Source organism: Campylobacter sp. 10_1_50 (assembly GCF_000238755.1).
GTDB classification, from domain to species: Bacteria; Campylobacterota; Campylobacteria; order Campylobacterales; family Campylobacteraceae; genus Campylobacter_A; species Campylobacter_A concisus_R.
In genome coordinates, this window is sequence record NZ_JH414888.1 from 754,447 (window position 1) to 807,146 (window position 52,700).

The window sequence follows — 52,700 nt, forward strand, 5'->3', positions numbered from 1 at the left end:
TCCTCGCTGATCACCTCGCCGGTGCGGGGATCGACAAAGAAATTTCGGAGTTTTTTGTCTTTGGTGACGCTGATGCTATAAGCTTTGTTTTCGCCGCCGATTTGCACGTTTTCAAGCGTGTCAAATTTGATCTCGCTTTTTGCTTTGGCGAGGATCTCGCTTAAGCTTAAATTTGGCTTTTCGCTAGGCGTTAAATTTATATATTTTTCATTTATCGCAGACTTGATCTCCTCTCTATAAGAGGCAAATGGCGCCGCAAGTGTCATGATAAGTAGCGGTATAGTCGCTATTAGACCGATTATTAGATGGATGTTGAAAATGATTTTGTTACGCTTGAAAAGCATATATCTCCTTTTAGATTTTAATAACGAATATTAATTTATTTTTTGTTAAGCAGAGATAAAATTTAGAAGATTATTTTTTAGTTATCTTGATGTGATTTTTGATTTTGCGGCTGGCAAAAGTAGATCAAATGTTGAAATAGCCGCATTTAGATCTTTTTTGTCTAAAAATTTAAACGGCCTTAGCAGGTAGTAAAGTGGTTTAAATTTCACTATTAAGCGCAAAGAGTGCTCGTAAATTTCGCTGCCATTAGCCTTAATGTACTCATCAATCGCCTCCTTTACAAGCTCGTTTGAAATTTTTTGTCGGTAGAGCTCGTGGATGAAAACTAGCAGGTCACGGCACTTTCTAAGCTCTAGATCATCGCTAAAAAATTTTGACTCAAAATCTAGAAATTTTATCTCGTCATTTTTTATGGCGATATCCCTAAGTGCTGGGCGTCCGTGTGCGAAATTTAGCGCGTGAAGTCCAGCTAATGCGCGGGCTGCTTTTAGTAAAATTTCATGCTTAAAATTTTCATCGGTGCTATATTTAAATAGCCTAGCAACTGGCTCGCCAACATCTTCTATAACGAAAAATTCATCACTTTTTAGCACTAGTTTTGGCGCAGGAGCATTTGCTTCGTTTAAAATTTCAAGCTTTTTAATCTCAGCAGCAAATGACTTATAAGGATTTGGTTTAAAAATTTTAGTTAAAAAGCTGCCTTCGATGCTCTTTTCAATGCGTTTTAACCAAAATTTTTGCCCATCAAATTCAAAGCTAAATACACGCTCGTCATGGTGATTTTTTAAAATTTCATTTACATATTGTTTTAAATTATACATTTTGTTAATGTAGCGAAAGAATTCTAAATTTTTACATATATTTGACATAAAATTTCATGAAAAACGTGAAAATATTTGTTAGCAAAAAAAGAGAGTAAAACATGGTGGAGTTAAGCGGGATCGAACCGCCGACCTCTTGAATGCCATTCAAGCGCTCTCCCAGCTGAGCTATAACCCCAAAAAAGATTTGGTATTTTATCTTTTTATGCCTTACAATATTTTGAAATTTACATTTTGCAAAATAAATTTTTAAGCAACTTTTGGGTAACATTGCAATTTTTAATGCGGGAATAGCTCAGGGGTAGAGCACAACCTTGCCAAGGTTGGGGTCGCGAGTTCGAATCTCGTTTCCCGCTCCATTAAATTTGCCCGAGTGGCGGAATGGTAGACGCAAGGGACTTAAAATCCCTCGGTAGTTTTTACCGTACCGGTTCAAGTCCGGTCTCGGGCACCACCAAAACGGCGACATGGCCAAGTGGTAAGGCATGAGCCTGCAAAGCTTTGATCCCCGGTTCGAATCCGGGTGTCGCCTCCAACTTCAAAAATAACTACATAAAGGGATAACGATGAAAAAATTGCTTTTAATAGTATGCATGGCATTTTTTGCGGTAGGTTGTTCAAACACTTGGCACGGCGTAAAAGAAGATACGCATAATGCTAAAGAATGGACTAAAGAAAAGGTTAATAGCGGCGCTAGTTACGTCAAAGAAAAAACAGAATAATTCTTAGTGGTTATAGCAAATTTTAAGCAAAGTTGGCTATAATCACAAATCTTTAATCGGGAGATGGCTGAGCGGTCGAAAGCGGCGGTCTTGAAAACCGTTGAGGTGTGAAAGCCTCCTGGGGTTCGAATCCCTATCTCCCGGCCACTTCAAATTTCAAATCACTTTTTAATTTTAATTTTTTAGAATTTGGGTTCAATATAACTCAATATAAACATGATCTATGTTAAATTGTGGCAAAAACTGTGTTCTTGGAAAAGCTAAAAATAGCAGAATTTTAATCTCAAAAAAGTGTGAGAACAAAGTAAATTTAACGCTTGGATGAAAATATACAAAAGTTACCTTGACACTAAAGAGCAAAAGGCAATAAATGTGCCTTACAAAATGGCGAAACAAGCGTCGTTTTAAGTAACAGCAAGATTGCTGTAAATGCCATAAAAGAGAGCGTCTTGCCAGAGGGTAAAAATATAGAGGTTTTGACGATGCAGTCTATTAAAGGCCTTGAATCGCAAAATGTCATCATCCACAACTTTTTGTCGTTTTTGCAGACCATATATAAAAATGAAAGGGTGCTTTTTTATAGAAAAATTTACGCCTTACTAACTAGAAGCCGTGAAAATTTATACATCTCACTGCCTAAAAATTTGGATGAAAATTTGCCAGATGAGATAAAACAGGTGATCGATGTTATCAAAAAATACGCAAGCATCACGCAAGCATCACGCAAGACTTGCCAAAGAAAAGCGAACAAATAAAAGAAAAATCAAGCCTAAAACTAGCCTCTATAAGGCTAGTTTTAAGAGATGTAAAAGAGGTTGGCGAGCTAGTGGTGACTGGCAGTCAGCTCTTTGCCATCATAGCTGGGCTATTTGCATAGTAAATTTTAATGGCAGCCACAACCACAACCACATCCGCCGCTTTGTTTTATCGCGTCAAAAACTGCGTCGTAGTTTGGCTCCTGGGTCACTTCAGGGACGATTTGCTTGTGGATGATGACGCCATCTTTGATGACAAAGACTGCTCTTGCAAGCAAGCCTTTTAGCGCTCCATCACTCATTAACATGCCGTAGTTTTGGGCAAATTCGCCGTATCTAAAATCGCTTCCCACGCGCAGGTTTGCTATGCCCTCAGTCGTGCAAAATCTCCCCATCGCAAATGGCAGGTCATTTGAGATGATGCTAAGTTTTACGCCGTGTTTTCCAGCCACTTTTTCGTTAAATTTACGTGCTTCTGCCGCACAAACGCCAGTATCAAGTGAAGGCAAGCAGACAAGCACTTCTATGCCGTTGTTTCCACCCACGCTAAATTCGCTAAGATCTTGCGCTACGACTCTGGCTTCAGGCGCATAAGAGCCGACAAATAGCTCGTTTCCGCTTAAATTTACCTCACTACCTTTAAATTTTGTAGTTGCCATGATTTCTCCTTATTTTTTAGCTTTTTTAAATGCTTGATCAAGGTCGGCTATTAGATCATCGACGTTTTCGATGCCGATGGCTAGGCGAAGCAAATTTTGCTTTATGCCGATCTTGTCTAGCAACTCTTTTGGATATGCCTCGTGCGTCATCGTAGCAGACCTGCAGATAAGGCTCTCTACGCCACCAAGGCTCACTGCTAGATCAAAAATCTCTAGCGCTTTTACAAATTTATTTACATCATATTTTTCATCAAGCTCAAATGAGATAAGAGCGCCGATATCGCTTGCTTGAGCTGCTTGCATCTTTGCCTCTTGCTCGCTGTATGAGCCAGGGAAATGCACCACGCTAACGGCGTCATTATTCTCTAAAAATTTGATGATTTTATGTGTGTTTTGCGTTTGTCTATCAAACCTAACGCTAAGCGTTTTAAGCCCACGTATTAGGTAGTATGCGTCCATTGGGCTGATGATGCCACCAAGCGTGTTTTTGGCAAATTTGATCTTTTCGGCCAAAGCATCGTCGTTTAGCGTGACGATGCCAGCGATCACGTCAGCGTGTCCGCCGATATACTTTGTAGCGCTATATACCACGATGTCAGCTCCGTGCTCAAGCACTTTTTGATAGTAAGGCGTCAAAAATGTGTTATCCACGATGACTAGAGCGCCCTTTTTGTGAGCGATCTTTGAAATTCTAGCGATATCAGTCACTCTTAAAAGAGGGTTTGAGGGAGTTTCGATGAAGATAGCTGCCACATCCTCACTTATGTCATCTTCGCTTAAAAAATTTAGATCATCTATAAATTCGCTCTTTATGCCGTGGCTTTCAAAAACGGTCGTGACATATCTATATGTGCCGCCATAGACGTTGCTATTTAGCAGGACTTTTTGCCCTGTTTTTATAAGGCTAAGTGCGGCTGCTGTTGCTGCCATGCCTGAAGCAAAGCTAAATGCGTATTTGCTACCTTCAACTTTAGCAAAGATATCATCAAATGCCTTTTTTGTAGGGTTGTTGCCGCGTGAGTAGGCAAATTCTTGAAAATTTTCAAGGTCATCTTGTACGAAGGTGCTAGCTAAAAATACAGGCGGAACGACCGCTTTGTTTGGGTTGTTTTTAGCTTCGATGCCTTTTACGATGAGAGTGTCTAGTTTCATAAATTTCCTTTTTAAAAATTTACGAAATTTTACATGATAAAGATTAATTTTCCCCAAACCCACCCAAAATATAGCCAAACCAGTAAGTGGTAGTAAAAGTGCGTTTTAAATTTGCATTTGTAAGATTGCTAAGACTAAATTTAAGCTTTTGCCTGGTCTTCGCAAGCCCTAGTGTTTTGTTTTTTACTCGCTTTTGGCTAAATTTTTACCATAAATTTTACTCTACTAGATCAACCGACCAGTTTGCCTCCTGAAGCTTCATCTCAAGCTCTCTGATCTCTTTTGAAAGCGCATCTACTTGCTTTTGAAGTGCGCTCACATCGACTGTGCTTAAAATTTTGATCTCGCTGTTTGAGTAAAGATCGACCTTTTGACTAGCACTCGTGGCAAACTCTCTAAGCACGTTTGCTTTTAGGCTAAGAGCGTCTTTTTTAGCGATCATCTCAGTGAGGCTCATGCCATCAAATTTTGCACTTGAGTTTGTTAAATTTATGGAGCAAATGAGCGTGAAAAGCTCACTTGTTAGCTTGTCAAGCTCTTTTAAAAGCAGCTTTGGATCCTCGCTTGGACTTTCGTTTTCTTGTGTTTTTGCGTTGCTAAGTAGTCTAACTTTTAGCTGTTCGATGCGCTTTTGCGTGTCAGCCCTTAGTATGAGAGCCTGAGCTAGTTTCATCATTTTTCCTTTTTTGGTATTAAATTTTTAAATCATCTTAGTATCTTTTGGGTTATAATTGATTTAAAATTTTATTTAAGGAAAAGCTATGAAGTACGATTTTGACACATTAGTAAGCAGAGAAGGCACAAACTCATCAAAATGGCGTATGAAGAGCGATGTTTTGCCGATGTGGGTTGCAGACATGGACTTTAAGGCCGCACCTGAGATCTTAAGCGTCTTGCAAAAGCGCCTTGATAACGGCGTCTTTGGCTACTCTTTCATCCCAAAAGAGTGGAACGAAGCGATAAAGAGCTGGTGGCAAAGACGTCACAATGTGAGCTTAGAGAACGAGTGGATGTGCTTTTGCACTGGCGTCATACCAGCTATCTCGACTGCTATTAGGAGATTTAGCAGCCCAGGAGATCAAATTTTAGTGCAAGCGCCTGTCTATCACGTCTTTTTTAACTGCATCAAAAACAACGGACGTGAAATTTTATCAAACGACCTAGTCTATAAAAATGGCTCTTACGAGATCGACTTTGAGGACCTTGAAGCAAAGCTAGCTCAGCCACTAACTACCATGATGCTTCTATGCAATCCTCACAATCCAATAGGCAAAATTTGGGACAAAGAGACGCTTAAAAAGATAGGCGAGCTTTGCTATAAGCACGATGTTTTGGTTATCAGCGATGAAATTCACTGCGACATAACTGATCCTGGGCTAAACTACGTGCCATTTATCAGCGTTAGCGAGGAGTGCAAAAACAACTCCATCACGTGCATCTCGCCTACAAAGGCCTTTAATATAGCTGGCCTTCAAAGCTCAGCCGGCGTCACGCCAAACGAAAAGATCAGAGCAAGGCTAAATGCCGCCATCAACTACGATGAGGTCGGCGAGGCAAATGCCTTTGCGATCATCGCCGCAATCGCCGCATTTAACGAGGGTGAAGCGTGGCTTGATGAGCTTAGAGAGTATCTTTTTGAAAACAAAAAGGTCGTCGCAAACTTCATAAAAGAGCAAGGCTTGCCAGTGAAGCTCTTGCCATCGAGTGCGACCTATCTTTTGTGGCTTGACTGCAGTGCGTTTTGCGAGGATTCGAGTGAGTTTATGAATTTCTTGCGTGATAAAGCTGGACTTTGGCTAAATGACGGCAACGCATACAGGGGGGATAGATTTTTCCTTCGTATGAATATCGCAACGCAGCGCGAAAGGGTGCTTGAAGGGCTAAAGCGCTTGCAAAATGGGGTAAATTTATACACTTCAAAGAGATAAAATTTTGGCTGGGTGGCTTTGAAATTTAAGCCGTCCTTGCTTGATACAAAATAGCTACTAGGGGCATTTTGAAGTAACAAATACTGCCCCCATTTCTTAAATATCAAAGTAAGTTTTACTCATAAATTTAAAGGCGTGAAGTTGTTTTATAGCGCTAAATTTAAAGTAAAAGCCACCGCATCAAAATATGGCGGTAGCTAAAACGAGTATTTTATGTTATTTCAAAGCTATAATCATCGCGCCTATTGCTTACTAAATTTAGCAATTCAATTTGAAAAATAGAAATTTGAAAGTGAGATATCTTGCGCCAGCTTTAAATTTAAGAAAACTCACTTGGTAAAACGAGATTTTAAGCCGTTCGTATTATCTTTCAAAAAGTGATTTTGCTGAAAAAATTGATAATTTTAAAATTTAGAAAATAGAAATTTAAAGATGAGCTAGCTCATGCTGGCTTTAAATTTCTAAAAAGGTCATTTGTCAAAAGAAGAATTTGCGCTCTTTTAAATGATAAATTTGATAGTTAAATTTGAATAAAAGCAGAAATTTAAAGGCGGGGAGCTCCCGCCAGATATTATTTATGTAGCTCTTTTGTGTAAAACTCAACTGAGCCAAGACCCTCTTTTTGCGCCCACTCGTAAGCTTGGCTTACAAATTCCCAGTTTATGTTCTCGTAAAATGTCTCTAGGTATTTTGGACGAGCGTTAAAGTTGTCGATGTAGTAAGCGTGCTCCCAAACATCAACGACTAGAAGTGGCACTTTGCCATCGCTCACTGGAGTTTTTGCGTTGCTAGTTTGCACGATCTCTAGTTTTTTGCTGCTTGGGTCAAATACAAGCCACGCCCAGCCTGAGCCAAAAAGCGTTGTAGCTGCCTTTAAAAACTCCTCTTTGAAGTTCGCGAAATTTGCCTCGATCGCAGCTTTTAGCTCGCTTGACATCTCGCTTTTTTTAGCGATGCAGTCCCAGTAAAAGTCGTGGTTATAGACTTGAGCGACGTTGTTGTAAAGACCGCCTTCGCTATTTTTTAGAATTTCATAAAATGATGCGTTAGCAAATTTTGTATCTTTTATGAGATTGTTTAGATTTGCAACATAGGTTGCGTGGTGCTTGCCGTAGTGGTATTCACAGGTTTTAGCACTTACTACTGCGTTGTGGTTTGCGTCAAACGGAAGTTTTCTTAATTCAAACATAATAATTCCTTAATAATAAAATTTGTTATTTCGCATTATAGCCACAAAAAATTAACAAACAAAATCTTTTAAGATTTATCCTAAAAATAGGGCGTTTTTATAAAAGCTAATTTTTTTATTTTTAAAAGATGAGTGAATTTACTTTAAAAATTTATGGTTAAAGAGTGAAAATTTATATCCTAAAAGAGCAAATTTGGCTTTGCAAAAGCAAGAAAAGTAAATTTAAATTTCTCTAAATGTAAAAAATAATATAAAAATATGTGTAGAAACGTAACAAAAATAGACTATAAAAATGATAAATAAATTTTTACGTTAAATTTACAAAGCAAAAACTATCCATTTTAGGTCAAAAATGTTACAAAAATACACATATAAAAATAAAGATATGTGAATTTATGAAACAAAATTTCTAAATTTTTATTTTTGAAATTTATAATGTACCTATCAAAACTATTACAAAGGATGAAAGATGAAATTCTTACAAGCTTTACTTTTTACATGTGCCATCAGTGGCTTAGCATTTGGTGCTGATAAGGTCTATACGATCAAATTTGCTCACGTTGTCGCAGCTTCTACGCCAAAGGGCAAGGCAGCTGACTTTTTTGCAAAGCGTGCTGAAGAGCTAAGTGGCGGCAAGATAAAAGTTCAAGTCTTCCCATCAGCTCAGCTACTTGATGATGACAGAGTTTTTGGCGCGTTAAAACTTGGTAACGTTCAAATGGCAGCTCCTAGTTTTTCTAAATTTACACCTATCGTGCCGCAGTTTCAGCTATTTGACCTGCCTTTCATCTTTAAAGATGCAGATCACCTTCACAAGGTTCAAGATGGCGCAGTTGGCGAGGAGCTAAAAGGCCTTGTGACTAAAAAAGGCTTTGTAGCGCTTGATTACTGGGATGCTGGATTTAAGCACTTTAGCTCAAGCAAAAAACCGATCCTTGTGCCAGAAGATGCAAAAGGACAAAAATTTAGAATCCAAAGCTCAAAAGTGCTTGAAGAGCAGATCAAAGCGATCGGTGGCAACCCGCAAGTTCTGCCATTTTCAGAGGTTTATTCTGCACTTCAACAAGGCGTAGTTGATGCGACTGAAAACCCACTATCAAATTTCTATAACTCTAAATTTCACGAGGTTCAAAGCTCTCTTACACTTTCACACCACGGATATCTAGGCTATCTAGTCGTTATGAGTGATAAATTTTGGAGCAAGTTACCAGATGATCTAAAAGCAAATGTAAAACAAGCTCTAAGCGAAGCTACAGCTTACGAGAGAGAAGAGACAGCTAAAGAGGACGCTCACGTCATAGCCGAGCTTGAAAAATATATAGCAGAGACTAAAAAGCTAGAAATTTTCAAGATCGATGACGCACAAAAAGCTGAGTGGGAGAAGACTATGCAGGCTATCTATCCTAAATTTTACGACGTCATCGGCAAAGAGCTTATAGAAAAAACAATCGAGACAAAATAATGAAGAAGAATTTCATTAACGCTCTTGATATATTGATAGTCTCGCTCAATAAGACTATCGCCGTTTTAGGGCTAGCTAGTGGAACGCTACTAGCCTTTGCTAACGTCGTGGCTAGATACTTTTTTGACAAAAGCTGGTCATGGGCGAGCGAGCTATCAAACTACTTATTTATTTGGTCGGCGTTTTTTGCCGCAGCATACGGCTTTAACAAGGGCATCCACGTGAGCGTAACTATCTTAGTGGAGAAATTTCCACCAGCGCTCGCGAAAGCGTGCCTGCTCTTTTCGCACATCTTAACGACTGTCTTTTTGATATTTATCGCGGTTTATTCGGTGGATTATCTTAAAATTTTGCACGAGATCGAGCAGATGATAATAGACCTTGGCATACCTCAATGGGTCCCTATGCTGGTGCTTCCAATAGCCTTTGTCACAGCTAGCTACCGCTCGGCTGAAAAAGCTATCAAAGTAGCTCTAACTCCAGCAGCAAAGGTCGTAAGCAACGAAGCGCACGAGCTAGCTCATGGTAGCGTAGTCAAAGACTAAGGAGAAAAAAGATGACAATAGCATTTTTATTTATCCTGCTTTTTGCACTGATGCTAATAGGCGTGCCAGTCGCGGTTTCGCTAGGCACAAGCACCGTTTTAACGATGATATTTTTTACAGATATCGACATCGCTACGATTCCGCAGCTAATTTTTGATGGTATCAATAAATTTTCGCTAATGGCGATACCGATGTTTATCTTGGCTGGAAATTTACTAAGCAAAGGCGGCTCAGCAAGGCGTATCATCGACTTTGCAAAGTCTATGGTCGGACACTTGCCAGGTGGCTTGCCTATGAGTGCGATATTTGCCTGCATCATCTTTGCGGCCGTCTCTGGAAGCTCGCCTGCGACGGTTGTGGCTATTGGCTCAATTATGTTTGCAGCGATAAAAGAGGCTGGCTATCCAAAAGAGTACGCAGTGGGCGGCATAACTACGGCTGGCTCGCTTGGAATTTTGATCCCACCTTCAGTTGTTATGATAGTTTATGGCGTAACTGCTGAGGTTAGTATCGGCAAGCTCTTTATGGCGGGCGTCGTGCCTGGTCTTATGCTTGGAGCTTTTATGTTAGTTCAAACTTATGTTGGCGCAAAAAAGCTTGGTTTCAAAGCGACTAAGGCTGAGCCATTTAAAGTAAGAGTGCAGAAATTTGCAAAAGCATTTTGGGCTCTTTTGATCGTCGTTGTGGTTATTGGCGGAATTTATGGAGGTATATTCACTCCGACTGAAGCAGCTGCGGCAAGTGCTGTTTATGCGTTATTTATCTCACTTTTTATCTATAGAGATATAAAGATAAAAGATCTTTGGGACATCTGCCTAGACTCAGCCCTTACAACAGCTATGATATTTTTCATCATCGCAAATGCCGTTGTTTTTGCATATTTGCTAACTAGCGAGCAGATCCCACAAGCGATCGCTTCGATGATACTTGATGCAAATATCGGAATGATAGGGTTCTTGATATTTGTAAATATCTTGCTCTTTATCATGGGTCAGTTTATGGAGCCTTCAAGCGTTATCATGATCATGGTGCCGCTCTTGCTTCCGATAGCTACGCAACTAGGCGTCGATCCTATTCACTTTGGTATCATCTTGGTTGTAAATATGGAGATAGGTATGGTGACCCCGCCTGTTGGACTAAATTTATTTGTCGCAAGCGGTCTTACAAATATGAACTTAAAAGAGGTTATCATGGCATGCTTGCCATGGACGCTAACCTTGTTCTTTGGCCTTATCTTGGTTACTTATATACCGCAAATTTCACTTTGGCTACCAAACATAATGTATGGACATTAAAATTTAGAGGCTTAGGCCTCTAAATTTATCCTTTTGGATCGTAATCCGCACTCATCACGATATTTTTACCATTTCGCTTACCGGCATAAAGTAACTCGTCAGCTTGCTTGATCATTTTTTCTATACTAAACTCACCTGTGCCATCATGTGCAACAACTCCAAATGTCATAGTTGCATTTATTTTTATATTTTCAAACTCAACTATGTTTTTATTAAGAGTCTCTCTTACACGCTCTACTACGTTTACAGCAGCATCTTTTTTGATACCTGTAACAACAGCTAAAAATTCTTCGCCACCAAATCTAGCCACTCTATCTTCATCTCTAAAGGTGCTTTTAAATATGCCTGATAAACTTTTTAAAACAGCATCTCCTGCGCCGTGTCCATAAGTATCGTTTATTTTTTTAAAATTATCTATATCACACATAACAATTGCAAAATCTTTATTTTTATAAAGTTCTTTTTGGTTTAAAATTTGCTGCATCGAAGCGCGATTTAAAAGACCAGTTAGCGGATCGTGATTTAGGATATTTTTAGCCATTTCTTTTTCTTCCAAAATGCTTAAAAATATAAATAAATTTGAACTTTCTAATAAAAATGAAGTAATAATAGTAAATATGCAAGATATTGTTAGATTAAATACAAATAACGTTTCTTTATAAAATCCGTTATTATTGCTATGTGTATCAAGTGTAAAAAAGAAAAATATAAGCAGCACTATATGAAGTATTGATATAGCTTTATTTAAAAACTTAAAGCTAATGGATATGAAGAAGAGACTAACCATCGATGTTAAGAACAATATTTCAAAGCCATATCCCCATCCAAGGATATATAAACAAAGTGATGCGTGAAGTAAAATTTCTACTTGTAATATGACCATTGCAATTTTGCTGTTCTCATCGCTGTCAAAAAGTAGTTTTAAAGTAAAAAGATATATGCTAACTGAAAGGATGTTTGCTACAGCTAAAATTTCTTGCCTAAACAAGAAGAATATAATTAGGTAAAAAAGATGTACTATAAAAACTGAGAAAATAATGATCTTTAGCGATGTATAAAGCGAAAGTTTAGGCATTGTCATAGTGTGTATATCCCTTTTTTAAAATGGCATATTCTATGCGATCTTTACCATTCTTTTTACCATTATAGAGTTTTTTGTCTGCTATATCTATCACAGTTTTTATATCAATATTAACTCCATTTGCACAAAGAACAAGGCCAAAAGTCATAGTTACAACGCTTTGGTTGGGGAGCTTTACTTTAGCTATCCTCGCATTAAGTCTATTTTCTATTTTTTTTACATCATTCGTTTTAACATTGGGTAATATAGCTAAAAATTCTTCGCCACCCCAACGACAGACATAGTCATTTTCTCTAAAAGTATCTTTCAGAGCTTTTGCTATATTTTTTAAAATTTCATCTCCTACACTATGACCATACGTATCGTTTATTTGTTTAAAATTGTCTATATCACCAAGCATAATAATTAAATTTGTGTCATTATACTTATCTATGAGCTCATTGAGTTCGTATTTTAGTATCTTTTCTATTGAGCGTCTATTTAAAAGACCAGTTAGAAAGTCATATTTTGCATTTTCTTCTATATTTATTTTTTCATTTGTAATTTGTATATAGTTGCTAGATGTGATAGCATCAGCAAAGGAAGATAATCTTATAACTATATAATAAGTAAAGCAGATGCTTAAAAATGTAACTGTCTTTAATAAAGTATCTGATGCTATAGTTTGACTATCTTTATATGAAAAATATAGCCATATAAGCACAAACAATTCAACTAAACTAACTATATAGATAATAATTTTTTGTTTAAATGATAGAAAGTAATTTATAAAAACTACTCCAAGTAGAGTTATCCAAATACCACAGCCCCAGCCCATATTAATAACTCCAGCAATAACAAGAGCAGTTGTATTTATATGGAAAAGGGCTGATATTAGATGCCTTTTTTTAACGTCAAATTTTAGCCTTAGTGGTATATTTATGCAAAAAAACAAGAGACATATAAAAACAATCAATAGGCTTTCACCAAAAAAACCAAATACTAAAATAGCAATTAAATTACTTACTATCGCTACGTTTAATATCGTTTTGTAAATGTCATCGATAGCCTTATAGCTATCTTGCTCTATAAATTCCTGCACCAAGCATTCTCTCCGTTAATTTCATCCATTAAATTTAATTTAGATCATTTTAATACGAGTCGTAACTATCCTCATCCTCATCGCTATCTTCATAGTTGTAGTCATTTTCGTCGTAGTTATAGTCATAGCTATCGCTACTATCCTCATCCTCGTCATTAAATTCAGAGTAGTCTTCTTCTACCTCTTCGTAGTCAAAATCATCACTCATTTTTCTCTCCTTAAATTTTATCTTTGATATTTTCGATATACAAGCTTTGGCTTGGGAATGCAAAATTTAGACCATTTTGCTTTAAAATATCCATAATTTTTAGCATTACATCTTGTTTTACGTCTAGAAAATCGCCCCAAACGATAGTTTTTGCAAAGCAATAAACTAGGATATTTATCGAGCTATCAGCAAAGTCATCAACCACGACAAATAAATTTGACTTATATCCAGCGTAGTCATCAACTGAGACTATGTTTTGTCTATATTTTAGGCCTCTTTTATTAGCCGCGATATCTTCGCTTTTAGCGATATCAGGGTGATTTATCAGCATATTTTTGATGTCATTTACACATTTTTTGATCTCTTCTGTAGTTGGTCCATACTCGATGCCAATAACCATTCTTATGCGTCTTCCGACCTTTCTTCTGCTCCAGTTTCTAACAGGATCGCTAGCTAGCTTTGAGTTTGGCACGAAGATAAGGGCGTTATCAAAGCTTCTAACAGTTGTTTTTCTAAATCCTATCTCAACGACCGTGCCCTCGATATCACCACAAACTATCCAGTCGCCTTGTGAAAATGAGTTGTCAAAGAGCATCATGACAGAGGCAAAGAAGTTTGCGATGATGTCTTTAGCAGCGAAGGCAACGGCAAGACCACCGATACCAAGTGAGGCGATGAGCGCTGAGATATCAAAGCCAAGCTTTTGAAGGATCAGTAAAAGTGTGATAATTAGCACGATCACGTAGATGACTTTTAGCGCTAGGTTTATCACCTCTTTACGCTTGCTTTTTTGCGCGATCTTATCGATTATAGCGATGCCGTAGCCATTTAGTATGGTTAGGACAAGCCATGAAAATGCGACTATATATATGATAGAAAAGATATTTGCTACCGTTAGAGGCACTGGCACTGGGTAAAATCCAACGCCGATACAGATATTTAGCGCATAGATGATAAGAAGTGCTGAGATCGGCTTTTTCACGATATCAACGATCTGATTTTTAGCCTCTTTTACCCCTTCGCCTGAAGCGACGAGTGACATTAGCCAGTAGGTTAGTTTGGCTAGAATTCTAGTTAGCGAGACGAAAAATAAAAATATCGCAACGATAACAACGATCTTACCGATGTTAAATTTACTTGAATTTATGTCAGTTGTTTTGTTTATGTATTCGACTGCATCGACTAAATTTAGCTCAGACAAGAGCATGCTTGAGCTTAGAAGATCGGCGTTATTTTTAAGATAGGTTAAAATTTCTTCTTCACTCTCTTTTTTTAGTTCAAGATCAAAAAAGGCGCTGTCATAAGAGCCTGAAGTGTCATTTAGTGAGTCTTTTAGATCTTTTATGCTCACATAAGAATTTGTCTGTAAATTTAAAAGTCCATTATCTATCACATCTTTTATAGAATTTGCCTTAGCACCCTTTTTAAAGATCTCTTCAAGGCTGACAAGCGCTGAGTAATAAGCAGAATCAACCTTCATCTTCTCAAGCTCGATAGCACTTTGGATGTAGGCATCTTTGTTTGACTGCTTCTCAAGTCTTGCGACCTTTTTTTCTAGCGCCTCTTTTTGCAGATTAAATTTATTTATATCGCTTTGGGTTAATTCGATCTGCATGATATAGTTTGGTATCTTTTCTAAAAGATCGCTCTTTTTTTTGTGAAGGCTGGCTAAATTTGAGTTGTCAGCCTTTGAGTTATTCGTATCTTTTTGCTGTGCTTTTAAAATTTTTATCTGGCTGTTTATGGTTTGGATTTGATTTGTTATGCTTATTATGTCTTCTTCTTGAGTTTTGTTACTCTCAGCCGCAAAAGCAAAGGTAAAGCAAAGCAGGATAATGGCTAGAAATTTACGCATTTTCGCCTCTTTTGTCCGCTAGAAGCTTAAATGTGCCCTCTTTTAAATCGTAGCTAAAAATTTCGCCAGTTTCTATGATGTAGTGCCAGCCGTAAATTTGAAGCTTGCCGCTTTCATACTCATCTTTTACATTTGGATAGGTCATTATGTTTTCGATCGAGTTTATCACGTTTAGCCTCTCGGTTAGCCACGCCATTTTGGCTGGATCGTCGCTTGTAAATTTAAGCACTTCTCGCTTGATCGGTTCGATCAGTTTTATCCAGTTTTTAACGTTTGGGGTGTTTTTTAGCTTCTTTTCATCTGCGTAAAGTGCCGCACATCCGCCACAATCAGAGTGTCCGCAGATGATGATGTTTTTGATATTTAAAACTTCAAGCGCATACTCGATCGCTGAAGTGGTCGCCAAAAACTCTTCGCTCACTCTATATGGTGGCACGATGTTTGCGATATTACGCACCATGAAAAGCTCGCCTGGCAGGCAGTTTGTTATCAAATTTGGCACGACTCTTGAATCCACGCAAGATATGAAAAGCGTGTGAGGATCTTGCTTGTGTTGCAGACTTTTAAAGAGCTCTTCGTGCTCTAAAAAGCCATCTTCCATAAATTTTACTGCACCTTCAAGTATTGAATCATCCATAAAATTTATCTCCATTTTTTATATTTTTATCGCGATTATAGCAACTTTTATTTAATCAAAAAAATGCCCTTTAAAACGGACTTTAAACTAATATTTTTTATTAAACTTCTTTTTATATATTGTTTAATTATTTTAGGCTAAACTCACCGCAAAAATTCATAAGGAGAAAAAATGAGTTTGTATGATAGAAACTACGCTAAGCAAAATCAAGAAGAGCTTGCGTATTCTCAAAGCTCACTAAGCACTTTTATAAAACAAACTTATCAACTTTTTGCAGCATCACTACTTTCAGCTACTGCTGGCGCTTATGTAGGCATTAGCATTGCTGGCGTTTTTGCGGCAAATAGATTTTTGTTTTGGGGGCTTGTGATACTAGAGTTTGTGTTGCTTTTTGGTCTAATGGCGGCTAAACGCAAAGAGGGATTAAATTTAATACTTCTTTTTGCATTTACATTTGTAAGTGGTCTTACGCTAACTCCGCTACTTTCAGCGATCCTTGCTATGCCAAGTGGCGCTAGTATCGTAGCTCAGGCATTTGGTTTGACAACAGTTGCATTTGGTGCATTAAGCGTCTTTGCGATGAATACAAAACGCGACTTTACAACGATGGGCAAGATGCTATTTATAACTTTGATAGTTATCGTTGTAGCAGCAATCATCAACATTTTCGTTAAAAGCACGATGTTTCAACTTGTAATCGCAAGTATTTCATCGATTTTATTTAGTGCTTATATACTTTTTGATACACAAAATATCATCCGTGGTAACTACGAGACACCAGTTGAGGGCGCAGTTGCTTTGTATCTTGATTTTGTAAATTTATTTACATCATTACTACAAATTTTAGGTATTTTTAATAGAAATGACTAATGACGAGTGCATCTACCGAGTGATAGATGCGAATTTAAATAGGCTAAAAGAAGGGCTTCGCGTCGTTGAAGATATAAAAAGATATGTCTTTGATGACGCCAAGCTTGCCTATAAGATAAAGTCCCTCCGCCACAAGGCAAAGATCCCACAAAAAGAATTTTTAAAATTTAGAAATTCGCAAAATGATGTTTTAAAAACCAGCACAAAAAGCGAGCAGACAAGGTCAAATTTAGATGAGATCATCACTGCAAATTTCAAGCGTGCTCAGGAGAGCGCCCGCGTGCTTGAAGAGTGCTTTAAGCTTATAAATTTAGATCAAGCCGAGCTTTTTAAAAGCATAAGATACGAGCTTTATGAGCTTGAAAAAGAACTTTAACTAAAAATTTAAATCTTTTCTTGTATAATCGCAAACTATTTAAAAAATTTAAAGGAAATTTCGTGAGTTTAATATTTTTAATCTTGCAATTTGTTCTAGCTGTCGTTATAACGATCGCAGTTTTACTCCAAAAGAGCTCATCTATCGGTCTTGGAGCATACAGTGGAAGCAACGAGAGCCTTTTTGGAGCAAAAGGACCAGCTGGATTTTTAGCTAAATTTACCTTTGTGGTAGGTGTTTTGTTTATCCTAAACACACTTGCGCTCGGATATTTTTACAACAAAGATCTAAAACGCTCTATTGTTGATAGTGTCGATAGCAAATCTCTAGTCATACCAAAATCAAACGACGTGCCAGCAGCTCCTAGCGCACCACAAAATCCAGCAAAATAACAATGATAAAAACGTTTTTAGCGTCGCTTTTGACGCTAACGTTTGCTTTGGCAGACGCTCACATTCTAGTTTATCACCGCTTTGACGAGCCAAGGCACGCTAGCACGGATATTTCTATTCAAAATTTAAGAGCTCAGTTTGAATACTTCAAAAATAACGGCTACGAAGTTGTCAAGCTATCAAGGCTTGTCGATGCGGTAAATGCTGGTGAGCCGATCCCTGATAACTGGATCGTTATAACGATCGATGATGGCTATAAGAGCTTTTATAACAAGGCGCTTGAAGTTTTTAAAGAGTATAACTACCCATTTGCGATGATGATATACGTCGAAGCAGTCGCTGGCAAATATGGCGACTATCTCACATTTGATCAGCTAAAAGAGCTAGAAGCTTACGGTGAGATTGGCTACCACTCATACGCTCATCCAAGGATGACTAGACTTAGCGATGAGGCCTTAAGAGAGGACTTTCAAAAGGGCGTTGAAACCTTTGAAAAGCACATGGGTTATAAGCCAAAATACTTTGCAGTCCCTTACGGCGAGATCGATAGTAGAGTTGTCTCTTTGGCAAAAGAATTTGGCTTTTTAGCACTTTTAAATCAAAACTCAGGCGCAGTTTCAGATAAAAGCGACGTTTATGATCTTTACAGAACACCAGTGATGAATGGCACAAAGATAGCACTAACTTTTAATAGCAAATTTTTAAATGCCCAGTGGATATTTCCAGAGGACTATCCGCAAAACAATGCGATCGACAAGCTCATCATCAAGACCGACACAAACGCAAGTGAGGGCAGTTTTTTCATGACTGGCTTTGACGGCTTTAGAAAAGTACCTATGACAAATGGCGTTTTTGAGTGTAAATTTAACCCCCCACTTGATAAACGCAAAGTGCTAATGTCGCTAAAAGTAGATCATCACAGAAGCACAAAACTTCTAATAAAGGACACCAATGCTAAATAAAATTTACGATACCCAAAAAGAGGGTTGCGAAAAGGCGATCGCTTCTTTAAAGCGCGATTTTACAACGCTAAGAACTGGCAAAGTAAATATCAACATCGTGGATAACGTTATGGTTGATTACTACGGCTCGCCAACCCCGCTTAATCAAGTAGCCACCGTGCTTACGAGCGACGCTTCAACTATAGCTATCACGCCTTGGGAAAAGAGCATGATAAAAGCGATCTCATCAGCCATCCAAGCTGCAAATATCGGCGTCAATCCAAACAGCGACGGCGAGAGCGTTAAGCTATTTTTCCCACCGATGACCGTCGAGCAACGCCAAGAAAATGCAAAACACGCAAAAGCTATGGGCGAAAAGGCTAAAGTTAGCATAAGAAACGTAAGAAAAGACGCAAATGACGAGGTCAAAAAGCTTGAAAAAGACAAAGCTATAACTGAAGACGAGAGCAAAAAAGGTCAAGATGAGGTTCAAAAGATAACTGACACCTACACCGCAAAGATCGACACTCTCGTAAAAGAGAAAGAAGCCGAGCTTTTAAAAATCTAAATTTACTTAGAAATTTGCGCCTCTAGCAAATTTCTAAACCCTCACTCTTTAGCCACGTAGTGTGGCTAAATTTCATCCTTTAAAGGACGACATTGCAGATCGCCACTGAGCTAAAAACCGCATTTGCCGATAAAAAAATTTTGCTTCTTACTATTTTGGTTTTTTCTCTAGCTACCATTTTTCTTAGCCCAAGCCAGATAGTAGATGAGTATAGAGGTTTTTGGCTACTTGAGCCGCTATTTTTGGTCGCTATCTACCTAAATAAAAGGCAAATTTTACTTCCTTTATACTTTTTGGCATTTGGAGCTAGCCTTTATTTTTTTGACCTTAAGCTAAGCGGTCACGCCAGCGATCTTGTGGCACTTTATCTCATAGCTTTTGTGCTTCTATTTTCTTTAAATTTTGCCAATGATAATGAGAAATTTATAAGCCAGAGCCTAGCAAGACTTTTAAATTTACTCATCACATTTGCCATTTTTCACCTATTTTTTCTTGGCATTGTGGCTATTTGTGCAGGGCTTAACTACCTTTTTGATTTAGAGCTTCTAACCAGCCACAGGACGCAAAGGCTCTATCTGACACTGACCTCTTTTGGTCTGCCTTGTCTATTTATCTTTTTTGAGAGCAAATTTAGCGAGTATAGACTCTTAAATTTCATCAAGATTGTCATAAATTTCATCCTAAATCCAGTGCTCATCATCTATGTGGCGCTTTTAAATTTATACTGCATTTATAGGCTTGTTTTGCTTGAGCTGCCACGAGGCGGAGTAGCCTATATCGTGCTTGCTTGTTTGATAGCTGGCTTTGTTTTAAGAGGGCTAAATTTACTTATCAAAAGTCAAATTTATGATCAAATTTTTAAGCTCTTGCCACTTTTTGTCATCTTGCCTAGCATTTTGCTCTGGTGGGGCGTTTTGCATAGGGTCGGCGAGTACGGCCTAAGCGAGCCTAGGATCTATCTCATCGCCTGCGTGATATTTGCAAATTTGAGCTATTTTGTGATGATATTTCTTAGAAATTTCCCCTATAAATTTCTAGCATTTTTTATGATATTTGGCATATTTTTCACGCATTTTGTCCTTGATACAAAGCAGCTTGTGCTAAATTCTCAAAAAGAGCTTTTATTAAGAGAGCTAAGAGCACTAAATTTACTTGATAGTAGCGGCTTGCTAAGCAGCGACTTGAGCAAGATAGACAAAGAGAAGCTCTACTTTTTGCAAGATAAATTTGACTTTTTAGTAGAAAACGGCGATAAATTTGCGTTAGAAAATAAAAAATTTATAGCTGGTCTTGAGGTGGCTGAACAGAAAAATTGGCAGATATTTAGCATAGACTTTAGTGGCACCGCTATAAACGTGAAAGATGCGACTATCAAAACACCCATCACAAGCAGCACAAATGGCAATGAGCTCGTCATACAGCTAGATCATGAAAGCGTTAGCATAAATATGCAAAAACACCTAGAAAAGGCGCTCGCAAGTCTAAATTTAAAGCCAGATGGCGACTTTGGCTCAGAGGTATTTGAGCGGCTAAAAGAGCAGCTTTTGATCTTTGAAGTAGGCAAAAGGGTCTTTGTTTTGCGCTCTATGGAAATCGTGCAAGAAAACGGAGTTTATAAATTTTATGATGCAAGCGTGCTTTTTTATATGGAGGATGCGTTGCTAAAATAGCGAGCCTTGCGTGAGTTTTGGCTTTATGACAAAGCTTTTTCTATGAAAGTCTGAGTAGCCAAATTTAGCTATCGCATCTAGGTGCGACTTCGTGCCATATCCTTTGTGCCCTGCAAAGCCGTATGCTGGATAAAATTTATCCCAGCCACTCATCAAGCGGTCGCGGCTCACCTTTGCTAATATGCTAGCAGCACTTACCCCAGCGACCTTGCCGTCGGCCTTTATCATCGTCGTGATGCCAACGCCGTAGTCTAAATTTCCATCATAGATGATCTCAAAGTCCTCAAAATGCGCCTTGAAAAGTTTGAGCGCGCGCCTTAGGCACTCACTTAGCCCAAGCTCGTCTATCTGGGCGTTTGAGAAGTAGGCGATGAGAAAATTTGAGCTTTTTGTGATCTCTTTAAAGAGCTCTTCGCGCCTTTTTGCGGTTAGTTTTTTGGAGTCGTTTAGGCCAGAAATTTCGCTATTTAGCACGCAAGCAGCCACGCTTAGTGGTCCAGCCAGCGCTCCACGTCCAGCCTCGTCGATACCACAAATTTTAGCCATTACAGCCCGACTTCATCGCTAAAGTAAGGTCTTAGCTCCTCAAGTGGCACGCTGATTTGCTCCTCGTTTAAAAATGTAAGCCCAAGCGGCGAAAGCACGAAGTTATCGCTCACGCCAGCATTTGCAAGGATCGCTTTTAGGTGGCTGTCGTTTATATCTTTAAAAATTTGTTTTAGCTTTAGCTTTTTGTTTGTCGCAAGTGAGATCACCTCGCAGTTTGTCTTGGCGTTTTTATAGGTGCAAACACTCTTTATCTTGTCGTTGATGTAGTAGATCTCTTTTAGGCTCTCATACTGGCTATTTGGCCATTTTTTGCGCTCGCTTTTTAGGTCGTAAAACTCTGCAAGAAGCTTGTTTTTATATTTTTTGGCGGAGTCTTTAGCGAAGATGTCGTTAGTGATCGCTTCGTATCTTGTGCCGTTTGACTCGGTCATTTGGATGCCGATATTTAGGATCTCATACTCTTTTTCTTCTTTTATGGTGGCGTTGTAGGCTTTGTTTTTGACGATTATCTTGCCTTTTAGCTCGCCGTTTTCGTTTTTAACGTCTAAATTTATCTTGTCTGAGACTGCATTTAATGAAGAAATTTCACTGCCATTTTGCTCAAAAGAGCCTTTTTCGTAGTCGTATTTTGCGCCGTCAAAAAAGATGTGGCCACTTATCTTAGGCGGGACCTTAAAGCTCTTGGTTTGTTTGAAATTTTCAAATTCATCTTTAAAATAGTTCATATAAACTTCAAATTTCACACCATTTGCATCGCCACTAAATTTATAAAATTTAGCCCAGTTTTCGTGGTTTATCTCATAGCCAAAAAGGCTTACAGCGATGAATAAGATCCCAAAAAATGCTCTCATGTCCGTCCTTTATAGTTTTTTTGATTATAACTATTTTATCCCTAGACTTTTAAAATGATAATCAAACAAAGAGTTTAAATTTATAAACCTAGGCTCCACCTAGAAAATGGCAAGATCTCGCACTTTATCCCCTCGATACTTTGCTCGGCTTGGTTTGCGATGCTGATGATTTGAAGTTTGCTAACGCCCAGCTCTTTTAAATTTGTGTGGAGTTTTTTAAATTTTAAAAAGACGATCTCAGGCGCAGAAAATGGCACGCATATGATCGCAAGCTTCCTTTTGCTAAGGAAAAAATCGATCTCTTTTGTGTAGTAAATTTCATCTTTAAATTTAAGCAGCTCGCAAAAAACGACATTTGCAAAGACAGCTAAAAAGTCCTTTTTTAGGCACAAAGCATTACGAAGTGCGAAATTTGTAAAGTAAATTTTCTTGCTCGTGCTACTCTCATCTAAATTTGGCACAAACTCCACGTATCCGCTCTCATTTAGCAAATTTATCGCGCTATAAACGCTATCTTTTGAAATTTTCATCTGCTCTTTTAGGTTTTTATAAATCCCGAAGACGCTTATGGTGTCGTGGCACTTTGTCGCGCACTCTTTTAAGATAGCGATGCTTTGCTCGTTTAAATTTGCTCTTAAGAGCTGCTGCAAGTGGGCTGTGACCTCGCTAGAGTCCAAAAAGGCGCTTGCTATCTCGTTGCCATGAGCCAAAAAGTAGCTAAAAAGCAGGTCTTGGTCTAAATTTTTCTTAAAAAATAGTATAAATTCTTCGTAGTCGAGATAGTTTAAATTTATGCGCACAAAGCCCTCAAGCGAGAGTGAAAATTCCTTGCTTGTAAGGATGATATTTTCAAGTGCAGCGTCCTTTAAAAAGTCTAAATTTATAAGATCGGCGGCTTGTAAATTTTCAACTGCGAGCACCTTTATCTGAGCATTTTTTTCTAAAAACTCTTTTAAATTTGCTAAAAGCAAGGCTCTATCTATCCTTAGATCGTCTAAATTTATATAAAGCCTCTCTTCGCTTTTATAATGGCTCAAAAACTCATAGACAAGGGCTGTTTTGCCACTTGAAATAGCGCCAATGATAAGCGTTTTTGGCGAGATGATCTCATATTTTCTGGGGATAAATTTAGCATTTTTAATGGGTGCTTGATAGAGCGTTTCTAAACTTTTCAAATTTGACCTTTTTGGCTTTTTGAAATTATAGCCACTTCCTTTTAAAAAGGAAAATATTGCTTTAAATTTTTATAAATGCTTAAGCCTAATATACGTAGAATGCTTTAAATTTCAAAAGTAGATAGACTGACATTTATAGTGAAATAACATTATTTAAAGGAGATGTGATGAAAAAAATGTATAAATTAGCTGTCTTAGGTGCAATGGCATTGTCTTTTACTGGATGTTTTAATATCCCTACACCATTAAGCAAAGAAACCTCTTTGCAACTAGCAAGAGAACAAGACTTAAATCTTTGGTGTTTAGTCGTAGATGCAACTGCAAAAGAAAAATTTAAAAACGCAAGAAGACTTGCTGTAACATATTACAATTCACCAAAATATGAAGGACAAGTACAAATAGGTCCTCGTGGCGAATATAGCATAATGGACAATGATCAAACTTTTGCAAAGCATCCTCCACTCTATGAGCTATATATTAGAGATTTAGGAATGGTATTTCATACCCCATATTGTGATATCCCAAACAAAAAAATTGTAAAAGTAGTAGAGCTAACCCCACAATTAATGAAAAAAAATTATGAAGGCGGTGGCTCAAATAAAGATATTGAATTTATTAATAAAACTGAAGCCGCTATACAGCAAGCACTTTATAGCAATGAGAGAATTGTAGAACTTATGGAAGTTGGCGATTCTTATGAGTCAATATATAAGGACTATGTAACTGGGCAAGAGATAAAAAGATTTGTCTATGATTTTAAAGGATATCAAGAATATATAAAAAATCAGAAAAAGTAAAAATATTGTAGTTTTAAAATAATCAAATTTATCCTAGTAAAAAATAACTAGGATAAATTTTTTACTTCTTTAAAAGCTCAAACTAATATATAAAAAATCTAAAATTTATTTATAGCTAACTTAGATACCTTCCTTATCAAAAGGAAATAATTAATCAAAATTCAACAAAAAATAGCGTTTTTCTTGACAACTATAATAGCTTTTTTGTAAAATCCCTATCTCTTTACGAAAGACCTATGTCTTGCTCGTACGATCGCTTGATCCTATGCGAGTTATTTTGATGTAAAGAGGTCGCGAGTTTGCGACAAGTTCTTTTTAAAGGAAAACACATGGAAAGAATCAGGTTAAAGCTAAAAGCTTACGACCATAGAGTTCTAGACCGCACTGTTGCAGCAATCGTAGAAGCTGTCAAACGAACAGGTGCCGACGTTCGTGGCCCGGTACCAATGCCTACAAAGATCAAACGCTATACAGTCTTAAAATCTCCACACATCAACAAAGACTCACGTGAGCAGTTTGAGATGAGAATACACGCTCGTATGCTTGACATCGTAGCTGCTACTCCAGAAACTGTAGATAGCCTAACAAAACTCGACCTAGCTCCAGAAGTTAATGTCGAAGTTCGTGCGATGAAATAAGCGGACAAAAGGATAAGAGTATGGAATATATTGTAGAAAAAATAGGCATGAGTAGAACGATTGCCACGAAGAGTACGCCAGTTACACTACTTAAGCTAGTTGAGGCTAAAGTATGTGAGATCGACGAAAACAAACGTGCTATCGTAGCGTATGCCCACACTAAAGCAAACAACAAAGCTATCGCTGGTCAGCAAAAGAAATACAATCTGACTGCAGAATTTAACAAATTTGCTACGCTTGAAGTAGCTAATAGCGAAGTTGGAAACCTAGACTTTACACCATTAAATGAGGCTAAAATTTTAAAAGTTAGCTTTAACTCAAAAGGTAGAGGCTACCAAGGTGTGGTAAAAAGACATGGTTTCGGTGGTGGTCCAAAAAGCCACGGCTCACGTTTCCACAGACGCCATGGTTCAATTGGTAACTGCGAATGGCCAGGTCGTGTTCAACCAGGTATGAAAATGGCAGGACACATGGGCAATGAGAAAGTTACTGTTAAAAACGAGCTAATAAGCTTTGACGCTCAAAATGGCATCGTAGTTGTAAAAGGTTGCGTTCCTGGTCACAATGGTGCAATGGGTAAAATAAGGATTGTAAAATGAGTAAAATTCACGTATTAAACGATAAATTTGAAAATTCAGGCGAGTTAGAGCTTCCTGCAAGCTACGCTGAAGTAAATCCGCACAACCTATATCTTTATGTAAAATCTTACCTTGCTGGTATAAGAGCAAATTCGGCTCATACTAAAAGTCGTGCTTTTGTAAGCGGCGGTGGTAAAAAACCATGGAGACAAAAAGGACGTGGTGGTGCAAGAGCAGGTTCGACTAGAACTAACGTTTGGGTAGGCGGTGCAGTTGCATTTGGTCCAACAAACGAGAAAAACTATTTTCAAAAAGTCAATAAAAAACAAAAAAGACTAGCTCTTGAGTACGCTTTGGCAGTAAAAGCACAAGATGGTAAAATTTTCGCAGTAGATAGCATCTCAATCGAGTCTGGAAAGACAAAAGATGCAGCTAATATCATCAAAAATTTAAAAGTAAAAGATGCACTTATCGTTAAAGATTTGCTAGACGATAAAACACTACTTGCTTTTAGAAATTTAGCAAACTGCTATGTAGTAGATTCAAATGAGATAAATGCTTATCTTGTCTCTACATTTAGTTCGGTTATCATTGAAAAAGCTGCACTAAAAACTATAACAAAAGAGGGCTAAAATGGCGGATATAACTGATATCAAAACAATTATTTATACAGAAAAAACTCTAGGCCTTCAAGAACAAGGCGTTGTTGTTATCCAAACTTCACCAAGGGTTACAAAAAACAGCTTAAAAGCGGTTTTACAAGAGTATTTTGGAGTAACGCCTGTTCGCGTAAATTCACTTAGAATTAGCGGCAAGGTTAAGCGTTTTAGAGGAAGAGCAGGCCAACGTGACGAGATAAAGAAATTCTACGTTAAGTTACCTGAAGGCGTAAGCCTAGAAAATACGGAGGCGTAAGATGGCTATAAAATCATATAAACCATATACACCTAGTCGTAGATATATGACTGGACTAAGCTCTGAAGATATAACAGCTAAACCAAGCGTTAGAAGCTTGCTTGTTAAACTACCTGCAACTGGCGGTAGAAACAACAATGGTCGTATAACTTCAAGACATAAAGAAGCAGGTGCAAAAAAACTTTATCGTATCATCGATTTTAAACGTCGTAAATTTGGTATAGAAGGTAAAGTTGAAGCGATCGAGTACGATCCAAACAGAAACTGCCGTATCGCTCTTATAGCTTACAAAGATGGCGAAAAACGCTATATCATTAGACCAAATGGCCTAAATGTTGGCGACGTTATCGCATCTATTGATGAGGGCTCACTAGATATTAAACCAGGCAACGCTATGAAATTAAGATTTATCCCAGTTGGTACTATAGTTCATAACGTAGAGCTAAAACCTGGTAAAGGCGCTCAGATAGCTCGTTCAGCTGGTGGTTATGCTCAGCTAATGGGTAAAGAAGAGAAGTATGTTATCTTAAGAATGCCAAGTGGCGAGATGAGACAAGTACTAGCTGAGTGTATGGCAAGTATCGGTGTAGTAGGCAACGAAGACTGGGCTAACATCACTATAGGTAAAGCTGGACGTAATCGCTACCGCGGTATCCGCCCACAAACACGTGGTTCTGCTATGAACCCAGTTGATCACCCACACGGCGGTGGTGAAGGTAAGAAAAATTCAGGCCGTCACCCAGTTACTCCATGGGGTAAACCAACTAAAGGTGCTAAGACTCGCCGTAAAAAAGCTAGCGATAAGCTTATAATTTCAAGAAGGAAAGGAAAATAGAGATGGCAAGATCACTCAAAAAAGGTCCTTTCGTAGATGATCATGTAATGAAAAAAGTTATTGCCGCAAAAAATGCAAACGATAACAAACCAATCAAGACTTGGTCAAGACGTAGCACGATTGTACCTGAAATGATTGGACTAACATTTAACGTTCATAATGGCAAGAGCTTTATTCCTGTATATGTTACAGAAAATCATATAGGCTATAAACTTGGCGAATTTGCTCCAACACGCACATTTAAGGGTCACAAAGGCTCAGTGCAAAAGAAAATCGGCAAGTAAGGGGAGATAATATGAGTAAAGCAATTATAAAATTCGTAAGACTTTCTCCTACAAAAGCAAGACTTATAGCAAGAGAAGTTCAAGGTATGAATGCCGAGCTAGCGCTTGCAAGCTTGCAATTTATGCCAAATCGTGGTGCTAAATTTATAGCAAACGCTATTAGCTCAGCAGTAGCAAATGGCGGATTTGAGCCAGAAGAAGTTGTAGTAACTAGTTGCCGCGTTGACGCTGGTCCTGTATTAAAGAGATTTAGACCAAGAGCAAGAGGAACAGCGAGCAAAATTCGCAAACCTACTTCTCATGTAATGGTAGAAGTATCTAAACCTGAAAAGAAGGAAGCATAATATGGGACAAAAAGTAAATCCAATAGGTCTTAGACTAGGAATTAACCGCAACTGGGAATCTAGATGGTTTCCAACCAAACAAAGTCTTCCTGAAAATATCGGTGAAGATTACAAAATTCGTGCATTTTTAAAGAAAAAGCTTTACTATGCAGGAATTAGCCAAATTTTAATCGAAAGAACGGCTAAAAAACTTCGTGTAACCGTGGTTGCAGCTCGTCCTGGTATCATCATCGGCAAAAAAGGCCAAGATGTTGAAAACCTAAAAAACGAAGTTAGCAAACTTATCGGCAAAGAAGTAAATGTAAATATCAAAGAAGAAAGAAAAGCTCAAGCTTCAGCTCAACTTGCTGCTGAAAACGTAGCTATGCAACTTGAAAAGCGTGTCGCATTTAGACGTGCTATGAAAAAAGTTATCCAAGGTGCTCAAAAATCAGGCGCTAAAGGTATCAAAATTTCAGTTGCTGGTCGTTTAGGTGGCGCTGAGATGGCAAGAACCGAGTGGTATCTAGAAGGTCGCGTTCCGCTTCATACTCTTAGAGCAAAGATAGATTACGGTGTAGCTGAGGCTCATACAACTTATGGAAACATAGGTATTAAAGTATGGATTTTTAAAGGTGAGGTTCTTCAAAAGGGTGTTCAACCTGAGAAAACTGAAGAAGAAGCACCTAAGAAAACACGTAGAGCAAGAAGAGGTAAATAATTATGTTGATGCCTAAAAGAACGAAATTTCGTAAGCAAATGAAAGGTCGCAACCGTGGTTATGCGACTCGCGGAGCATCTTTAGCAACTGGCGAATTTGCACTTAAAGCTGTTGAGGCTGGTAGAGTAAATTCACGCCAAATAGAAGCTGCTCGTCAAGCTCTAACTCGTCACGTAAAGAGACAAGCTAAAATTTGGATTAGGGTTTTCCCTGACAAGCCACTTACTAAAAAACCTCTACAAACTCGTATGGGTAAAGGTAAGGCAGGAGTTGAAGAGTGGGTTATGAACATTAAACCTGGTCGTATAATATTTGAAATGGCTGGTGTTGACGAAGAGTTGGCTCGTGAAGCTTTAACTTTGGCTCTACACAAACTTCCTTTCAAATCAAAATTTGTAACGCGAGAGAGTGAAAATGAAATATACTGAGTTAAAAGATAAGAGCGTTGCAGAATTAAACGCGTTGCTAAAAGAGAAAAAGGTGCTTTTATTTACTTTGAGACAAAAGCTAAAAACTATGCAGTTAAGCAACCCTAATGAGATTAGTGCTGTTCGCAAAGAGATAGCTCAGATCAACACTGCAATTAGTGCAACAAGACAAGGGGCGTAAAATGGCATTAAAAAGAGAAATTCAAGGTGTTGTTTTACAAAAAGCTGGAGATAAAACAGCTACTATTTTGGTAGAAAGACGCGTTATGCACCCAAGATACCATAAATTTGTAAAACGCTTTAAGAAGTATTTAGTTCATGATGAGAAAAATGAGACAAGAGCAGGCGATACAGTTGTTGCAGTTGAGTGCAGACCACTTTCAGCTCGCAAGAATTTTCGCTTAAAAGCTGTATTGGCAAAGGGAGTTGAGTAATGATTCAAAGTTTTACAAGACTTGCAGTTGCTGATAACAGCGGTGCAAAAGAGTTAATGTGTATAAAAGTTCTTGGCGGCAGCAAAAGAAGATACGCTACACTTGGCGATATCATAGTTTGCTCTGTTAAAAAAGCTCTTCCAAATGGTAAGATCAAAAAAGGACAGGTTGTAAAAGCTGTTGTTGTAAGAACTAAAAGAGAGGTTCAAAGAGATAATGGTTCGCTAATCCGCTTCGACGAGAACGCAGCTGTTATACTTGATAGCAAAAAAGAGCCAGTCGGCACTCGTATTTTTGGACCAGTTGGACGTGAAGTTAGATATGCTAACTTTATGAAGATTGTTTCGCTAGCTCCGGAGGTTTTATAATGGCTAATGTAAAATTTAAAGTCAAAAAAGGCGATACTGTAAAGATTATCGCTGGTGACGATAAAGGCAAAACTGGTAAAATTTTAGCAGTTCTTGCAAAAAAAGGTCAGGTTATAGTTGAGGGATGCAAAGTAGCTAAAAAAGCTATCAAACCAAGCGAAAAAACTCCAAATGGTGGTCACGTAAATAAAGAGATGCCAATTGACATATCAAATGTCGCGAAAGTTGAAGGATAAGAGATATGAGTAGATTAAAAGATAAATTTAACGAAACTATCAAGCCAGCTCTCGTAAAAGAATTTGACATCAAAAATCCAATGCTCATCCCTGCACTCGAGAAGATCGTGATCAGTGTAGGTGCTGGAGACTCTGCGAAAGATCAGAAAGTGCTTCAAAATATGGCTGATACCATTTCACTTATCGCTGGACAAAAAGCGGTTATCACTGATGCTAAAAAATCAGTTGCTGGCTTTAAAGTTCGCGAAGGTTTCCCTGTTGGTATCAAAGTAACTTTGAGAAAAGAGCAAATGTATGCTTTCTTAGATAAGCTAATTAGCGTTGCTCTTCCAAGAGTTAAAGACTTCCGTGGTCTTCCAAAAAATGGCTTTGATGGACGTGGAAACTATAACTTCGGTCTTAGCGAGCAGCTAATGTTTCCAGAGGTTGAGTACGATAAAATTTTACGAACTCATGGTATGAATATTACAATTGCTACTACGGCTAAAAACGATAAAGAGGCATTCAAATTGCTAGAGCTATTTGGTGTGCCGTTTGCAAAAGGAAAGTAAAATGGCAAAGAAATCAATGATAGCAAAAGCTGCACGCAAGCCAAAATTTGCGGTTCGCGGCTATACTAGATGCCAAATTTGCGGTCGTCCGCACTCTGTTTATAAAGATTTTGGAATTTGCCGTGTTTGCCTAAGAAAAATGGCTAACGAAGGCCTAATACCTGGTCTTAAAAAAGCAAGTTGGTAAGGAAGAGAAATGTTGAACGATTTAATATCAGATGGATTAACACGCATTAGAAATGCAAGTATGAGAAGACTTGAGACTGCGAAATTGCTTCATTCTAAGGTTGTTGAGGCTACTCTTTCTATCCTTGCAGCAAAAGGCTATGTAGAGAGCTACAACGTTATCGAAGAAGGTAACAAGAAATTTATAAACGTAGTTTTAAAGTATGATGAGTACGGCAGAAGCGTTATAAACGAGCTTAAAAGGGTTTCAAAACCTGGTCGCCGCGTTTATCAAGGTAAAGACGACATTAAGCGTTTTAAAAATGGTTACGGAACAGTTATCGTTAGCACAAGCAAAGGCGTTATGAGCGGTATTGAGGCAAGTAAAGCTGGCGTTGGCGGCGAGGTTCTTTGCACCGTTTGGTAATAAACTGCGTTAAAAACGCTATTTTGACCTTATAGCTTAAGGTTAAAATTTCTTTTTAGCTAGGTGAAATTTTATATTTCGCCAAAGCTAAATTTAGAAATTCAAATGAAGGTTTCGTCAAATTTGACGATCAAATTTACGGCATTGTGGTGTTTATTCGTAAATGTAGGAACACCCTAGACAAGTAAAGGAAAAAAATGTCACGTATTGGAAAACAGCCTATCGCTATCCCAAGTGGTGTAGACGTTAGCGTTGAAAATAATGTCCTAAAATTTAAAAAGGGCAATCACTTAAAAGAGCTTGACACAAAAGGTCATGTTGATGTCAAGATAGAAAATGGTCATATAGTTTTTGCTCCAAAGGGCGAAGATCGCCAAAGCAGAGCTTACTGGGGAACATATAGAGCACTTGCTAACAACATCGTAACTGGTATCACTCATGGCTTTACTCGCCAGCTTGAGATCAACGGTGTTGGTTACAAAGCAGCTGCAAAAGGTAAAATTTTAGAGCTATCTCTTGGTTTTTCACACCTTATCAACTATGAGTTACCAGCAGGTGTTGAAGCTAGCGTTGATAAAAACGTTATTACTATCAAAGGTGACGACAAACAAGTAGTAGGTCAAGTGGCTGCTCAAGTTAGAGGATTTAGACCACCTGAGCCATATAAAGGCAAGGGCGTTAAATATCTAGAAGAACGTATCATCCGCAAAGCGGGCAAGACATCTAAGAAGTAAGGGGCGGTAAATGACAGCAAAAGTACTAAAAAGAAAAATCGCTCTTAGAATTAAGAGAAAAAGAAGAATCAGAGGTAAAATTTCTGGTGTTGCAACTTGCCCAAGAGTTTCTATTTTCAAATCAAACAGAACTCTTTATGTTCAAGCGATTGACGACGTTACAGCTACTACACTAGCTGCAGTTGATGGTAGAAAAATAGGCATAAAAGCAAATAAAGAAGGTGCGGTCACTTTAGCTAAAGAATTTGCTAAGGCTTTAAAAGCTAAGAAGATAGATGTTGCAATTTTTGATAGAAATGGTTATCTATACCATGGTGTTATCGCAGCATTTGCTGAAGCTTTAAGAGAAAATGGCATCAAGCTATAACCCAAAGGAAAATCGATGGAAAAATATAATAGAGAAGAATTTGAAGAAGTAATCGTCGATATCGGTCGGGTTACAAAGGTTGTTAAAGGTGGTCGTAGATTTAGATTTACAGCTTTAGTTGTTGTTGGTAATAGAAATGGTCTAGTTGGCTTTGGATATGGCAAAGCGAAAGAGGTGCCAGATGCGATGAGAAAAGCGATTGACGACGCATTTAAAAATATTATCCACGTTAAGATCAAGGGCACAACTATCCCTCACGATGTAGAGGTAAAATACAACGCAAGTAGAATGCTACTTCGCCCAGCTAGCGAAGGTACTGGTGTTATCGCTGGCGGTAGTGCGCGTCCTATTATCGAGCTTGCAGGTATTAAGGATATCCTTACTAAATCACTTGGCTCAAACAACTCAGCAAACGTCGTTCGTGCTACTATAAAAGCACTTAGTTTGCTAAAAAGCTAAGAGAAAGGAGTTAAGATGGCATTAGAAAAATTAACACCTGCTGCAGGTTCAACCCATGCAACTAAAAGAATAGGTCGTGGTCAAGGCAGTGGCAATGGCAAAACTGCTGGCAAAGGTAACAAAGGTCAAAGAGCAAGAAAAGGCTACAATGAAAAAAGAGGCTTTGAGGGCGGACAACAACCACTTCAAAGACGTCTTCCAAAAGTAGGATTTGCTTCTAAATTTGAAAAACCTTATGTTATCAATGTTGAAAAGATCGCAGCTATAAAAGAGCTTGCTGAAATTTCAATCGCAACAATAGCTAGCATTCATAAAATTTCAAAGAGCGTTACTAAGATAAAACTAATCGGTGCAAGCGCAAAAGCTCTTGCTTCAAAGATCAAAGACGAGAACGTTAGCGTTAGCGGAACAAAATAATGGATAAAACACTGACCAACAAGATTTTAATCACGTTGGCATTTTTGTTCGCATACAGGATACTGGCTTATGTGCCAGTTCCTGGTGTCAATGTCGACGTAATTAAAGAATTTTTCAATTCAAACAATAGCAACGCCTTGGGTCTATTTAATATGTTTAGTGGTAAGGCCGCTGAGCGTTTAAGTATCATATCTCTAGGTATCATGCCTTACATCACAGCTTCGATCATCATGGAGCTTCTAGCAGCGACATTTCCAAAGTTAGGTCAGATGAAAAAAGAGCGCGACGGTATGCAAAAATATATGCAAATCATACGTTATGCAACTATCGTTATAACTCTTGTACAATCAATCGGCGTCTCTATCGGACTTCAAAGCTTAAGCGGTCGTGGTGGCGAGCAAGCTATCATGATAGATATGAATTTATTTATCGCGATCTCTGCTGTATCTATGCTAACAGGCACTATGCTACTTATGTGGATAGGTGAACAGATCACACAGCGCGGTATAGGAAACGGTATAAGTCTTATCATCTTTGCGGGCATCGTCTCTGGCATACCTAGTGCGATCGGCGGAACTGTAAATTTGGTAAATACTTCTGAGATGAATTTCCTAACAGTCATCGCTATTTTGGTGATCATTTTAGCGACTATTGGTGCTATTATCTTTGTCGAGATGGGCGAAAGACGTATCCCTATTTCTTACTCAAGAAAAGTGATAATGGAAAATCAAAACAAACGTATAATGAACTATATACCGATCAAAGTAAATTTAAGTGGTGTTATCCCACCGATATTTGCTAGTGCGATTTTGATGTTTCCAAGTACTATTTTACAAGCTAGCACAAATCCAGTAATCCAGGCTATCAACGATTTTTTAAGTCCAAATGGCTATATGTTTAACGTTTTGACATTTTTATTTATCATCTTCTTTGCGTTTTTCTATGCATCTATCGTGTTTAACACAAAAGATATAAGTGAAAATTTAAAGAAACAAGGCGGATTTATCCCTGGTGTTAGGCCAGGCGAGAGTACAGCTAGCTATCTAAATGAAGTAGCTGGCAGGCTAACTTTAGGTGGAGCTTTGTACTTGGGCATCATTTCAACATTACCTTGGGTACTTGTAAAGACTATGGGCGTACCATTTTATTTTGGTGGTACATCAGTACTTATCGTGGTTTCGGTAGCACTTGATACGATGAGACGTATAGAGGCTCAGTCTTATACAAATAAATACCAAACTCTAAGTGCAGTAGGTCTATAAAATGGCTATCACGCTAAAAAGACCAGCTGAGATAGAGAAAATGAGAGCGGCGAACAAGATCGTCGCTCGAACACTTGATCACGTTTCTACGATCATAAAACCTGGAATTTCACTTCTTGAGATAGATAAAATTTGTGAAGATATGATAAGAGCCGCTGGAGCAAAACCTGCTTTTAAAGGGCTTTATGGCTTTCCAAATGCAGCTTGCATAAGCGTCAATGAAGTGGTGATCCACGGAATTCCAAATGAGTACAAGCTAAAAGAGGGCGATATCGTTAGTGTAGATATTGGCTCAAATTTAGATGGTTATTTTGGTGATTCAGCTAGGACATTTGGAGTTGGTAAAATTTCAAAAGAAGACGAAGCTTTGATCGCTTGCTCAAAAGACGCGCTATATTTTGCGATTGATTTTATAAGAGCTGGTATGCATTTTAAAGAGATTAGCTACGAGCTTGAGAAATTTATTCTTGGTAGAGGATATGTACCTTTGCGCGGATATTGCGGTCATGGCATAGGCAAAAGGCCACATGAAGAGCCAGAAATTCCAAACTATCTTGAAGGGAACAATCCAAAAGCTGGACCAAAGATAAAAGAGGGGATGGCTTTTTGTATAGAGCCGATGATCTGCCAAAAAGATGGCACGCCAGTTTTAGGAAGCGATAACTGGAAAGTAACCTCAAAAGATGGTTTGAGAACTAGCCATTATGAGCATTGCATGGCGATAGTTAATGGCAAAGCCGAAATTTTAAGTCAAGCGTAAAATTTATAGCAAAAATTTAAAGAAAGGAGAGTTTGTGGCAAAAGACGATGTCATTGAGATTGATGGAAATGTTGTTGAAGCACTGCCAAATGCAACTTTTAAAGTTGAGCTTGACAACAAACATATCATTTTATGTCATATCGCCGGTAAGATGAGAATGCATTATATAAAGATAATGCCTGGCGACCGCGTAAAAGTAGAACTTACGCCATATAGCCTAGACAAGGGTAGGATCACTTATAGATATAAGTAAATTTGATTTTGTGGCAAATATGCTAAGTAAATTTAAAGCTGGTTTTAGGTAAAATCCAAGCTTTGCGAAAAGCTGTATGAAGAATTATTTTCAAAGTTCCCCACTTATTTTGAAAATAGTTGGTTTAAATTATTTCTTTAGACCTGATGCAGCCCCTAAAAAAGTGGAATAAATTTTTAGGAGACTAAAATGAAAGTTCGTCCTTCTGTAAAGAAGATGTGTGACAAATGTAAAATTGTCAAACGTAGTGGCATAATTCGTGTTATCTGCGAAAATCCAAAACATAAACAAAGACAAGGATAAGGCATGGCACGTATTGCAGGTGTAGATTTACCAAACAAAAAGAGAATAGAGTATGGTTTGACTTATATCTATGGTATAGGTCTTTACAAATCTCGTCAAATCCTTGACGCAGCTGGAATTTCTTACGATAAGAGAGTTTACGAGCTTAGCGAAGACGAAGCAGCAGCTATCCGTAAAGAAATTCAAGAGCACCATATCGTTGAGGGTGATTTGAGAAAACAAGTTGCTATGGATATCAAAGCTCTTATGGATCTTGGAAGTTACAGAGGTCTTCGCCATAGAAAAGGTCTTCCTGTTCGTGGTCAAAAGACTAAAACTAATGCTAGAACCAGAAAAGGCAGACGTAAAACTGTCGGTGCGGCTACTAAGTAAGGCAAGGGTTAAAGGATAATAAATGGCGAAAAGAAAAATTGTTAAGAAAAAAGTAGTTAGAAAAAGCATAGCCAAAGGTATCGTTTATATCAGTGCAACATTTAACAACACTATGGTAACTGTAACTGATGAAATGGGAAATGCTATTGCATGGAGTAGTGCAGGTGGCTTAGGCTTTAAGGGTAGTAAAAAATCAACTCCTTATGCAGCTCAACAAGCTGTAGAAGATGCTTTAAATAAAGCAAAAGAACACGGCATTAAAGAAGTTGGCATCAAGGTTCAAGGTCCAGGTAGCGGACGTGAAACGGCTGTTAAGAGTGTAGGTGGTGTTGAAGGCATAAAAGTAACTTTCTTCAAAGATATCACACCTTTACCACATAATGGTTGCAGACCGCCAAAACGCCGCCGCGTATAATTAGAGAAAATTAGGAGAAATTATTATGGCTAGATATACAGGACCTGTTGAAAAATTAGAAAGACGTCTTGGTGTGTCTCTTGCGTTAAAAGGCGAAAGAAGACTTGCTGGTAAAAGTGCTTTAGAAAAAAGACCTTATGCGCCAGGACAACACGGACAAAGAAGAGCAAAAATAAGCGAATATGGCTTACAACTTCGCGAGAAGCAAAAAGCTAAATTTATGTATGGTGTTTCAGAGAAACAATTTAGAAGATTGTTCCAAGAAGCAGCACGCCGCGAGGGCAACACAGGTGCTCTTTTGGTTCAACTACTAGAACAAAGATTAGACAATGTTGTTTACAGAATGGGCTTTGCAACGACTCGTCGTTTTGCTCGCCAGCTTGTAACTCATGGACATATTTTAGTAAATGGCAAGAGAGTGGATATCCCATCTTATAGAGTGGAGCCAGGCTCTAAAGTAGAAGTTGCTGAGAAATCTAAAAACAATCCACAAATCGTCCGCGCGATCGATCTTACAGCTCAAACTGGCATCGTCGCTTGGGTAGATGTGGAAAAAGAGAAAAAATTTGGAATTTTCACTAGAAATCCAGAAAGAGAAGAGGTTATCATTCCTGTTGAGGAAAGATTTATAGTAGAGCTTTACTCAAAATAATAGAGGGTATAAAGATGAGAAAGATTACTACATCAGCTTATATGCCAACTGAAATAGAAGTTAAAAGTGTTAGCGAAAATGTCGCTAACATTACAGCATATCCTTTTGAAGCAGGTTATGCTGTTACTTTGGCTCACCCACTACGCCGTCTTCTTTACACAAGCACAGTAGGCTTTGCTCCTATCGGTGTAAAGATAAAAGGCGTTAGTCACGAATTTGATAGTATGCGTGGTATGCTTGAAGACGTGGCATTTTTTATTATAAATTTGAAGAAGATCAGATTTAAATTAAAAAGCGGCAGCGAGCGTGAAGTTATAGAGTATAGTTTTAAAGGACCAAAAGAGATAACTGGAGCTGACCTAAATAACGACCTAGTTGAGATCGTTAATCCAGACGCATATCTTGCAACCATCAACGAAGATGCTGAGTTAAATTTCTCAGTTATCATCCAAAAAGGTATCGGATATGTTCCTAGTGAAGAGATCAGAGAAGAGATCGAAGACGAGTATATCGCACTAGATGCTTTCTTTACACCTGTTAAAAAAGCAGTTTATGAGATACAAAACGTCTTGGTTGAAGATGACCCAGACTACGAGAAGATCGTGTTTACGATAACAACAGATGGCCAAGTTGGTCCAGTAGAAGCTTTTAAAAATTGTTTAGAAGCTATGTATCAACAAATGTCGGTATTTAAAGGAATTTTAGATATTAACGTTAGCGCCCCAGTTGCTAGTTCAAGTGCAAGCGGCGAGTTCTCAAAGCTACTTTCTAGCGTAGAAGATCTAAATTTAAGCGCTAGAAGTTTTAACTGCCTTGACAAAGCCGATATTAGATTTATCGGTGAGCTTGCGTTGATGGACGAAAATGAGCTTAAAGAGCTTAAAAATTTAGGTAAAAAATCTCTTGAAGAGATAAAAGCGGTTATGGAAGAGATAGGCTATCCAGTTGGTGTCGATGTGTTAAAAGATAGCAAAGAGCAACTCAGAAAGAAAATAACCGAGCTAAAATCACAAATGAGTGCAAAAGAATAAAAGGACAATAGATGAGACATAAACACGGATATCGCAAACTTGGTAGAACGTCATCTCATAGATCTGCATTGCTTAAGAATTTAGCGATAGCTATCATCAAAAGCGAAAAGATAGAGACAACTTTACCAAAAGCAAAAGAGCTTAGAAGCTATGTTGAAAAGCTTATCACAAGAGCTAGAAAGGGCGACTCTAACGCTCACAGAGCAGTATTTGCTTCTTTGCAAGACAAAGAGACTACAAATAAGCTAGTTACTGAAGTAGCTCCAAAATTTAAAGAGTGCAACGGTGGCTATACAAGAATCATCAAAACTCGCGTTCGCAGAGGCGACGCAGCTGAGATGGCTTATATAGAGCTAGTAGCTGAATAATCCCCAGAGAGCCTATCTGGCTCTCTTTTCTTTCTAAATTTATCTTTTTTTACGTTTATTTTCTTTTTTAAAAGTTTTTGTTTTTAAATTTATCTATACTTATCCGCATCTTCTTGTTGTAGTAAATTTACAAGTTAGAAAACCATAATTTGACCCCTGGAGTGTTTAGCGGGGTGATGGGCGTGGAACTAGTGTAAATTTGTATAGTGATTTTAATTGCAAAATAAGCTAGATATTCAAGATGTTAAATTTAATGTATTTTAAATTTCTAAAAAAACCTTGTAAATTTCTATATTTTTTAAATTTATCCATTCTGTGTTGTAGTAAATTCGCAAGTTATAAAATCATAAAATTTGACTTTTGGAGTGTGCGAGGTGATGGCACGTAGCTAATGCAAATTTTATACAGCAGCTTTAAACCAAAAAAATTAACTAGATGATAATGGCGTAAAGCTTAATACACTCAAAATCCCTATAATAAACCTATAAATTTTAGCTCTTTAGGGAGAGTTTTACAAAAAGCACAAAGACATAGTTGAGAAATTTAAAAAGGCTCAGGATGAAATTTTAGACTACATCAAAGTAAACGAGGATGAGGCGCTTAAATTTACAGCCGAAGAGACTGGGCTTAGCATAGAGGCAGTAAAGAGCATGTATCCTCAGTATGACTTTAGCTCAAAGATCACGGCTGATGATATAAAAGCCCTTGAAGCTACGCAAGAATTTATGCTTGAGAGCAAGATGATAGAACATAAAATCGATATAAAATCACTTCTACTAAACTAAACTTAAAGGGCAAATTTGCCCTTTTTCTCCACAAAAAAACACCAAAATTTAAAGCCAAAATGCCCCCAGCAAAAGCCTAGAAAACGTTTGTTTGCACTTTATCTGCTATAATAGCTAAAAAATTTAAGGAAAAAATATGATCCCATTTAGTGATGAAGAGCTTTTAAAACCAGTGACTGCGAGCTTGCAAAAGGTGCTACCTATGCTTGAAAATGACGGCGGCGGCATGGAGCTACTTGGCATAAAAAACGGCAAAATTTACGTAAGACTCACAGGACATTGTCACGGATGCGCAGCTAGCACAACCACGCTAAAATACGGCATCGAAAGGCAGCTTCGCATAGACATTCATCCGGAGCTTGAGGTCATAAATGTCCCAATAGGCGAGGAATTTGACATTGATAGATTATAAAAAAATAGGCATAAAATATTTCAAACGCTCTAAATTTAAAGATGCGATCTTTTACTTTTCATTAGCCTACGAAAAGACGCAGGAGAAAAATTTACTATTTTTGATACAAATTTGCTCTCTTGGTGAGGAAAATGCCGAAGAGGCAAAGCTTTTGTTTGACTACTACATGGCGAAGGTAAGAGCCGGCGAAGACGACGAGGGCGTGGAGGAAATTTTAAAAATTTTAGAGTCCAGAGACGAGGAGAGCGAGTACTTTGAAGAGCAAGACGCGATCAGCTACGAGGACTTTAAAAGGGCTGTTTATAAGGACGGCAGCTTTAAAAAGGTCTTTGAAAACATCATGTTCTCAACCAAAGTGATGATCTCAAACAAAGACGATTTTTTGGAATTTTTAGGAAATTTGATAAAAAATGACTTTATCGATATGAGCATGAACTATCTTGAGAGTGCGGCGGTGATGTTTGGCGGCGACGAGCGTATAGATCAGCTTTTTAAAGAGATACAAAAAAGACAAAACGATGAAAATATCAGTAGAAAATAGCTTCATAACAGATGACTCAAACGAGTGCGAGCAGGGTGCATACTTTGTGCAAACTACTGCAAATGCGAAATTTGCAGAGGATGCGGTAAAAAAGGGCGCTAAGATAATCACCCTTGAAGAGTGCAAAAAGCTTTTAAAGATCGATGAAAGCTTAAAAATAGTTGGCATCACAGGCACCAATGGCAAGACCACAACGGCTGCGGCTATCTACGAGACCCTGCGAAATTTAGGCAAAAAATGCGGACTAAGTGGCACTAGAGGAGCTTTTATAGAGGGCGAGCAGATAGACGACAAGGCGCTTACGACAAGTGCCATTTTAAAGACGCTCTCATACCTAAAAGTAGCCAGCGAGCAGGGCTGTGAGTACTTCGTGATGGAGGTTAGCTCGCACGCGATCGCTCAAAAGCGCATAGAGAGCTTGAAATTTGCCCTAAAAATTTTTACAAACCTAACGCAAGATCACCTAGACTACCACAAGAGCATGGAGGAGTACGCGAGAGTAAAATCAAGCTTTTTTGACGATGAGAGCGTAAAGCTCATAAACATTGACGATGGTGGCGTTAAATTTAACCCAAAAAACGCCTACACATACGCGATTAAAAAGCCAGCCAGCTTTGCGCCGATAGTTTATGGGCTAAAAGACGGCATAGATGCAGTTATCAAGACGCCAAATGGCGATGTGGAGATAGACTCAAGCCTTCAAGGTGAGTTTAATCTCTACAATCTAATCGCAGCTCTTGGCGCAGTTTGCCTGCTAGAGCGTCCAGAAGCAGCTGCCCTTTCAAAGGCGATAAGTAAATTTAAAGGCGTAAGCGGCAGGATGGAGGTCGTTAGCACCGATCCGCTAGTCATCGTGGATTTTGCTCATACGCCTGATGGCATCGAAAAGGTGCTAAACTCGCTTAGACATCTAAATTTGATCGCAGTCTTTGGTGCAGGCGGCGATAGAGATAGGACAAAGCGCCCTAAAATGGGAGCAATAGCCCAAAAATACGCAAGAATTTGCATCGTCACAAGCGACAATCCAAGAAGCGAAGAGCCAGAGAGTATAATCGATGAAATTTGCGCTGGCATGAGCCAAAATGAAAATTTGATACGAAACGCCAACCGCAAAGAGGCGATCGCTCTAGCCATTAGCAAGCTTGAGCCTGGCTGGGCGCTTGTCATACTTGGCAAAGGCGACGAGCCATATCAGGAGATAAAGGGCGTCAAGCACCCATTTAGCGACAAAGAAGTAGTAAAAGAGCTTTTAAAGAGGTAAAAATGAATATAGAAATTTTAGCTAGCAAGATCCACAGAGCTGTCGTAACAGACGCAAATTTAAACTATGTTGGCTCGATCAGCATCGGCGAGGAGCTTATAAAGGCTGCAAATTTGATAGAAAATCAAAAGGTTGAAATTTTAGACGTAAATAACGGTGAGAGATTTGCCACCTACGTGATAAAGGGCAAAAAAGGCGAAATTTGCCTAAATGGCGCAGCTGCTAGAAAGGTCTGCGTTGGCGACGTGGTCATCATCGTGGCTTATGCTAGTATGAAATTTAAAAAGGCTAAGAAATTTAAGCCAACCATCGTGCATGTAAATAACAAAAACGAGATCATAAAGGAGTAGGCGATGTTTGAGGGATTTGACTTTTCAAAGATGGGGCAGATGCTTGAGGATGTGCAAAAGCAAGCCAAGCAGATGGAAGAAGAGAGCAAAAATAAAGAATTTGGCGCAAAAAGCGGCGGCGGGCTGGTAAGCGTTAGAGCAAACGGCAGCGGCGAGATACTTGATATCAGCATAGATGATAGCTTGCTTGAAGATAAAGAGAGCATGCAAATTTTGCTAATAAGCGCCGTAAATGACGTGCTAAAATCAGTTGAGGCTGACAAGAAAAACACCGCTTCAAGGATGCTTGGCGGCCTTGCTTCGATGGGGATAAAATGAGACTAAAATATAAATTTGCCCTTGCATTTTTGCTATCAGCACTTTGCCTAAACGCCGATCCTAGGCCTACGCAAGAGGACTTTAACGCCTGCTTTGAAAAGAACAAAAACTCAATCGTCTCGGTAAATAAACACTTTGGCGTGGCTATCACTAAAAATTTGATCGCAGTGCCAAAAAGCGAGGGAGCTCCGCTTGGCGAATATGTCAAATTTGACCCGTATTTGCAGCTTTTCTTAGTGCGCTCTAGCAAGGAGCTAAGCCCTGTTGTGATGGCTGATGAGACCAACGAGGAGCGCATAAAAAAGAGCACTTGGGTTGGCATCTTAAACGACTCTAACAACACCGTCATGGGTCACATCAAGTCTTTGGGGCAAAATTTAGGCGACTTTGACACACTAAGCTTCGAGTATAACGCGACTGGCGAGATAAACACGCCTTGTTGCAAGATGATAGGCATAGCTGTTGGAGCTGATAAATTTATACCAAATCGCTATCTAAAGCACTTTGTATCTTACGATGACGTATATTACGGCGATATCGGCGTGAAATTCTTACAAAAAGAGGATAAATTTTTTGTGGGTCTTGTTGATCCACTAGGCCGCGGCAAGATGATGATGGTTGATGATGAGCTTGTTAGTGTAAATGGCATCAAGCCAAAGAGCCTAAGAGAGCTAAATGAGATGGTGCTTTTTGCTCCAAAGGGCGCAAAACTGGACATCATCGTGAAGCGTGATAGGCAAGAGCTACTCTTTCAAGTGCCAGTAAGCGGGGATGTGAAATTTAACCAAAGCCTCGACATTGACGCTCCTTCAAGCCTTGACCTGCCAAATTTAAATGTCATGCCAAAGTCGCCTGAGAGCTTGCTAGATGATAAAGTTTTGGTGGATTATGGTATCACGGTTGATAAAAATTTAGTAGTTACAAAGGTCGAGCCAAAGTCAAATGCCGACATCTTTGGCATAAAGATCGGCGATAAAATTTTAGGCTACAACAAAGAGAGTGTGAATAGCCGCGAGGAGCTTTTAGAAAAGATAAGCGACCTGCAAAATTTCGTGCTTTTATTTACTAGAAATGACTTTCAGTTCTTTGCAAGAGTGCCAAAATGAGCCTACTTGAGGACTTCGTAAAATTTCTAAATGCAAATTTGCCAAAAGCGCCTAGCTTTCACCCTTACTACGAGGAGGCGCTTGGCGTTATGCTAAAGGCTGGAGGCAAGCATTTTAGGGCGCTTTTGCTTCTTGGTGTGGTAGAAAATGTCGATAAAAGCCTCACGCAAAAGGCGATGAGAGTGGCTTTGGGGCTTGAGATGATGCACACATACTCGCTTATCCACGATGATCTGCCTTCGATGGATAACGCAAGCCTAAGACGCGGCACACCAACGCTTCACGTCACATACGACGAGACGACTGCGATACTTGCAGGAGATGCGCTAAATACGCATGCTTTTTATGAAATTTCACGTGCCGATTTACCAGCTGACACTCGTATAAAATGCGTTGAAATTTTAAGCGAAAATGCTGGCGTTAGCGGTATGGTGCTAGGTCAGGCGCTTGATTGTTTTTTTGAAAATACAAACAAAGAGGACATCAAAAGGGCAAAGGCTAAATTTGGCCTCTCTGGCAAGATGCTAAGCCTTGATGAGCTAGTCTTTTTACACATTCATAAAACTGCAAAGCTCATCGCTGCAAGCCTAAAAATGGGTGCTGTGATAGTAAATTTAAGCAAAACAGAGTGCGAGAAAATTTATGATATCGGCCTAAAGCTTGGCCTTGCTTTTCAGATACAAGATGATATCATCGATCTTACAAGCGACGAAGTGGCCGCTGGAAAGCCCGTGCATAACGACTTAGCTAAAAACTCATTTACAAATTTACTTGGTCTATCTGGCGCAAAAAAGAAAAAAGATGAGCTTATTTGCGAGATAGAAGAGGCACTAAAACAGGTAGATGCAAGCATTGCAAAGATGATCTTAGAGCTTACAGACAAGCACCTAAGATAAGCGCGTAAATTTCGTAAATTTATATCACTTTTTAGACATTTTGGGTAAAAATGCAAGGCAAGTTTTAATCACTTTTTTGTATAATCTGACGCAATAAAAAGGAGATCATATGCTAAAAAAACAAGCCGATACTATAAGATTTTTGTGTGCTGATATGGTGCAAAACGCTAACAGCGGACACCCAGGTGCTCCTATGGGCCTAGCCGATATCATGGTGGTTTTAAGCAACTTTTTAAAACACAACCCTAAAAATCCAAAATGGCTAAACAGAGATAGGCTCGTTTTTAGCGGTGGTCACGCATCAAGCTTGGTTTATAGCTTCTTACACCTAAGCGGCTACGATCTAAGCCTAGATGAGCTTAAGAAATTTCGCCAACTTGGCTCAAACACCCCAGGACACCCAGAAATTCACACTCCAGGCGTTGAGATGGCTACTGGCCCACTCGGTCAAGGCGTAGCAAATGCAGTTGGCCTAGCTATGGCAGAAAAGTACGCTGCAAACGTGCTAAACGAGCCAGACAATAAAATAATCGATCATAAAATTTACTGTCTTTGCGGCGACGGCGATCTTGAAGAGGGCATAAGCTACGAGGCATGTTCGATAGCCGGAAATTTAAGACTAGACAACCTTGTGCTTATTTATGATTCAAACAACATCACGATCGAGGGCGACACAGCGATCGCATTTAGCGAGGACGTCAAGGCAAGGTTTGAGGCACAGGGCTGGGAGGTCGCACGTATCGACGGACACGACTTCAACCAGATCGAATTTGCACTAGAGCAAGCAAGCGAGAAAGAGTCACCATATCTCATCATCGCAAACACACACATAGCACGCGGCGCAATGGAGCTTGAAGGTAGCCACCACAGCCACGGCGCACCGCTTGGCGAAGAGATCATCAAAAAGGCAAAGGCCGCAGCTGGCTTTGACCCTGAGAAGAAATTTGCTATCGACGAAGACGTGCTTTTAAGATTTAGAGGTGCAGTTGAAAAGGGCGATCTTGAAGAGGCGATGTGGAACAAAAAGGTTGAGGCGTTAAGCATTGAAGGCAAAAATTTATTAAACTCACTTCTTAATCCAGACTTTAGCAAGATCGAATTTCCAGACTTTAGCGACAAAAAGCTAGCTACAAGAGATACAAACCACGTTATTTTAAACGAGATAGCTAAAAAGCTTCCTGGCTTTATAGGTGGTAGCGCAGATCTTGCTCCTTCAAACAAGACTGAGCTAAAGGGCATGGGCGACTTCCCAAATGGCAAAAATATCCACTACGGCATCAGAGAGCACGCCATGGCAGCTATCAACAACGGCATCGCTAGATACGGCCTTTTCTTGCCATTTTCAGCGACATTTTTCATCTTCAGCGACTATCTAAAGCCAAGTGCAAGGATAGCAGCGCTAATGGGCACCAAGCACTTTTTTGTCTTCACACACGATAGCATCGGCGTTGGCGAAGATGGTCCGACACACCAGCCTATCGAGCAGCTTAGCACATTTAGAGCGATGCCAAATTTCTACACTTTCCGTCCAGCTGATGGCAACGAAAACGCAGCTAGCTGGCAAGTAGCTCTAAATTTAAACGCTCCAAGTGCATTTGTGCTTAGTCGCCAAGGGCTTGACCCACTTGCAAAAGGCGAATTTGGAGAGGTTAGCAACGGCGCATATCTTTTAAACTCGGCAAAAGATGCGAAGATCACATTTATAGCAAGCGGCAGCGAGGTCTCACTCTGCGTAAAAGCAGCCGCACTTCTAGCTGAGCAAGGCATCGGTGCAAACATCGTATCAGCGCCTTGTTTTGATCTGCTTTGCGAGCAGCCAGCCGAGTATGTGGCTAGAATTTTAGATAAAAATACAACCATCATCGCAGTTGAGGCTGCAACTGGCTATGAGTGGTATAAATTTGCCGACGCGGTTTATGGCATGAATAGCTTTGGCGCCAGCGGCAAGGCGAACGAGCTATTTGACCACTTCGGATTTACTCCGCAAAAGCTTGCAAATTTTGCTAGCGAACTTATATAAAATTTAACTTTGGGGAGTAAAATCCCCAGCTGCAATCTATAATCAAAAAGGCATTTTATGGAAATTTCTCACGTTATCGTTTTGGCCTTGGTGCAAGGCATAAGCGAGTTTTTGCCGATATCAAGCTCGGCTCATCTCATCTTGGTGCCAAAGCTACTTGGCTGGCCAGATCAAGGGCTTGCTTTTGACGTGGCAGTGCATGTTGGTACGCTAAGCGCGATACTTTTTTATTTTAAAGATACGATTTTTAAGCTACTTCGCGACTTTTTTGCTTCGATAACACAAAGAAAGATGGTAGGCGATAGCTTGCTTGTCTGGTGCGTGGGATTTGCCACTATCCCAGTTGGCATCTTTGGACTTTTGTTTAATAACGTGATCGAAGAGTACGCAAGAAGCGGCGTTGTGATCGCAGTTACAACTATCATCTTTGGCATCGCACTTTACTTTGCTGATCTTCGCTCAACAAACAAAAGCGAATACGAAATGACCATAAAATTTGCTCTTATCATAGGCCTAGCGCAGGCTGTGGCGCTCATCCCTGGCGTCTCAAGATCAGGCATAACGATGACAGCGGCACTTTTTTTAGGATTTAGCCACAAAGGCAGTGCAAATTTCTCATTTTTACTTTCGATACCTGTCATCATCCTAGCTGGCGGACTTGAGAGCATCAAGCTTATAAAAGATCCAAACGCGCTTCCTTGGAGCGACATCGCCCTTGGCGTCATCATAAGTGCAGTTAGTGCTTATATCTGCGTGAAGCTATTTATGGGGATCATCTCAAGGATCAGGATGCTACCTTTTGTCATCTATCGCTTGATCTTGGGTGCGTTTTTGCTATATCTATTTTTATAAATTTAAGTAATGAAAAGGCTAGGCTAAGACCTAGCCAAAATGATAAATTTGCCAAAAAGCTTGGCAAATTTACTCCTCTTTTTTATCTTTTTTTATGACGTTTATGAAGTCTTTTGCGGCTTGATATGCTCTGTCGCCAAATTTCTTAGCTTCTGATTTTATATCCATTTGCTTGATGTCTTCGAGCTTGTCGTTCGCCTTTTTCTCAAACTCTGCGATATCTTGCTTAAGGCCTTCAAGTTTATCGTTTGTGTCAAAATTTAGCTTTAGCTTTTTGCTCTTGTCGTTTAGCTCTTGTTTTAGAGCTTCAAATTTATTGTTTGCCTCGCTCACAAGCTTTGCGACGCCGTTTGACTTTAGCTCTTCAAGCCTTGAGCTGATCTGCTCCATCGCTTGATCGCTTATGCGTTTAAATTTTGCTAGATTTGTATCAAGCTCGCTATTTATCACGCTTTCGATCTCGCTTTTAGCCACGCCGTCAAATTCATTTTCAAGCTCTTTAAGAAGCGCTATAAACTCTTCATCCACGTTTTTTAAATTTAAAAGCTGTGAGTTTAGCCTTAGCTCATCTGGAGCAAATTTCGCCTCATCTTTTAGCTTCTCAATAGCTCTTAAAATGCCATCTCTTGTGCCATTTATCGCACCTTTTATGAGCTCTTTTGCAAATATATGCCCCTCATTTGCTAAATTCCCCGCTGCACTGATGATATTTTTTGAAATTTCAAACATTCGCTCTTTGCTAAACTCCCCGCCTCTTATCGCAGCGTAGGTCATATTTTTAGCTATCGCACCAGCAGTCTCTTCGACATCTTTTGCGCCTTCAAGTGTTGTTAAAAAGGCGATTTGAGCGCTCTCTTTTAAGATGCCAAGCATCCTTGTTTCTCTAATAATGGCGTTATTTAAAAGCTCTAAAATTTCCTCTTTTTCGCCAAAATTTCTATCCTTTACGACCTCTTCAGCCGCTTCAAACGAAATTTTAAGCCTATTTTTTATCTCCTCGCGCTTTGCCTCGATCGCTCTATTTATCTCATCTCTTTTATCAAATAGCTCATAAAGCCCCTTCTCTTCGCCGCTAACTAGAGCTTGATTTATCCCCTCCATAGCGCTTTTTAGGTTTTTGGCATTTATGAGGTTCTCTTTGTCCATCTTGTCGTAAAGCTCGTTCATCTTCTGTTTTAAAAGATCAGGCAATGTGTTTTCGTCTTTGTCTGAGACGTCCCTAAAAAAGTCGTTGCAAAGAGCCTTTATGCTAGTTAGTAGCCCCTCGCTATCTTTATAATCACGTAATTTTTGCTCAAGTTTATCCATATTTTTGCCTTATAAAACGTATTTTGCTTCGTGTTTTAGCGCTGAAAAAATCTCTAGCCTCTCTTCTTCGCTCAAAACTAGCACAGCTAGATCGTAGCTAGCGTATTTTTTATCTTTGCTAAATTTCGAAAAAACTAGCTTAAATTCTCTATCTTTTACTATCTCTTTTACCTTCTCTTCGGCATTTACGCCAGCGTCAAATATCACTTTATACTCCCAGTGTGTTGGGTAGTCGATTTTTGCCTTTTTATTATTTAGATCGCATATATTCGCCACTTTTGCCTCCTGTTTTGCTCTCTAGCACGATGTTACTGATCTCCATGCCCTTATCTATGGCTTTTACCATATCATAAATGGTCAAAAGTCCCACGCTCACACCTGTTAGCGCCTCCATCTCAACGCCTGTTTTGCCCTCGATCTTTACGCTCACGTAAAGCTTAAAAGCGCAAATTTCAGGCAGCTCCTCGATGTCACAATCCACACCCAAAATGGCCAGTGGATGGCACATAGGTATTAGCTCGCTTGTCTTTTTAACGCCCATTATCGCAGCGACGACAGCTGTTTGGATGACTGGGCCTTTTTTGCCGGTATTTTCTTTGATCGCCTTAAAAGCATCTTTGCTCATTTTGATGATCCCGCTAGCAGTTGCTACTCTTTTAGTGGGATCCTTTGGGCTTACATCGACCATCTTTGGACGGTCTTTTTCATCTAAATGTGTTAGCATTATCTCTCCTTTTTTGGTGGATTATAGCCTATTTAAGCAAATTTAAGTTATCAACAAATTTAAGCAAAAAAATATCGAAAATCTAAAATTTAAGCTTTGCTCAAAAGGCAAGAGCGATTTTTCATTTCTTAATATAATTATCTAATTTAAATAATTTTTTTAAAAAATAATTTATAATTTAAATTTTAATGCATAAAATACCTAAAATACGAACTTTTATAGATAATAAATTTTATCAAAAGTATATTTCTATCCGTTAAATTCCAAAGTCTATTTATTGTAAATGGCAAAATTTAAAAAAATTATTGATATTTTTCTTTAAAAGCTTAAGAAAACAAATTAACTTCTAATTTGCTTTTAAGATATGAATATGTATATTTTTGTTAATTTTAAATTTACGATGAAAGCAACCTAGATAATGAAATTTCTGCTATGTCTTAGCTTATCTTTGATGGCGCTTTTTGCTGAGAGTAAGGGCTGCTTAGTCGATGAAAATAGTCAAAACATCATCTTTGTAAAAGATGGCGAGACAAAAAGCCTAGGACTAAAGGAGAAAATTTACAAAGATCAAAGATGTGCTTTTGATGAGAGCTCTTTTTACGTTGCAAATTTAAACAACGAGATCGTAAAGGTAGCTAGCGAGAAGGAATTTTTATTTGCACTGCCAAATGTTGGCTGTAAGGTTTCAAATATCTTGCTAGATAAAGAGAAAATTTACGTCGCTTGCGATATGGCAAATGTTGTAACGATCGCTATTTTTGACAAGAGTTCTAAAAAATTTATATCAAAAAATTTTAACAATGTTTATAAAATTTCTAGCTTTTTACCGCTTAGCGAGGGAGTGTTTTTTACAAGCTTTAATGGCAAGGCGTTTTTGCTTGATAGCAAGCTTAATGCAAAAGAGCAAAAAAGCGTTGGTTTTGCGCCGATAAGTGCCTGTAAATTTAGCGATGATGAAATTTTCATAGGCTTTAGAAACGGAGAAATTTTAGATCTTAAAAGTGGAGCTAAAAAGCAAGTTTTAAGATCTAAAATTTCAGCTCTTGCGTGCGCGGGAGATGAGGTTTTAGTAGCTGGCGAGGACGGAGTGATCTATAAATTTGACAAAAGTTTTAAGCTAAAGGGCAAAAAAGAGCTTTTTAGCGGCGAGATAAAAGAAATTTTTATAGATAAAAACGTGCTTGTTGGCGTGGATCTAGGCAATAAGACAAAGAGTTTAGAGATAAATTCATTTTAAAAAGGAGAGTAAATGCAAAAGTTATTTTGTGTCGCAAGTGCTGCACTACTTGGGCTATCTTTAACTGCTGCTTGTGCTGCTAGTAGTGACCTTGAAAAAGTCATGAAAGAGCGCGGGCTAAGCGAAAAAGATGTCCTTGCAGCTGCCAAGACTTACCAGCCAAGCGGTAAAAAAGATGATTTCATCGTCTTTTCATCTGGCGGGCAGAGTGGTCAAGTGCTAGTTTATGGCGTTCCGTCGATGAGAATTTACAAATACATCGGCGTTTTCACCCCAGAGCCTTGGCAAGGATATGGCTATGACGATGAGTCAAAAGCTGTTTTAAAACAAGGCAACATCAGGGGCAAAGAGATAACTTGGGGCGATACACACCACCCAAATTTCACTGAGAAAAATGGTGAGTATGTTGGTGATTATCTATTTATCAACGACAAGGCAAACCCAAGGATCGCTGTTATAAATTTAAAAGACTTTGAGACAACTCAAATGGTCGTAAACCCTATCATGAAGAGTGAGCACGGCGGTAGTTTCATCACTCCAAACAGCGAGTATGTCATTGAAGCTAGCCAGTACGCAGCACCACTTGATGATAACTATCACTCAATGGACGACTACGAAGCCGTTTATAGAGGCGCTGTGACATTTTGGAAATTTGACTATCCAAAAGGCAAGATCGACGAGAAAGCATCTTTCTCTCTTGAGCTTCCTCCATATTGGCAAGACCTAAGCGACGCTGGTAAGGGCGAGAGCTTTGGCTGGGGCTTTACAAACTCGATAAACACTGAGATGTATACAGGTGGTATCGAAAAAAGGTCTTCCTCCATTTGAGGCAGGTGCTAGTAGAAACGACACCGACTTCTTACACGTTTATAACTGGCAAATTTTAGAAAAACTTGCACAAGACAAGAAAAACTACAAAGTTATAAATGGTCATAGAGTGATCACGATAGAAGCTGCTGTAAAAGCTGGAGCACTATTTTTGATCCCAGAGTCAAAGAGCCCACACGGTTGTGACGTAACACCAGATGGTAGATACATCATCGTTGGCGGTAAGCTTGATACTCACGCATCAGTTTATGACTTTAAAAAGATCAAAGAGCTAATCGACAAAAAAGAGTTCGCTGGCACTGACCCATACGGCATACCTATCCTAGATAGAGAAAAGTCAATGCATGGACAAGTAGAACTTGGCCTTGGACCACTGCACACATCATTTGACTCACAAGATGGCATACTTTATACTTCACTTTACGTTGATAGCCAAATCGTAAAATGGGACTACAAAAATTTAAAAGTGCTTGATAAAGTAAATGTTCACTACAACATCGGTCACCTTGACACAATGGAGGGCAAATCAGCAAAACCTAAGGGCAAATACGCAATCGCTCTTGATAAACTTTCAATCGATCGCTTCAACCCAGTTGGCCCACTCCATCCACAAAACCACCAGTTAATAGACATCACTGGCGCAAAAATGGATCTAATCTATGATATGCCTATCCCACTTGGTGAGCCACACGACGTTGTCTCAATCGCTGCTAGCAAGCTAACTCCAGCGCTTACTTACAATATGGGTACAAACTCAAGAACAGGCGAGGCTAGTCCATACGCAACCCTAGCTGGTCAAGAAAGAGTTGAGAGAAACGGCAAAAACGTAACTGTCTATGCGACAATGATCAGAAGCCACATCAACCCAGAGCACATCGAGGTAAATAAAGGCGATAACGTAACAATTCACCTAACAAACCTAGAGCGCGCTCAAGATGAGACTCACGGCTTTGGCATCGACCTTTACAACATCCACGCTTCACTAGAGCCTGGCAAAACTGCTTCAGTAAATTTTGTAGCTGATATGGAAGGCGTCTTCCCATACTACTGCACCGAGTTTTGTTCAGCACTTCACCTAGAGATGATGGGTTATTTACTTGTTAAAGATCCAAATAAAAAATATGAATCTGCAAAAAATAGCAAGCTAAAAACTTTAAGTCCAGAGGCTTTAAAAGCTGAGTACGACAAAGTAATCGCAACAAACAAAGCAACTGATGATGTTATCCAAGAGGTTGTTAAATACCTAAAAGAGAAACATTATGAGAAATATCCAAAAGTAAAAGCTTTGGTTGATGACGCACTTGATCAATACGGCCACATCAAAGAGGTAAAAGCTAAAGCTGACGAAGCTTACAAAAAAGGCGACGTAAATGGCGCTATCCTTTGGGAGTACCAAGTATGGCAATACATGGTTAAAACTGCCGACGTTGGCCTAAGAGCTAAAAACAACCTAGCTAAAGAGATCGCAACACCGATGAGCCCAGCTGCTGCAAAAGGCGAAGAAGCTTATCTAAAAGGCGGATGTAATGGCTGCCACGTTATCGGTCAAGTAAGCTCAGGTCCAGATCTAACTGGCGTCTTGCTAAGACATGAAAACGGTGAAAAATGGGTAGCAGACTTCATAAAAGATCCTGCTAAATTCTATAACGACGACTACGTTAAAGCGATGATTGACTTCTTTAAACTTAGAATGCCAAATCAGCACATGAGTGACGAAGAGATCAAAAATATCATCCAGTATCTAAAATGGATAGACGAAAACGCAGGCATGTAGTTTTAAGGGGCAAATTTGCCCCTTTTAAATTTTAAAATTTAACTTTTGCTAGGCTAAATTTTAAAATT

Annotated in this window: 71 protein-coding genes, 5 tRNA genes and 1 pseudogene (1 of these 77 running past the window's edge); 59 read left to right on the forward strand and 18 right to left on the reverse strand. The window is 38.9% G+C overall.

Going from position 1 to position 52,700, the window contains the following annotated elements:
- The 3 genes from HMPREF1019_RS08075 to HMPREF1019_RS08085 form a co-directional block, all read right to left on the reverse strand.
- Positions 1 to 344 carry the 5' portion of a PepSY-associated TM helix domain-containing protein gene (locus tag HMPREF1019_RS08075; RefSeq protein ID WP_009295234.1) on the reverse strand. Its footprint begins 781 nt before the window's first position, so only the first 344 of its 1,125 coding nucleotides appear in the window; it begins with the start codon at positions 342 to 344; its stop codon lies beyond the left edge, outside the window.
- A gap of 81 nt (positions 345 to 425) precedes the next feature.
- Complete coding sequence (locus tag HMPREF1019_RS08080) at positions 426 to 1,214, reverse strand: phosphotransferase (RefSeq protein ID WP_232210180.1); 789 nt, start codon at positions 1,212 to 1,214, stop codon at positions 426 to 428.
- 54 nt (positions 1,215 to 1,268) lie between these two features.
- Positions 1,269 to 1,344: transfer RNA gene (locus HMPREF1019_RS08085), tRNA-Ala, on the reverse strand.
- 106 nt (positions 1,345 to 1,450) lie between these two features.
- Here HMPREF1019_RS08085 and HMPREF1019_RS08090 point away from each other — a divergent pair.
- The 7 genes from HMPREF1019_RS08090 to HMPREF1019_RS10150 all read left to right on the forward strand — a co-directional run bounded on the left by HMPREF1019_RS08090 (position 1,451) and on the right by HMPREF1019_RS10150 (position 2,765).
- A tRNA-Gly gene (locus HMPREF1019_RS08090) sits at positions 1,451 to 1,525 on the forward strand.
- 8 nt (positions 1,526 to 1,533) lie between these two features.
- A tRNA-Leu gene (locus tag HMPREF1019_RS08095) sits at positions 1,534 to 1,620 on the forward strand.
- 7 nt (positions 1,621 to 1,627) lie between these two features.
- Positions 1,628 to 1,701 (forward strand) — tRNA-Cys (locus HMPREF1019_RS08100).
- A 31-nt stretch (positions 1,702 to 1,732) separates the two neighbouring features.
- Positions 1,733 to 1,888, forward strand: coding sequence for a hypothetical protein (locus HMPREF1019_RS10140; RefSeq protein WP_009295236.1), 156 nt, complete (start codon positions 1,733 to 1,735; stop codon positions 1,886 to 1,888).
- Positions 1,889 to 1,945: 57 nt separating this feature from the next.
- Positions 1,946 to 2,035: transfer RNA gene (locus HMPREF1019_RS08105), tRNA-Ser, on the forward strand.
- 302 nt (positions 2,036 to 2,337) lie between these two features.
- A complete protein-coding gene (locus tag HMPREF1019_RS10145) occupies positions 2,338 to 2,643 on the forward strand; it encodes an ATP-binding domain-containing protein (RefSeq protein WP_222859713.1) in 306 nt (101 codons plus the stop codon).
- Positions 2,619 to 2,765, forward strand: coding sequence for a hypothetical protein (locus HMPREF1019_RS10150; RefSeq protein ID WP_187364907.1), 147 nt, complete (start codon positions 2,619 to 2,621; stop codon positions 2,763 to 2,765). The genes HMPREF1019_RS10145 and HMPREF1019_RS10150 overlap by 25 nt, the downstream gene beginning before the upstream one ends.
- A gap of 6 nt (positions 2,766 to 2,771) precedes the next feature.
- On the opposite strand, the gene tpx is transcribed toward HMPREF1019_RS10150, so the two are convergent.
- The 3 genes from tpx to HMPREF1019_RS08125 all read right to left on the reverse strand — a co-directional run bounded on the left by tpx (position 2,772) and on the right by HMPREF1019_RS08125 (position 5,127).
- Positions 2,772 to 3,302, reverse strand: a complete 531-nt coding sequence (tpx, locus tag HMPREF1019_RS08115; RefSeq protein WP_009295238.1) for a thiol peroxidase — start codon at positions 3,300 to 3,302, stop codon at positions 2,772 to 2,774.
- 9 nt (positions 3,303 to 3,311) lie between these two features.
- Complete coding sequence (locus tag HMPREF1019_RS08120) at positions 3,312 to 4,454, reverse strand: trans-sulfuration enzyme family protein (protein WP_009295239.1); 1,143 nt, start codon at positions 4,452 to 4,454, stop codon at positions 3,312 to 3,314.
- 217 nt (positions 4,455 to 4,671) lie between these two features.
- Positions 4,672 to 5,127, reverse strand: a complete 456-nt coding sequence (locus HMPREF1019_RS08125) for a DIP1984 family protein (RefSeq protein WP_009295240.1) — start codon at positions 5,125 to 5,127, stop codon at positions 4,672 to 4,674.
- A gap of 88 nt (positions 5,128 to 5,215) precedes the next feature.
- On the opposite strand from HMPREF1019_RS08125, the gene HMPREF1019_RS08130 reads away from it, so the two are divergent.
- The gene (locus HMPREF1019_RS08130) at positions 5,216 to 6,382 is read left to right on the forward strand and encodes a MalY/PatB family protein (protein WP_009295241.1); all 1,167 of its coding nucleotides are present in this window, start codon (positions 5,216 to 5,218) and stop codon (positions 6,380 to 6,382) included.
- Between the two features lie 571 nt (positions 6,383 to 6,953).
- Here HMPREF1019_RS08130 and sodB read toward each other — a convergent pair.
- Positions 6,954 to 7,571, reverse strand: coding sequence for a superoxide dismutase [Fe] (gene sodB, locus HMPREF1019_RS08135; protein ID WP_002941550.1), 618 nt, complete (start codon positions 7,569 to 7,571; stop codon positions 6,954 to 6,956).
- A 469-nt stretch (positions 7,572 to 8,040) separates the two neighbouring features.
- Between sodB and HMPREF1019_RS08140 the strand changes: the two genes are divergently transcribed.
- Genes HMPREF1019_RS08140 through HMPREF1019_RS08150 form a run of 3 tightly spaced genes read left to right on the forward strand, consistent with a single transcriptional unit; the run spans position 8,041 to position 10,873 of the window.
- Complete coding sequence (locus HMPREF1019_RS08140; RefSeq protein WP_009295242.1) at positions 8,041 to 9,033, forward strand: DctP family TRAP transporter solute-binding subunit; 993 nt, start codon at positions 8,041 to 8,043, stop codon at positions 9,031 to 9,033.
- A complete protein-coding gene (locus tag HMPREF1019_RS08145) occupies positions 9,033 to 9,578 on the forward strand; it encodes a TRAP transporter small permease (protein WP_009295243.1) in 546 nt (181 codons plus the stop codon). Before HMPREF1019_RS08140 ends, HMPREF1019_RS08145 begins: the two co-directional genes overlap by 1 nt.
- 11 nt (positions 9,579 to 9,589) lie before the next feature.
- Positions 9,590 to 10,873, forward strand: coding sequence for a TRAP transporter large permease (locus HMPREF1019_RS08150; protein WP_009295244.1), 1,284 nt, complete (start codon positions 9,590 to 9,592; stop codon positions 10,871 to 10,873).
- A 25-nt stretch (positions 10,874 to 10,898) separates the two neighbouring features.
- Here the strand turns inward: HMPREF1019_RS08150 and HMPREF1019_RS08155 are convergent, their stop codons facing one another.
- Genes HMPREF1019_RS08155 through HMPREF1019_RS08175 form a run of 5 tightly spaced genes read right to left on the reverse strand, consistent with a single transcriptional unit; the run spans position 10,899 to position 15,735 of the window.
- Entirely contained in the window at positions 10,899 to 11,954 is a 1,056-nt protein-coding gene (locus HMPREF1019_RS08155) for a GGDEF domain-containing protein (RefSeq protein ID WP_009295245.1), read from the reverse strand.
- Complete coding sequence (locus tag HMPREF1019_RS08160) at positions 11,941 to 13,035, reverse strand: GGDEF domain-containing protein (protein ID WP_232210181.1); 1,095 nt, start codon at positions 13,033 to 13,035, stop codon at positions 11,941 to 11,943. Before HMPREF1019_RS08160 ends, HMPREF1019_RS08155 begins: the two co-directional genes overlap by 14 nt.
- Positions 13,036 to 13,084: 49 nt before the next feature.
- Entirely contained in the window at positions 13,085 to 13,243 is a 159-nt protein-coding gene (locus HMPREF1019_RS10155; protein ID WP_002941615.1) for a hypothetical protein, read from the reverse strand.
- A gap of 10 nt (positions 13,244 to 13,253) precedes the next feature.
- A complete protein-coding gene (locus tag HMPREF1019_RS08170; protein ID WP_009295247.1) occupies positions 13,254 to 15,098 on the reverse strand; it encodes a mechanosensitive ion channel family protein in 1,845 nt (614 codons plus the stop codon).
- Positions 15,091 to 15,735, reverse strand: coding sequence for a carbonic anhydrase (locus tag HMPREF1019_RS08175; RefSeq protein WP_009295248.1), 645 nt, complete (start codon positions 15,733 to 15,735; stop codon positions 15,091 to 15,093). Before HMPREF1019_RS08175 ends, HMPREF1019_RS08170 begins: the two co-directional genes overlap by 8 nt.
- A gap of 171 nt (positions 15,736 to 15,906) precedes the next feature.
- Here HMPREF1019_RS08175 and HMPREF1019_RS08180 point away from each other — a divergent pair, with 171 nt between their 5' ends.
- The 6 genes from HMPREF1019_RS08180 (at position 15,907) to HMPREF1019_RS08205 (ending at position 20,552) form a co-directional block, all read left to right on the forward strand.
- Entirely contained in the window at positions 15,907 to 16,605 is a 699-nt protein-coding gene (locus HMPREF1019_RS08180) for a Bax inhibitor-1/YccA family protein (RefSeq protein ID WP_002941542.1), read from the forward strand.
- Positions 16,598 to 16,981 carry a hypothetical protein gene (locus HMPREF1019_RS08185; protein ID WP_009295249.1) on the forward strand — a complete coding sequence of 128 codons (384 nt, stop codon included), beginning with the start codon at positions 16,598 to 16,600 and terminating at the stop codon, positions 16,979 to 16,981. The genes HMPREF1019_RS08180 and HMPREF1019_RS08185 overlap by 8 nt, the downstream gene beginning before the upstream one ends.
- A 62-nt stretch (positions 16,982 to 17,043) precedes the next feature.
- Complete coding sequence (secG, locus tag HMPREF1019_RS08190) at positions 17,044 to 17,373, forward strand: preprotein translocase subunit SecG (protein WP_002941549.1); 330 nt, start codon at positions 17,044 to 17,046, stop codon at positions 17,371 to 17,373.
- 2 nt (positions 17,374 to 17,375) lie between these two features.
- On the forward strand, positions 17,376 to 18,335 hold the full coding sequence (locus tag HMPREF1019_RS08195) for a polysaccharide deacetylase family protein (RefSeq protein WP_009295250.1): 960 nt from the start codon (positions 17,376 to 17,378) through the stop codon (positions 18,333 to 18,335).
- Positions 18,325 to 18,882 carry a ribosome recycling factor gene (gene frr / locus HMPREF1019_RS08200; RefSeq protein WP_009295251.1) on the forward strand — a complete coding sequence of 186 codons (558 nt, stop codon included), beginning with the start codon at positions 18,325 to 18,327 and terminating at the stop codon, positions 18,880 to 18,882. The genes HMPREF1019_RS08195 and frr overlap by 11 nt, the downstream gene beginning before the upstream one ends.
- Positions 18,883 to 18,974: 92 nt before the next feature.
- Positions 18,975 to 20,552 (forward strand): DUF4153 domain-containing protein, encoded by a 1,578-nt coding sequence (locus HMPREF1019_RS08205; protein WP_009295252.1) that lies wholly within the window; start codon positions 18,975 to 18,977, stop codon positions 20,550 to 20,552.
- Here the strand turns inward: HMPREF1019_RS08205 and HMPREF1019_RS08210 are convergent.
- From HMPREF1019_RS08210 to HMPREF1019_RS08220, 3 genes are all read right to left on the reverse strand, one after another.
- Positions 20,544 to 21,098, reverse strand: a complete 555-nt coding sequence (locus HMPREF1019_RS08210) for a ribonuclease HII (protein ID WP_009295253.1) — start codon at positions 21,096 to 21,098, stop codon at positions 20,544 to 20,546. The genes HMPREF1019_RS08205 and HMPREF1019_RS08210 overlap by 9 nt on opposite strands.
- Positions 21,098 to 21,952, reverse strand: a complete 855-nt coding sequence (locus HMPREF1019_RS08215; RefSeq protein ID WP_009295254.1) for a hypothetical protein — start codon at positions 21,950 to 21,952, stop codon at positions 21,098 to 21,100. The genes HMPREF1019_RS08210 and HMPREF1019_RS08215 overlap by 1 nt, the downstream gene beginning before the upstream one ends.
- A gap of 80 nt (positions 21,953 to 22,032) precedes the next feature.
- Positions 22,033 to 23,127: an ATP-binding protein gene (locus HMPREF1019_RS08220; RefSeq protein WP_009295255.1), complete on the reverse strand. Its 1,095-nt coding sequence runs from the start codon at positions 23,125 to 23,127 to the stop codon at positions 22,033 to 22,035.
- A gap of 167 nt (positions 23,128 to 23,294) precedes the next feature.
- Between HMPREF1019_RS08220 and HMPREF1019_RS08225 the strand changes: the two genes are divergently transcribed.
- From HMPREF1019_RS08225 to HMPREF1019_RS08415, 40 genes are all read left to right on the forward strand, one after another.
- Positions 23,295 to 23,924 carry a hypothetical protein gene (locus HMPREF1019_RS08225; protein ID WP_009295256.1) on the forward strand — a complete coding sequence of 210 codons (630 nt, stop codon included), beginning with the start codon at positions 23,295 to 23,297 and terminating at the stop codon, positions 23,922 to 23,924.
- A 329-nt stretch (positions 23,925 to 24,253) separates the two neighbouring features.
- On the forward strand, positions 24,254 to 24,562 hold the full coding sequence (gene rpsJ, locus HMPREF1019_RS08230; RefSeq protein WP_009295257.1) for a 30S ribosomal protein S10: 309 nt from the start codon (positions 24,254 to 24,256) through the stop codon (positions 24,560 to 24,562).
- A gap of 20 nt (positions 24,563 to 24,582) precedes the next feature.
- Positions 24,583 to 25,161, forward strand: a complete 579-nt coding sequence (gene rplC, locus HMPREF1019_RS08235; RefSeq protein ID WP_002941563.1) for a 50S ribosomal protein L3 — start codon at positions 24,583 to 24,585, stop codon at positions 25,159 to 25,161.
- The gene (rplD, locus tag HMPREF1019_RS08240; protein WP_009295258.1) at positions 25,158 to 25,772 is read left to right on the forward strand and encodes a 50S ribosomal protein L4; all 615 of its coding nucleotides are present in this window, start codon (positions 25,158 to 25,160) and stop codon (positions 25,770 to 25,772) included. The genes rplC and rplD overlap by 4 nt, the downstream gene beginning before the upstream one ends.
- A gap of 1 nt (position 25,773) precedes the next feature.
- Complete coding sequence (locus HMPREF1019_RS08245; RefSeq protein WP_002941535.1) at positions 25,774 to 26,055, forward strand: 50S ribosomal protein L23; 282 nt, start codon at positions 25,774 to 25,776, stop codon at positions 26,053 to 26,055.
- Between the two features lies 1 nt (position 26,056).
- Positions 26,057 to 26,890 (forward strand): 50S ribosomal protein L2, encoded by an 834-nt coding sequence (rplB, locus tag HMPREF1019_RS08250; protein WP_002941522.1) that lies wholly within the window; start codon positions 26,057 to 26,059, stop codon positions 26,888 to 26,890.
- A 2-nt stretch (positions 26,891 to 26,892) separates the two neighbouring features.
- Positions 26,893 to 27,174, forward strand: coding sequence for a 30S ribosomal protein S19 (rpsS, locus tag HMPREF1019_RS08255; RefSeq protein ID WP_002941639.1), 282 nt, complete (start codon positions 26,893 to 26,895; stop codon positions 27,172 to 27,174).
- Positions 27,175 to 27,185: 11 nt separating this feature from the next.
- Positions 27,186 to 27,518, forward strand: coding sequence for a 50S ribosomal protein L22 (rplV, locus tag HMPREF1019_RS08260; protein ID WP_009295259.1), 333 nt, complete (start codon positions 27,186 to 27,188; stop codon positions 27,516 to 27,518).
- 1 nt (position 27,519) lies between these two features.
- Positions 27,520 to 28,218, forward strand: a complete 699-nt coding sequence (gene rpsC / locus HMPREF1019_RS08265; protein WP_002941650.1) for a 30S ribosomal protein S3 — start codon at positions 27,520 to 27,522, stop codon at positions 28,216 to 28,218.
- Between the two features lie 2 nt (positions 28,219 to 28,220).
- Positions 28,221 to 28,646 carry a 50S ribosomal protein L16 gene (gene rplP, locus HMPREF1019_RS08270; RefSeq protein ID WP_002941572.1) on the forward strand — a complete coding sequence of 142 codons (426 nt, stop codon included), beginning with the start codon at positions 28,221 to 28,223 and terminating at the stop codon, positions 28,644 to 28,646.
- On the forward strand, positions 28,633 to 28,827 hold the full coding sequence (rpmC, locus tag HMPREF1019_RS08275) for a 50S ribosomal protein L29 (protein ID WP_002941625.1): 195 nt from the start codon (positions 28,633 to 28,635) through the stop codon (positions 28,825 to 28,827). Before rplP ends, rpmC begins: the two co-directional genes overlap by 14 nt.
- 1 nt (position 28,828) lies before the next feature.
- Positions 28,829 to 29,080, forward strand: a complete 252-nt coding sequence (gene rpsQ / locus HMPREF1019_RS08280; RefSeq protein WP_002941511.1) for a 30S ribosomal protein S17 — start codon at positions 28,829 to 28,831, stop codon at positions 29,078 to 29,080.
- Complete coding sequence (rplN, locus tag HMPREF1019_RS08285) at positions 29,080 to 29,448, forward strand: 50S ribosomal protein L14 (RefSeq protein WP_002941516.1); 369 nt, start codon at positions 29,080 to 29,082, stop codon at positions 29,446 to 29,448. Before rpsQ ends, rplN begins: the two co-directional genes overlap by 1 nt.
- Positions 29,448 to 29,684 carry a 50S ribosomal protein L24 gene (gene rplX / locus HMPREF1019_RS08290; protein ID WP_009295260.1) on the forward strand — a complete coding sequence of 79 codons (237 nt, stop codon included), beginning with the start codon at positions 29,448 to 29,450 and terminating at the stop codon, positions 29,682 to 29,684. Before rplN ends, rplX begins: the two co-directional genes overlap by 1 nt.
- Positions 29,685 to 29,689: 5 nt before the next feature.
- Positions 29,690 to 30,235: a 50S ribosomal protein L5 gene (gene rplE, locus HMPREF1019_RS08295; protein ID WP_002941643.1), complete on the forward strand. Its 546-nt coding sequence runs from the start codon at positions 29,690 to 29,692 to the stop codon at positions 30,233 to 30,235.
- Position 30,236: 1 nt separating this feature from the next.
- Positions 30,237 to 30,422 (forward strand): type Z 30S ribosomal protein S14, encoded by a 186-nt coding sequence (locus tag HMPREF1019_RS08300; protein ID WP_002941532.1) that lies wholly within the window; start codon positions 30,237 to 30,239, stop codon positions 30,420 to 30,422.
- A gap of 9 nt (positions 30,423 to 30,431) precedes the next feature.
- On the forward strand, positions 30,432 to 30,827 hold the full coding sequence (gene rpsH / locus HMPREF1019_RS08305; RefSeq protein WP_009295261.1) for a 30S ribosomal protein S8: 396 nt from the start codon (positions 30,432 to 30,434) through the stop codon (positions 30,825 to 30,827).
- Between the two features lie 197 nt (positions 30,828 to 31,024).
- Positions 31,025 to 31,561 (forward strand): 50S ribosomal protein L6, encoded by a 537-nt coding sequence (gene rplF, locus HMPREF1019_RS08310; RefSeq protein ID WP_002941606.1) that lies wholly within the window; start codon positions 31,025 to 31,027, stop codon positions 31,559 to 31,561.
- 10 nt (positions 31,562 to 31,571) lie between these two features.
- Positions 31,572 to 31,928, forward strand: coding sequence for a 50S ribosomal protein L18 (rplR, locus tag HMPREF1019_RS08315; RefSeq protein ID WP_002941658.1), 357 nt, complete (start codon positions 31,572 to 31,574; stop codon positions 31,926 to 31,928).
- Between the two features lie 15 nt (positions 31,929 to 31,943).
- On the forward strand, positions 31,944 to 32,387 hold the full coding sequence (gene rpsE / locus HMPREF1019_RS08320) for a 30S ribosomal protein S5 (protein WP_002941646.1): 444 nt from the start codon (positions 31,944 to 31,946) through the stop codon (positions 32,385 to 32,387).
- Positions 32,388 to 32,402: 15 nt separating this feature from the next.
- Positions 32,403 to 32,804: a 50S ribosomal protein L15 gene (gene rplO, locus HMPREF1019_RS08325; protein WP_009295262.1), complete on the forward strand. Its 402-nt coding sequence runs from the start codon at positions 32,403 to 32,405 to the stop codon at positions 32,802 to 32,804.
- On the forward strand, positions 32,804 to 34,066 hold the full coding sequence (gene secY / locus HMPREF1019_RS08330; protein WP_009295263.1) for a preprotein translocase subunit SecY: 1,263 nt from the start codon (positions 32,804 to 32,806) through the stop codon (positions 34,064 to 34,066). The genes rplO and secY overlap by 1 nt, the downstream gene beginning before the upstream one ends.
- A gap of 1 nt (position 34,067) precedes the next feature.
- Positions 34,068 to 34,826: a type I methionyl aminopeptidase gene (map, locus tag HMPREF1019_RS08335; protein ID WP_009295264.1), complete on the forward strand. Its 759-nt coding sequence runs from the start codon at positions 34,068 to 34,070 to the stop codon at positions 34,824 to 34,826.
- A 34-nt stretch (positions 34,827 to 34,860) separates the two neighbouring features.
- Positions 34,861 to 35,079: a translation initiation factor IF-1 gene (infA, locus tag HMPREF1019_RS08340; protein WP_002848031.1), complete on the forward strand. Its 219-nt coding sequence runs from the start codon at positions 34,861 to 34,863 to the stop codon at positions 35,077 to 35,079.
- 189 nt (positions 35,080 to 35,268) lie between these two features.
- Complete coding sequence (gene rpmJ, locus HMPREF1019_RS08345; protein ID WP_002941545.1) at positions 35,269 to 35,382, forward strand: 50S ribosomal protein L36; 114 nt, start codon at positions 35,269 to 35,271, stop codon at positions 35,380 to 35,382.
- Between the two features lie 3 nt (positions 35,383 to 35,385).
- Positions 35,386 to 35,754, forward strand: coding sequence for a 30S ribosomal protein S13 (gene rpsM / locus HMPREF1019_RS08350; protein ID WP_002941610.1), 369 nt, complete (start codon positions 35,386 to 35,388; stop codon positions 35,752 to 35,754).
- 22 nt (positions 35,755 to 35,776) lie between these two features.
- Entirely contained in the window at positions 35,777 to 36,169 is a 393-nt protein-coding gene (gene rpsK / locus HMPREF1019_RS08355) for a 30S ribosomal protein S11 (RefSeq protein WP_002941551.1), read from the forward strand.
- 25 nt (positions 36,170 to 36,194) lie between these two features.
- A complete protein-coding gene (gene rpsD / locus HMPREF1019_RS08360; protein ID WP_002941501.1) occupies positions 36,195 to 36,821 on the forward strand; it encodes a 30S ribosomal protein S4 in 627 nt (208 codons plus the stop codon).
- Positions 36,822 to 36,835: 14 nt separating this feature from the next.
- The gene (locus tag HMPREF1019_RS08365; protein WP_009295265.1) at positions 36,836 to 37,852 is read left to right on the forward strand and encodes a DNA-directed RNA polymerase subunit alpha; all 1,017 of its coding nucleotides are present in this window, start codon (positions 36,836 to 36,838) and stop codon (positions 37,850 to 37,852) included.
- Between the two features lie 11 nt (positions 37,853 to 37,863).
- On the forward strand, positions 37,864 to 38,220 hold the full coding sequence (gene rplQ / locus HMPREF1019_RS08370; protein ID WP_009295266.1) for a 50S ribosomal protein L17: 357 nt from the start codon (positions 37,864 to 37,866) through the stop codon (positions 38,218 to 38,220).
- A 650-nt stretch (positions 38,221 to 38,870) separates the two neighbouring features.
- Positions 38,871 to 39,005 carry a hypothetical protein gene (locus HMPREF1019_RS10550; RefSeq protein WP_258030631.1) on the forward strand — a complete coding sequence of 45 codons (135 nt, stop codon included), beginning with the start codon at positions 38,871 to 38,873 and terminating at the stop codon, positions 39,003 to 39,005.
- A 136-nt stretch (positions 39,006 to 39,141) separates the two neighbouring features.
- Complete coding sequence (locus HMPREF1019_RS08375) at positions 39,142 to 39,417, forward strand: NifU family protein (protein WP_009295267.1); 276 nt, start codon at positions 39,142 to 39,144, stop codon at positions 39,415 to 39,417.
- Positions 39,404 to 39,958, forward strand: a complete 555-nt coding sequence (locus tag HMPREF1019_RS08380) for a hypothetical protein (protein ID WP_009295268.1) — start codon at positions 39,404 to 39,406, stop codon at positions 39,956 to 39,958. The genes HMPREF1019_RS08375 and HMPREF1019_RS08380 overlap by 14 nt, the downstream gene beginning before the upstream one ends.
- Complete coding sequence (locus HMPREF1019_RS08385; RefSeq protein WP_009295269.1) at positions 39,936 to 41,219, forward strand: UDP-N-acetylmuramoyl-L-alanyl-D-glutamate--2,6-diaminopimelate ligase; 1,284 nt, start codon at positions 39,936 to 39,938, stop codon at positions 41,217 to 41,219. The genes HMPREF1019_RS08380 and HMPREF1019_RS08385 overlap by 23 nt, the downstream gene beginning before the upstream one ends.
- 2 nt (positions 41,220 to 41,221) lie before the next feature.
- Positions 41,222 to 41,569 (forward strand): aspartate 1-decarboxylase, encoded by a 348-nt coding sequence (gene panD / locus HMPREF1019_RS08390; protein ID WP_002941539.1) that lies wholly within the window; start codon positions 41,222 to 41,224, stop codon positions 41,567 to 41,569.
- A gap of 3 nt (positions 41,570 to 41,572) precedes the next feature.
- Entirely contained in the window at positions 41,573 to 41,887 is a 315-nt protein-coding gene (locus HMPREF1019_RS08395; RefSeq protein WP_002941513.1) for a YbaB/EbfC family nucleoid-associated protein, read from the forward strand.
- On the forward strand, positions 41,884 to 42,993 hold the full coding sequence (locus HMPREF1019_RS08400) for a DUF7488 domain-containing protein (RefSeq protein ID WP_009295270.1): 1,110 nt from the start codon (positions 41,884 to 41,886) through the stop codon (positions 42,991 to 42,993). Before HMPREF1019_RS08395 ends, HMPREF1019_RS08400 begins: the two co-directional genes overlap by 4 nt.
- Positions 42,990 to 43,889 (forward strand): polyprenyl synthetase family protein, encoded by a 900-nt coding sequence (locus tag HMPREF1019_RS08405; protein ID WP_009295271.1) that lies wholly within the window; start codon positions 42,990 to 42,992, stop codon positions 43,887 to 43,889. Before HMPREF1019_RS08400 ends, HMPREF1019_RS08405 begins: the two co-directional genes overlap by 4 nt.
- Positions 43,890 to 43,998: 109 nt before the next feature.
- Entirely contained in the window at positions 43,999 to 45,909 is a 1,911-nt protein-coding gene (gene tkt, locus HMPREF1019_RS08410) for a transketolase (protein WP_009295272.1), read from the forward strand.
- A 57-nt stretch (positions 45,910 to 45,966) separates the two neighbouring features.
- Positions 45,967 to 46,761 carry an undecaprenyl-diphosphate phosphatase gene (locus tag HMPREF1019_RS08415; RefSeq protein WP_009295273.1) on the forward strand — a complete coding sequence of 265 codons (795 nt, stop codon included), beginning with the start codon at positions 45,967 to 45,969 and terminating at the stop codon, positions 46,759 to 46,761.
- Positions 46,762 to 46,830: 69 nt separating this feature from the next.
- Here the strand turns inward: HMPREF1019_RS08415 and HMPREF1019_RS08420 are convergent, their stop codons facing one another.
- The 3 genes from HMPREF1019_RS08420 to moaC are packed head-to-tail and all read right to left on the reverse strand — an operon-like array spanning position 46,831 to position 48,796.
- A complete protein-coding gene (locus HMPREF1019_RS08420; protein WP_009295274.1) occupies positions 46,831 to 48,069 on the reverse strand; it encodes a hypothetical protein in 1,239 nt (412 codons plus the stop codon).
- A gap of 9 nt (positions 48,070 to 48,078) precedes the next feature.
- Positions 48,079 to 48,345 (reverse strand): HP0495 family protein, encoded by a 267-nt coding sequence (locus HMPREF1019_RS08425; protein WP_009295275.1) that lies wholly within the window; start codon positions 48,343 to 48,345, stop codon positions 48,079 to 48,081.
- A complete protein-coding gene (gene moaC / locus HMPREF1019_RS08430; protein WP_187364910.1) occupies positions 48,320 to 48,796 on the reverse strand; it encodes a cyclic pyranopterin monophosphate synthase MoaC in 477 nt (158 codons plus the stop codon). The genes HMPREF1019_RS08425 and moaC overlap by 26 nt, the downstream gene beginning before the upstream one ends.
- Before the next feature lie 415 nt (positions 48,797 to 49,211).
- On the opposite strand from moaC, the gene HMPREF1019_RS08435 reads away from it, so the two are divergent.
- Positions 49,212 to 50,030 (forward strand): hypothetical protein, encoded by an 819-nt coding sequence (locus HMPREF1019_RS08435; protein ID WP_009295277.1) that lies wholly within the window; start codon positions 49,212 to 49,214, stop codon positions 50,028 to 50,030.
- A 12-nt stretch (positions 50,031 to 50,042) separates the two neighbouring features.
- A pseudogene (nosZ, locus tag HMPREF1019_RS08440) lies at positions 50,043 to 52,632 on the forward strand (Sec-dependent nitrous-oxide reductase).
- Positions 52,633 to 52,700: the final 68 nt, after the last annotated feature.

Bases quoted from the DNA above. Each gene is read 5' to 3' on its own strand.
- rplV (WP_009295259.1), top strand. From the start codon at position 27,186: ATGAGTAAAGCAATTATAAAATTCGTAAGACTTTCTCCTACAAAAGCA.
- tpx (WP_009295238.1), bottom strand. From the start codon at position 3,302: ATGGCAACTACAAAATTTAAAGGTAGTGAGGTAAATTTAAGCGGAAAC.
- secY (WP_009295263.1), top strand. From the start codon at position 32,804: ATGGATAAAACACTGACCAACAAGATTTTAATCACGTTGGCATTTTTG.
- HMPREF1019_RS08395 (WP_002941513.1), top strand. From the start codon at position 41,573: ATGTTTGAGGGATTTGACTTTTCAAAGATGGGGCAGATGCTTGAGGAT.
- rplP (WP_002941572.1), top strand. From the start codon at position 28,221: ATGTTGATGCCTAAAAGAACGAAATTTCGTAAGCAAATGAAAGGTCGC.
- HMPREF1019_RS08400 (WP_009295270.1), top strand. From the start codon at position 41,884: ATGAGACTAAAATATAAATTTGCCCTTGCATTTTTGCTATCAGCACTT.
- sodB (WP_002941550.1), bottom strand. From the start codon at position 7,571: ATGTTTGAATTAAGAAAACTTCCGTTTGACGCAAACCACAACGCAGTA.
- map (WP_009295264.1), top strand. From the start codon at position 34,068: ATGGCTATCACGCTAAAAAGACCAGCTGAGATAGAGAAAATGAGAGCG.
- rpsQ (WP_002941511.1), top strand. From the start codon at position 28,829: ATGGCATTAAAAAGAGAAATTCAAGGTGTTGTTTTACAAAAAGCTGGA.
- HMPREF1019_RS08415 (WP_009295273.1), top strand. From the start codon at position 45,967: ATGGAAATTTCTCACGTTATCGTTTTGGCCTTGGTGCAAGGCATAAGC.
- rpsS (WP_002941639.1), top strand. From the start codon at position 26,893: ATGGCAAGATCACTCAAAAAAGGTCCTTTCGTAGATGATCATGTAATG.
- HMPREF1019_RS08195 (WP_009295250.1), top strand. From the start codon at position 17,376: ATGATAAAAACGTTTTTAGCGTCGCTTTTGACGCTAACGTTTGCTTTG.
- HMPREF1019_RS08300 (WP_002941532.1), top strand. From the start codon at position 30,237: ATGGCAAAGAAATCAATGATAGCAAAAGCTGCACGCAAGCCAAAATTT.
- HMPREF1019_RS08155 (WP_009295245.1), bottom strand. From the start codon at position 11,954: ATGACAATGCCTAAACTTTCGCTTTATACATCGCTAAAGATCATTATT.
- HMPREF1019_RS10140 (WP_009295236.1), top strand. From the start codon at position 1,733: ATGAAAAAATTGCTTTTAATAGTATGCATGGCATTTTTTGCGGTAGGT.
- HMPREF1019_RS08120 (WP_009295239.1), bottom strand. From the start codon at position 4,454: ATGAAACTAGACACTCTCATCGTAAAAGGCATCGAAGCTAAAAACAAC.
- rpsJ (WP_009295257.1), top strand. From the start codon at position 24,254: ATGGAAAGAATCAGGTTAAAGCTAAAAGCTTACGACCATAGAGTTCTA.
- rplO (WP_009295262.1), top strand. From the start codon at position 32,403: ATGGCATTAGAAAAATTAACACCTGCTGCAGGTTCAACCCATGCAACT.
- HMPREF1019_RS08130 (WP_009295241.1), top strand. From the start codon at position 5,216: ATGAAGTACGATTTTGACACATTAGTAAGCAGAGAAGGCACAAACTCA.
- HMPREF1019_RS08145 (WP_009295243.1), top strand. From the start codon at position 9,033: ATGAAGAAGAATTTCATTAACGCTCTTGATATATTGATAGTCTCGCTC.
- HMPREF1019_RS08365 (WP_009295265.1), top strand. From the start codon at position 36,836: ATGAGAAAGATTACTACATCAGCTTATATGCCAACTGAAATAGAAGTT.
- rplF (WP_002941606.1), top strand. From the start codon at position 31,025: ATGTCACGTATTGGAAAACAGCCTATCGCTATCCCAAGTGGTGTAGAC.
- HMPREF1019_RS08385 (WP_009295269.1), top strand. From the start codon at position 39,936: ATGAAAATATCAGTAGAAAATAGCTTCATAACAGATGACTCAAACGAG.
- HMPREF1019_RS08375 (WP_009295267.1), top strand. From the start codon at position 39,142: ATGATCCCATTTAGTGATGAAGAGCTTTTAAAACCAGTGACTGCGAGC.
- rpsK (WP_002941551.1), top strand. From the start codon at position 35,777: ATGGCGAAAAGAAAAATTGTTAAGAAAAAAGTAGTTAGAAAAAGCATA.
- rplN (WP_002941516.1), top strand. From the start codon at position 29,080: ATGATTCAAAGTTTTACAAGACTTGCAGTTGCTGATAACAGCGGTGCA.
- rplC (WP_002941563.1), top strand. From the start codon at position 24,583: ATGGAATATATTGTAGAAAAAATAGGCATGAGTAGAACGATTGCCACG.
- rpmJ (WP_002941545.1), top strand. From the start codon at position 35,269: ATGAAAGTTCGTCCTTCTGTAAAGAAGATGTGTGACAAATGTAAAATT.
- HMPREF1019_RS08125 (WP_009295240.1), bottom strand. From the start codon at position 5,127: ATGAAACTAGCTCAGGCTCTCATACTAAGGGCTGACACGCAAAAGCGC.
- HMPREF1019_RS08405 (WP_009295271.1), top strand. From the start codon at position 42,990: ATGAGCCTACTTGAGGACTTCGTAAAATTTCTAAATGCAAATTTGCCA.
- HMPREF1019_RS08180 (WP_002941542.1), top strand. From the start codon at position 15,907: ATGAGTTTGTATGATAGAAACTACGCTAAGCAAAATCAAGAAGAGCTT.
- HMPREF1019_RS08210 (WP_009295253.1), bottom strand. From the start codon at position 21,098: ATGGCTAAAATTTGTGGTATCGACGAGGCTGGACGTGGAGCGCTGGCT.
- HMPREF1019_RS08185 (WP_009295249.1), top strand. From the start codon at position 16,598: ATGACTAATGACGAGTGCATCTACCGAGTGATAGATGCGAATTTAAAT.
- rplQ (WP_009295266.1), top strand. From the start codon at position 37,864: ATGAGACATAAACACGGATATCGCAAACTTGGTAGAACGTCATCTCAT.
- rpsE (WP_002941646.1), top strand. From the start codon at position 31,944: ATGGAAAAATATAATAGAGAAGAATTTGAAGAAGTAATCGTCGATATC.
- rplX (WP_009295260.1), top strand. From the start codon at position 29,448: ATGGCTAATGTAAAATTTAAAGTCAAAAAAGGCGATACTGTAAAGATT.
- rpmC (WP_002941625.1), top strand. From the start codon at position 28,633: ATGAAATATACTGAGTTAAAAGATAAGAGCGTTGCAGAATTAAACGCG.
- HMPREF1019_RS08150 (WP_009295244.1), top strand. From the start codon at position 9,590: ATGACAATAGCATTTTTATTTATCCTGCTTTTTGCACTGATGCTAATA.
- HMPREF1019_RS08080 (WP_232210180.1), bottom strand. From the start codon at position 1,214: ATGTCAAATATATGTAAAAATTTAGAATTCTTTCGCTACATTAACAAA.
- panD (WP_002941539.1), top strand. From the start codon at position 41,222: ATGAATATAGAAATTTTAGCTAGCAAGATCCACAGAGCTGTCGTAACA.
- rpsC (WP_002941650.1), top strand. From the start codon at position 27,520: ATGGGACAAAAAGTAAATCCAATAGGTCTTAGACTAGGAATTAACCGC.
- HMPREF1019_RS08225 (WP_009295256.1), top strand. From the start codon at position 23,295: ATGAAAAAAATGTATAAATTAGCTGTCTTAGGTGCAATGGCATTGTCT.
- rpsH (WP_009295261.1), top strand. From the start codon at position 30,432: ATGTTGAACGATTTAATATCAGATGGATTAACACGCATTAGAAATGCA.
- HMPREF1019_RS10155 (WP_002941615.1), bottom strand. From the start codon at position 13,243: ATGAGTGATGATTTTGACTACGAAGAGGTAGAAGAAGACTACTCTGAA.
- rplE (WP_002941643.1), top strand. From the start codon at position 29,690: ATGAGTAGATTAAAAGATAAATTTAACGAAACTATCAAGCCAGCTCTC.
- rplR (WP_002941658.1), top strand. From the start codon at position 31,572: ATGACAGCAAAAGTACTAAAAAGAAAAATCGCTCTTAGAATTAAGAGA.
- HMPREF1019_RS08170 (WP_009295247.1), bottom strand. From the start codon at position 15,098: ATGCGTAAATTTCTAGCCATTATCCTGCTTTGCTTTACCTTTGCTTTT.
- rplD (WP_009295258.1), top strand. From the start codon at position 25,158: ATGAGTAAAATTCACGTATTAAACGATAAATTTGAAAATTCAGGCGAG.
- HMPREF1019_RS08245 (WP_002941535.1), top strand. From the start codon at position 25,774: ATGGCGGATATAACTGATATCAAAACAATTATTTATACAGAAAAAACT.
- HMPREF1019_RS08435 (WP_009295277.1), top strand. From the start codon at position 49,212: ATGAAATTTCTGCTATGTCTTAGCTTATCTTTGATGGCGCTTTTTGCT.
- tkt (WP_009295272.1), top strand. From the start codon at position 43,999: ATGCTAAAAAAACAAGCCGATACTATAAGATTTTTGTGTGCTGATATG.
- HMPREF1019_RS08140 (WP_009295242.1), top strand. From the start codon at position 8,041: ATGAAATTCTTACAAGCTTTACTTTTTACATGTGCCATCAGTGGCTTA.
- HMPREF1019_RS08175 (WP_009295248.1), bottom strand. From the start codon at position 15,735: ATGGATGATTCAATACTTGAAGGTGCAGTAAAATTTATGGAAGATGGC.
- HMPREF1019_RS08420 (WP_009295274.1), bottom strand. From the start codon at position 48,069: ATGGATAAACTTGAGCAAAAATTACGTGATTATAAAGATAGCGAGGGG.
- rplB (WP_002941522.1), top strand. From the start codon at position 26,057: ATGGCTATAAAATCATATAAACCATATACACCTAGTCGTAGATATATG.
- frr (WP_009295251.1), top strand. From the start codon at position 18,325: ATGCTAAATAAAATTTACGATACCCAAAAAGAGGGTTGCGAAAAGGCG.
- HMPREF1019_RS10550 (WP_258030631.1), top strand. From the start codon at position 38,871: ATGTATCCTCAGTATGACTTTAGCTCAAAGATCACGGCTGATGATATA.
- HMPREF1019_RS08215 (WP_009295254.1), bottom strand. From the start codon at position 21,952: ATGAGAGCATTTTTTGGGATCTTATTCATCGCTGTAAGCCTTTTTGGC.
- rpsM (WP_002941610.1), top strand. From the start codon at position 35,386: ATGGCACGTATTGCAGGTGTAGATTTACCAAACAAAAAGAGAATAGAG.
- rpsD (WP_002941501.1), top strand. From the start codon at position 36,195: ATGGCTAGATATACAGGACCTGTTGAAAAATTAGAAAGACGTCTTGGT.